The organism is Noviherbaspirillum sp. (assembly GCF_036846085.1).
In the GTDB taxonomy this organism is placed as follows: Bacteria; Pseudomonadota; Gammaproteobacteria; order Burkholderiales; family Burkholderiaceae_D; genus Noviherbaspirillum.
The window spans coordinates 1-45,153 of the sequence record NZ_DAIUCO010000007.1; the positions used below are offsets into that span (position 1 = coordinate 1).

The 45,153-nt window shown below is 56.9% G+C and carries 50 protein-coding genes and 1 tRNA gene; 39 read left to right on the forward strand and 12 right to left on the reverse strand.

Annotation, left to right across the window (positions count from 1 at the left end):
* The 31 genes from V7080_RS01560 to tatC all read left to right on the forward strand — a co-directional run.
* The coding region (locus V7080_RS01560) for an EAL domain-containing protein (RefSeq protein ID WP_334186637.1) at positions 1-550 on the forward strand (550 nt) is incomplete at its 5' end.
* A 12-nt stretch (positions 551-562) separates the two neighbouring features.
* Entirely contained in the window at positions 563-2,071 is a 1,509-nt protein-coding gene (locus V7080_RS01565; RefSeq protein WP_334186638.1) for an HDOD domain-containing protein, read from the forward strand.
* 26 nt (positions 2,072-2,097) lie between these two features.
* The gene (locus V7080_RS01570; protein WP_334186639.1) at positions 2,098-2,220 is read left to right on the forward strand and encodes a hypothetical protein; all 123 of its coding nucleotides are present in this window, start codon (positions 2,098-2,100) and stop codon (positions 2,218-2,220) included.
* 73 nt (positions 2,221-2,293) lie between these two features.
* Positions 2,294-2,848, forward strand: a complete 555-nt coding sequence (locus V7080_RS01575) for a DUF2726 domain-containing protein (RefSeq protein WP_334186640.1) — start codon at positions 2,294-2,296, stop codon at positions 2,846-2,848.
* A 76-nt stretch (positions 2,849-2,924) separates the two neighbouring features.
* A complete protein-coding gene (locus tag V7080_RS01580; protein ID WP_334186641.1) occupies positions 2,925-3,653 on the forward strand; it encodes a transposase in 729 nt (242 codons plus the stop codon).
* A 117-nt stretch (positions 3,654-3,770) separates the two neighbouring features.
* Positions 3,771-8,450, forward strand: coding sequence for a glutamate synthase-related protein (locus tag V7080_RS01585; RefSeq protein WP_334186642.1), 4,680 nt, complete (start codon positions 3,771-3,773; stop codon positions 8,448-8,450).
* Between the two features lie 75 nt (positions 8,451-8,525).
* The gene (locus V7080_RS01590; protein WP_334186643.1) at positions 8,526-9,989 is read left to right on the forward strand and encodes a glutamate synthase subunit beta; all 1,464 of its coding nucleotides are present in this window, start codon (positions 8,526-8,528) and stop codon (positions 9,987-9,989) included.
* A gap of 147 nt (positions 9,990-10,136) precedes the next feature.
* Positions 10,137-10,937, forward strand: coding sequence for an ABC transporter ATP-binding protein (locus V7080_RS01595; protein ID WP_334186644.1), 801 nt, complete (start codon positions 10,137-10,139; stop codon positions 10,935-10,937).
* On the forward strand, positions 10,934-11,713 hold the full coding sequence (gene mlaE / locus V7080_RS01600; RefSeq protein ID WP_334186645.1) for a lipid asymmetry maintenance ABC transporter permease subunit MlaE: 780 nt from the start codon (positions 10,934-10,936) through the stop codon (positions 11,711-11,713). The genes V7080_RS01595 and mlaE overlap by 4 nt, the downstream gene beginning before the upstream one ends.
* 102 nt (positions 11,714-11,815) lie before the next feature.
* Positions 11,816-12,289 (forward strand): outer membrane lipid asymmetry maintenance protein MlaD, encoded by a 474-nt coding sequence (gene mlaD, locus V7080_RS01605; protein ID WP_334186646.1) that lies wholly within the window; start codon positions 11,816-11,818, stop codon positions 12,287-12,289.
* Positions 12,286-13,125: an MlaA family lipoprotein gene (locus V7080_RS01610; RefSeq protein ID WP_442947167.1), complete on the forward strand. Its 840-nt coding sequence runs from the start codon at positions 12,286-12,288 to the stop codon at positions 13,123-13,125. The genes mlaD and V7080_RS01610 overlap by 4 nt, the downstream gene beginning before the upstream one ends.
* Before the next feature lie 119 nt (positions 13,126-13,244).
* Positions 13,245-13,895: an MlaC/ttg2D family ABC transporter substrate-binding protein gene (locus V7080_RS01615; protein WP_334186647.1), complete on the forward strand. Its 651-nt coding sequence runs from the start codon at positions 13,245-13,247 to the stop codon at positions 13,893-13,895.
* 2 nt (positions 13,896-13,897) lie between these two features.
* Positions 13,898-14,194 carry an STAS domain-containing protein gene (locus tag V7080_RS01620; protein ID WP_334186648.1) on the forward strand — a complete coding sequence of 99 codons (297 nt, stop codon included), beginning with the start codon at positions 13,898-13,900 and terminating at the stop codon, positions 14,192-14,194.
* A gap of 147 nt (positions 14,195-14,341) precedes the next feature.
* A complete protein-coding gene (locus V7080_RS01625; protein ID WP_334186649.1) occupies positions 14,342-15,253 on the forward strand; it encodes an ABC transporter ATP-binding protein in 912 nt (303 codons plus the stop codon).
* Positions 15,250-16,005, forward strand: coding sequence for an ABC transporter permease (locus tag V7080_RS01630; protein ID WP_334186650.1), 756 nt, complete (start codon positions 15,250-15,252; stop codon positions 16,003-16,005). Before V7080_RS01625 ends, V7080_RS01630 begins: the two co-directional genes overlap by 4 nt.
* Before the next feature lie 25 nt (positions 16,006-16,030).
* Positions 16,031-16,267, forward strand: coding sequence for a BolA family protein (locus V7080_RS01635; protein WP_334186651.1), 237 nt, complete (start codon positions 16,031-16,033; stop codon positions 16,265-16,267).
* Positions 16,267-17,520 carry a UDP-N-acetylglucosamine 1-carboxyvinyltransferase gene (gene murA, locus V7080_RS01640; RefSeq protein ID WP_334186652.1) on the forward strand — a complete coding sequence of 418 codons (1,254 nt, stop codon included), beginning with the start codon at positions 16,267-16,269 and terminating at the stop codon, positions 17,518-17,520. The genes V7080_RS01635 and murA overlap by 1 nt, the downstream gene beginning before the upstream one ends.
* Complete coding sequence (gene hisG / locus V7080_RS01645) at positions 17,517-18,167, forward strand: ATP phosphoribosyltransferase (protein WP_334186653.1); 651 nt, start codon at positions 17,517-17,519, stop codon at positions 18,165-18,167. The genes murA and hisG overlap by 4 nt, the downstream gene beginning before the upstream one ends.
* Positions 18,168-18,175: 8 nt before the next feature.
* Positions 18,176-19,489 (forward strand): histidinol dehydrogenase, encoded by a 1,314-nt coding sequence (gene hisD, locus V7080_RS01650; protein ID WP_334186654.1) that lies wholly within the window; start codon positions 18,176-18,178, stop codon positions 19,487-19,489.
* A gap of 1 nt (position 19,490) precedes the next feature.
* The gene (locus tag V7080_RS01655; RefSeq protein ID WP_334186655.1) at positions 19,491-20,294 is read left to right on the forward strand and encodes a DNA-methyltransferase; all 804 of its coding nucleotides are present in this window, start codon (positions 19,491-19,493) and stop codon (positions 20,292-20,294) included.
* Between the two features lie 27 nt (positions 20,295-20,321).
* On the forward strand, positions 20,322-21,419 hold the full coding sequence (gene hisC, locus V7080_RS01660; protein WP_334186656.1) for a histidinol-phosphate transaminase: 1,098 nt from the start codon (positions 20,322-20,324) through the stop codon (positions 21,417-21,419).
* Between the two features lie 19 nt (positions 21,420-21,438).
* Entirely contained in the window at positions 21,439-22,035 is a 597-nt protein-coding gene (gene hisB, locus V7080_RS01665; protein ID WP_326857420.1) for an imidazoleglycerol-phosphate dehydratase HisB, read from the forward strand.
* Positions 22,036-22,070: 35 nt separating this feature from the next.
* Positions 22,071-22,709 (forward strand): imidazole glycerol phosphate synthase subunit HisH, encoded by a 639-nt coding sequence (gene hisH / locus V7080_RS01670; RefSeq protein ID WP_334186657.1) that lies wholly within the window; start codon positions 22,071-22,073, stop codon positions 22,707-22,709.
* 78 nt (positions 22,710-22,787) lie between these two features.
* On the forward strand, positions 22,788-23,582 hold the full coding sequence (hisA, locus tag V7080_RS01675; RefSeq protein ID WP_334186658.1) for a 1-(5-phosphoribosyl)-5-[(5-phosphoribosylamino)methylideneamino]imidazole-4-carboxamide isomerase: 795 nt from the start codon (positions 22,788-22,790) through the stop codon (positions 23,580-23,582).
* Positions 23,579-24,343, forward strand: coding sequence for an imidazole glycerol phosphate synthase subunit HisF (hisF, locus tag V7080_RS01680; protein WP_334186659.1), 765 nt, complete (start codon positions 23,579-23,581; stop codon positions 24,341-24,343). The genes hisA and hisF overlap by 4 nt, the downstream gene beginning before the upstream one ends.
* On the forward strand, positions 24,340-24,747 hold the full coding sequence (gene hisI / locus V7080_RS01685; RefSeq protein WP_334186660.1) for a phosphoribosyl-AMP cyclohydrolase: 408 nt from the start codon (positions 24,340-24,342) through the stop codon (positions 24,745-24,747). Before hisF ends, hisI begins: the two co-directional genes overlap by 4 nt.
* A 59-nt stretch (positions 24,748-24,806) precedes the next feature.
* Positions 24,807-25,169 carry a phosphoribosyl-ATP diphosphatase gene (locus V7080_RS01690; protein WP_334186661.1) on the forward strand — a complete coding sequence of 121 codons (363 nt, stop codon included), beginning with the start codon at positions 24,807-24,809 and terminating at the stop codon, positions 25,167-25,169.
* 64 nt (positions 25,170-25,233) lie between these two features.
* Positions 25,234-25,608 (forward strand): histidine triad nucleotide-binding protein, encoded by a 375-nt coding sequence (locus V7080_RS01695; protein WP_334186662.1) that lies wholly within the window; start codon positions 25,234-25,236, stop codon positions 25,606-25,608.
* A gap of 62 nt (positions 25,609-25,670) precedes the next feature.
* Entirely contained in the window at positions 25,671-25,904 is a 234-nt protein-coding gene (gene tatA, locus V7080_RS01700) for a Sec-independent protein translocase subunit TatA (protein WP_334186663.1), read from the forward strand.
* A gap of 67 nt (positions 25,905-25,971) precedes the next feature.
* Entirely contained in the window at positions 25,972-26,472 is a 501-nt protein-coding gene (tatB, locus tag V7080_RS01705; RefSeq protein ID WP_334186664.1) for a Sec-independent protein translocase protein TatB, read from the forward strand.
* Positions 26,473-27,243, forward strand: coding sequence for a twin-arginine translocase subunit TatC (gene tatC / locus V7080_RS01710; protein ID WP_334186665.1), 771 nt, complete (start codon positions 26,473-26,475; stop codon positions 27,241-27,243).
* Between the two features lie 13 nt (positions 27,244-27,256).
* Here the strand turns inward: tatC and V7080_RS01715 are convergent, their stop codons facing one another.
* Both V7080_RS01715 and V7080_RS01720 read right to left on the reverse strand, forming a co-directional pair.
* Positions 27,257-27,928 (reverse strand): DUF2461 domain-containing protein, encoded by a 672-nt coding sequence (locus V7080_RS01715; protein WP_334186666.1) that lies wholly within the window; start codon positions 27,926-27,928, stop codon positions 27,257-27,259.
* Between the two features lie 2 nt (positions 27,929-27,930).
* Positions 27,931-29,103, reverse strand: a complete 1,173-nt coding sequence (locus V7080_RS01720) for a Do family serine endopeptidase (RefSeq protein ID WP_334186667.1) — start codon at positions 29,101-29,103, stop codon at positions 27,931-27,933.
* Between the two features lie 13 nt (positions 29,104-29,116).
* On the opposite strand from V7080_RS01720, the gene V7080_RS01725 reads away from it, so the two are divergent.
* Together V7080_RS01725 and V7080_RS01730 are read left to right on the forward strand one after the other, a co-directional pair.
* On the forward strand, positions 29,117-29,881 hold the full coding sequence (locus V7080_RS01725; RefSeq protein WP_334186684.1) for a Nif3-like dinuclear metal center hexameric protein: 765 nt from the start codon (positions 29,117-29,119) through the stop codon (positions 29,879-29,881).
* Between the two features lie 89 nt (positions 29,882-29,970).
* Complete coding sequence (locus tag V7080_RS01730) at positions 29,971-30,672, forward strand: response regulator transcription factor (RefSeq protein WP_334186668.1); 702 nt, start codon at positions 29,971-29,973, stop codon at positions 30,670-30,672.
* A gap of 44 nt (positions 30,673-30,716) precedes the next feature.
* On the opposite strand, the gene mscL is transcribed toward V7080_RS01730, so the two are convergent.
* Positions 30,717-31,130, reverse strand: a complete 414-nt coding sequence (gene mscL, locus V7080_RS01735) for a large conductance mechanosensitive channel protein MscL (protein WP_334186669.1) — start codon at positions 31,128-31,130, stop codon at positions 30,717-30,719.
* Between the two features lie 241 nt (positions 31,131-31,371).
* On the opposite strand from mscL, the gene petA reads away from it, so the two are divergent.
* The 6 genes from petA to V7080_RS01765 all read left to right on the forward strand — a co-directional run bounded on the left by petA (position 31,372) and on the right by V7080_RS01765 (position 35,558).
* The gene (gene petA, locus V7080_RS01740) at positions 31,372-31,980 is read left to right on the forward strand and encodes a ubiquinol-cytochrome c reductase iron-sulfur subunit (RefSeq protein WP_334186670.1); all 609 of its coding nucleotides are present in this window, start codon (positions 31,372-31,374) and stop codon (positions 31,978-31,980) included.
* 2 nt (positions 31,981-31,982) lie between these two features.
* Positions 31,983-33,389, forward strand: coding sequence for a cytochrome b (locus V7080_RS01745; protein WP_334186671.1), 1,407 nt, complete (start codon positions 31,983-31,985; stop codon positions 33,387-33,389).
* A 21-nt stretch (positions 33,390-33,410) separates the two neighbouring features.
* Entirely contained in the window at positions 33,411-34,175 is a 765-nt protein-coding gene (locus V7080_RS01750; RefSeq protein ID WP_334186672.1) for a cytochrome c1, read from the forward strand.
* A gap of 82 nt (positions 34,176-34,257) precedes the next feature.
* Positions 34,258-34,869, forward strand: coding sequence for a glutathione S-transferase N-terminal domain-containing protein (locus V7080_RS01755; RefSeq protein ID WP_334186673.1), 612 nt, complete (start codon positions 34,258-34,260; stop codon positions 34,867-34,869).
* 93 nt (positions 34,870-34,962) lie between these two features.
* Positions 34,963-35,457: a ClpXP protease specificity-enhancing factor gene (locus V7080_RS01760; RefSeq protein ID WP_334186674.1), complete on the forward strand. Its 495-nt coding sequence runs from the start codon at positions 34,963-34,965 to the stop codon at positions 35,455-35,457.
* Between the two features lie 25 nt (positions 35,458-35,482).
* A tRNA-Thr gene (locus V7080_RS01765) sits at positions 35,483-35,558 on the forward strand.
* Positions 35,559-35,646: 88 nt separating this feature from the next.
* Here the strand turns inward: V7080_RS01765 and V7080_RS01770 are convergent.
* The 9 genes from V7080_RS01770 to V7080_RS01810 form a co-directional block, all read right to left on the reverse strand.
* Positions 35,647-36,231 (reverse strand): UbiX family flavin prenyltransferase, encoded by a 585-nt coding sequence (locus tag V7080_RS01770; RefSeq protein WP_334186675.1) that lies wholly within the window; start codon positions 36,229-36,231, stop codon positions 35,647-35,649.
* A gap of 34 nt (positions 36,232-36,265) precedes the next feature.
* A complete protein-coding gene (gene grxD, locus V7080_RS01775) occupies positions 36,266-36,577 on the reverse strand; it encodes a Grx4 family monothiol glutaredoxin (RefSeq protein WP_334186676.1) in 312 nt (103 codons plus the stop codon).
* 90 nt (positions 36,578-36,667) lie between these two features.
* Entirely contained in the window at positions 36,668-39,013 is a 2,346-nt protein-coding gene (locus tag V7080_RS01780; RefSeq protein ID WP_334186677.1) for a Tex family protein, read from the reverse strand.
* Between the two features lie 94 nt (positions 39,014-39,107).
* Entirely contained in the window at positions 39,108-39,971 is an 864-nt protein-coding gene (gene prmC / locus V7080_RS01785; RefSeq protein WP_334186678.1) for a peptide chain release factor N(5)-glutamine methyltransferase, read from the reverse strand.
* A gap of 9 nt (positions 39,972-39,980) precedes the next feature.
* Positions 39,981-40,460 (reverse strand): disulfide bond formation protein B, encoded by a 480-nt coding sequence (locus V7080_RS01790; protein WP_334186685.1) that lies wholly within the window; start codon positions 40,458-40,460, stop codon positions 39,981-39,983.
* Between the two features lie 79 nt (positions 40,461-40,539).
* Positions 40,540-41,622, reverse strand: a complete 1,083-nt coding sequence (prfA, locus tag V7080_RS01795) for a peptide chain release factor 1 (protein ID WP_334186679.1) — start codon at positions 41,620-41,622, stop codon at positions 40,540-40,542.
* Between the two features lie 104 nt (positions 41,623-41,726).
* On the reverse strand, positions 41,727-43,016 hold the full coding sequence (gene hemA / locus V7080_RS01800; RefSeq protein ID WP_334186680.1) for a glutamyl-tRNA reductase: 1,290 nt from the start codon (positions 43,014-43,016) through the stop codon (positions 41,727-41,729).
* Positions 43,017-43,202: 186 nt separating this feature from the next.
* Positions 43,203-43,895, reverse strand: coding sequence for a response regulator transcription factor (locus V7080_RS01805; RefSeq protein WP_334186681.1), 693 nt, complete (start codon positions 43,893-43,895; stop codon positions 43,203-43,205).
* Between the two features lie 606 nt (positions 43,896-44,501).
* Complete coding sequence (locus V7080_RS01810) at positions 44,502-44,843, reverse strand: hypothetical protein (protein WP_334186682.1); 342 nt, start codon at positions 44,841-44,843, stop codon at positions 44,502-44,504.
* Positions 44,844-45,153: the final 310 nt, after the last annotated feature.

The following is a 45,153-nucleotide window of genomic DNA, read 5'->3' on the forward strand; positions in this document are numbered from 1 at the left end:
GATCAAGCGCTTCGAGCAGATCGTCGGCCGGCCGCTTTATGTATCGGTCAACGTGAGTCCCCGCCAGTTCAGGAATGACCAGTTCCTGGACATCATGGATGAGGCGATTAAGTTGTCCGGAGTCGAAGGCGGGCAACTCCTGCTCGAAATCACCGAAGGCATACTCATGTCCGACCCGGAACATGCGGAAACGTTGCTCAATGCAATGGCCGCACGCAATGTGCGCATTGCCATCGACGATTTCGGCACCGGCTACTCATCGCTCGCCTACCTGAAACGATTCCCGATTGCCACCTTGAAAATCGACCGGGCATTCATCAAGGATCTGCCTGCTTCGGTCAAGGATGTCGCCATTTGCAACGTGGTGCTGAGCCTCGCCAGCCACCTCAATCTGAGCACCGTCGCGGAGGGCGTCGAGAGCGAAGAGCAATTCCACTTTCTGGCCCAGAATGGTTGCGGCCTGATCCAGGGTTACCTTACCGGGCGGCCCCTGCTTCCTGAAGATGTTGTCGAAGTACTTAAAGCAGAGCCGGCTCCGGCCGCGCAATAGCGAGATGAACGTATGAATTCACAAATAGTCGAGCCGGTCAGCGCCGCCAAAACGATGGAATTGTTATGGTCGCGTGTCCGCCAGCGAGGCGACCTGCCCGGTTTTTCCAAGGTGGTGGGCGCCATCATCGGCGCAATGCGCGGCGACGACGACCGTGAGTTCAACATGACCAAGACGGTTCTGTCCGATCCGGCATTGACGCAGCGGGTTCTGCGCCTGGCCAACAGTGCGATGTACTCGGTGTTCGGGCAGGGTATCAACACCGTCTCCAAGGCCGTGATCGTGCTCGGCACGGAGGCAATCGGCCACCTGGCGCTCGGTTTGAAGCTCATCGACGGCCTGTCGACAGCATCGTCCGACTCGGCGGATGCCCGCAAGGAAATGGAAAAGGCGGTGCTCGCCGGCCATATCGCGCGACAGCTCGCGGCCACCGCAAGCACGCGTGATGCCGAGGAAGCCGTGGTTTGCTCCATGCTGCATTCGCTCGGACGCATGATGGTGGCGTTCTATCTGTCGGATCGCTGGCAGCAGATACGGCAGCGCCGGATGTCCGCCGGCATCAGCGAGGAGCAGGCGAGCCGCGATGTATTGGGAATGGAAGTGGATGAAGTCGGCCGACTCGCGGCGCAACATTGGGGATTGCCGGCCGGCCTCATCAGCAGCCTGCAAAGTTTTCCCCCAAGGCCAGTGGGGGAGCCGCTGGACCATACCGATTGGCTTGCCGCCATTTCGACCCTGTCATCGCGTTGCGCAACCCTGCTGTGCGACGGCGACACCGACGACGCGGAGCAATTGATCGAGTTCGCCAGCAGCTATGCCGAAATGCTGGGACTGGAAATTTCCCAGGTGCTGGCGGCGGTGGAGGCCGCGCAAAAAACCGCGGCCGACGAGGACTCGGTGGTCATCCGTCCGCTCAGGCGCACGGCTATCAGCGACAAGTCGTCCGCAAAGCCAGCAGCCGGCAAACCTGCTGATGCGCTGATCACACTAGCCCGCGGCGTGTCGGATATGCGTGGCGCGATGCGCAGTCTCAGCATCGGCCAATTGATGACCATGGCACTGGAAACCGTGCATCAGGGGCTGGGATTCAACCATACAGTCGCATTCTTGCGTAACCAGGAGCAGGCTCAGTATGGCGCCAGGATGGGGTTCGGCGACGGTGTCCAGGAGCTGTTGCCCAAACTGGCGTTCGAAGACGCTTACCAGCCCGATGTGTTTCATGCCGCACTGGCCAACGACAGGATGATTTTTGTCGAAAACGCGCAGGCACCGGCCTTCGTTAATAAGATTCCCCGCTGGTGGAAGGAAGCCTTGCCGGCGGCGCGCAGTTTCGTTGTACTGCCGCTCACCGTGAACCGGCAGCCGGTGGGATTTCTCTATGGCGATTGGGATCTTTCTGCCTCGACCGCGAAAATCGAACCGGCGGAAATCATTCATCTGAACGAACTCAGGGCCATCATCGTTCTGGCAATCGAGCAGCGAAGGCAAGCCGAGCCATCCTGGGCCCGACGGATGCAGTGACCAACGCTTAGACGACGCTTCTTCCCATGGCGGCAATCGTCGCCGCTATTTCTCCTGTTGAAAAAGCAGCCATCTCCGGCCTACCGCTGAAGATGGCTGCTTTGCTGCTGCGATCCCTGTTGATTCCGGTCAAAAATATAATTATGTAAATATTTGTAAATCTTCATTAAAATCGACTCCAACAAAAACGTAACAAAATACTAATAATCGTTGGAGGGAGAAATGCAGGAAATCATCTTCTTGGGTATGACGGTATTGGTCGCAAGCCTGGTCTGGTTTGCATTCAAGCTTCCGGCCACTCCGCGTTTTCGCAGCAAACCGATGCTGGCCGGCCCGTACCTGGAATTCTTTCAAACGCTGCGTTCGGCTCTTCCCGACTATGATGTTTTCCCCCAGGTTGCCTTATCCGCGCTGGTTGACCCGGTTGGCGGGCCGAAGGGGCGGCGCTTCGCGCTCGATTGTATGAATAGCCGGCGCGCCGGCTATGCCGTGTTCGATCAGGATATGCAACTCGTCGCAATCGTCGAACTGAGCCACCGGTCTCGGGCGACGCGCAAGGAGACAGCACTGGACGCCTGTCTTGCCAGGGCAGGCATCAAGACGCTTCGTTTCTATTCCACGCAAATGCCGTCGGAAACGGTTATCCGAAATGCCGTCGATGCGCAACGTTCGAAGATCGTGAACCGCCCGGTTAAACGCACCTTTATGCATATTCCCGCAGAGCGCGGGCGTCTCCGTCAGGCGGCGTGGCCGGACACAGTCAACGCACGGATGTAAAGCCCGCAAACTTCAAATTGGGGTCAGAGCACATTAAATCTATAATGGATGTTGGTTCAAGCTTAGTTCCAACACCATGGCGCGACTTCCCCGACTAGTCATTCCTCATCAGCCTCACCATGTCATTCAGCGTGGCAACGACAGGCAAATAATCTTTCATGCCCCTGAAGATTACGAAGTGTTCTTGCGCTGGATGCGGGAAGCAGCAAGGCAGTTCCATGTACTCATCCACGCATATGTCCTGATGCCTAATCACCTGCATCTTTTGGCAACGCCGGCAGATGACACCGGACTCGCTCGCATGATGCAATGGATAGGGCGATACTACGTCCCATACTTCAACCGCAAATACTTGCGCAGTGGAACCTTGTGGGAAGGTCGCTACAAAGCAACTGTCATCGACTCGGAACGATATTTCATGGTCTGCAGCTGCTACATTGAGCTCAATCCGGTACGCGCTAGCCTCGTCACCATGCCGGACGAATACCCATGGTCAAGCTATATGCACCATATTGGTGCAAAGGTTGATCCCATTATTACTGACCACGCGCTTTATTGGTCTCTTGGAAATACTCCATTCGAACGCGAAGCGGCATACAAGAGCTTGGTTGAGCAAGGAATCACTATCGGCGAAACCCAGGCACTGACGGAAGCGACGCAAAAAGGATGGGCGCTAGGATCGCCAAAATTCAAGCTGCAACTTGAAAAGACAGCGAGTCGCCGAGTGGGTCCAATGAAACGTGGGCGACCGAAAAAGGCTTTGCAAACAGCCAATGCCAGCAAGGATGACTCTGTCCCTATTTAAATTGGTGCAAAAATTCAGGAATAATAAAATAACTCTGACCCCATTTTATTTTTATTGAACTATATTTTGCAGTGCACTATGCTTCGGAATCAACATATTCTGCAGCGGAGAACACTTATGCACGCGCAAGGTCTATACGACCCATCCAACGAACATGACGCTTGCGGCGTCGGTTTTATCGCCCATATCAAGGGCAAGAAGAGTCATTCCATCGTCGAGCAGGGATTGCTGATCCTGAAGAACCTCGACCACCGCGGCGCGGTGGGTGCCGACAAGCTGATGGGCGACGGTGCCGGCATTCTGATCCAGATTCCAGACCAGTATTACCGCGAAGAAATGGCGAAGCAGGGTGTCAACCTGCCACCGCCGGGCGAATATGGTGTCGGCATGGTGTTTCTCCCGAAGGAGAACGCTTCCCGCATCGCATGCGAGCAGGAAATCGAGCGCGCGGTCACGGCGGAAGGCCAGGTTGTCCTCGGCTGGCGTGACGTGCCTGTGGATGTCGACATGCCGATGTCGCCGACCGTGCGCGATAAAGAGCCGGTTATCCGCCAGATTTTCATCGGCCGGGGCCCGGACATCATGGTGACGGATGCCCTCGAGCGCAAGTTGTATGTGATCCGCAAATCGTCCGGTCATGCGATCCAGGCCCTGAATCTCATCCACGGCAAGGAATTTTTCGTGCCGTCGATGTCCGCCCGTACCGTGGTGTACAAGGGCCTGCTGCTGGCGGACCAGGTCGGCGTGTATTACCGCGACCTGCAGGATGCGCGATGCGTTTCCGCGTTGGCGCTCGTTCACCAGCGATTCTCGACCAATACGTTCCCGGAGTGGCCGCTGGCCCACCCGTACCGCCTGATTGCCCATAACGGTGAGATCAATACCGTCAAAGGCAACTTCAACTGGATGCGCGCGCGTGAAGGCGTGATGAAATCCGCCGTGCTCGGCGAAGACCTGCAGAAGCTGTTCCCCTTGATTTATGAAGGCCAGTCGGACACAGCCTGCTTCGATAACGCGCTCGAATTGCTCGTGATGGCCGGCTACCCGGTGGCGCAGGCAATGATGATGATGATTCCGGAAGCATGGGAAAACCATACGCTGATGGATGACAACCGCCGCGCCTTCTATGAGTACCATGCCGCGATGATGGAGCCGTGGGACGGTCCCGCCGCGATGGCCTTCACCGACGGCCGCCATATCGGCGGCACGCTGGATCGCAACGGCCTGCGTCCGGCGCGTTACATCGTCACCGACGATGACCTCGTCGTGATGGCGTCCGAGTCCGGCGTGCTGCCGATTCCCGAGTCAAAAATCATCAAGAAATGGCGTTTGCAGCCGGGAAAGATGTTCCTGATCGACCTCGATGCCGGCCGCATCATCGACGACAAGGAATTGAAGGATACCTACGCCAATGCCAAGCCGTACAAGCAATGGATCGAATCGGTCCGCATCAAGCTCGACGAACTGAAAGCCGAGCCGGTCGCGGCCCTGCCGAGCATTTCGCTGCTCGATCGTCAGCAGGCGTTTGGTTATACGCAGGAAGACCTCAAGTTCCTGATGTCGCCGATGGCCGTGCTGGCCGAGGAGGCAACCGGCTCCATGGGCAATGACTCGCCGCTGGCGGTCATGTCGAACAAGAACAAGACGCTGTACCACTACTTCAAGCAGTTGTTCGCGCAAGTGACCAATCCGCCGATCGACCCGATCCGCGAAGCGATGGTGATGTCGCTGGTTTCCTTCATCGGCCCGAAACCGAACCTGCTGGACACCAATAACATCAACCCGCCGATGCGACTGGAAGTCGCGCAGCCGATCCTCGACTATGCCGACATGGCCAAGCTGCGCAACATCAGCGCACACACCGGCGGCAAGTTCAAGTCGCATGAGCTGAACATCTGCTATCCGGTTGCATGGGGCAAGGAAGGCATCGAGGCCCGCCTTGCATCGCTGTGCGCAAAGGCAGTCGACGCGGTGAAATCCGGCCACAACATCCTGATCATCTCGGACCGCAAGCTGGACGCCGAACAGGTCGCCATCCCGGCATTGCTGGCAACATCCGCGATTCACCTGCATCTCGTCAGCAAGGGCCTGCGCACGTCCACCGGCCTGGTGGTCGAAACCGGTTCCGCCCGCGAGACGCACCACTTCGCCCTGCTGGCCGGCTATGGCGCGGAAGCCATCCATCCATACCTCGCGATGGAAACGCTGACCGAGATGGCCAAGGGCCTGACCGGCGACCTGTCGCCTGAAAAAGCGATCTACAACTTCCAGAAAGCGGTCGGCAAGGGCCTGATGAAGGTGATGTCCAAGATGGGCATCTCGACCTACATGTCGTATTGCGGCGCACAGATCTTCGAAGCCATCGGCCTGAACAAGGCGCTGGTCGACAAGTACTTCAAGGGCACCGCATCGAACGTGGAAGGCATCGGCGTGTTCGAAGTCGCGGAAGAGGCGCTGCGCCTGCACAAGCTCGCCTTCAGCAACGACCCGGTTCTTGCCAATGCACTCGACGCCGGCGGCGAGTACGCCTATCGCGTCCGCGGCGAAGATCACATGTGGACCCCGGATGCAATTGCAAAACTGCAGCATTCGACACGCTCCAACAACTTCAATACCTACAAGGAATACGCGCAGATCATCAATGACCAGTCGAAGCGTCACATGACGCTGCGCGGTCTGTTCGAATTCCGCATCGATCCGTCGAAAGCGATCCCGCTGGATGAAGTCGAATCGGCCAAGGAAATCGTCAAGCGTTTCGCCACTGGCGCCATGTCGCTCGGCTCCATCTCGACCGAGGCCCATGCCACGCTCGCGATCGCGATGAACCGCATCGGCGGCAAATCGAATACCGGCGAGGGCGGCGAGGACGAGAACCGTTATCGCATGGAGCTGAAGGGCATTCCGATCAAGAAGGGCGAAACGCTGGCCACGGTGATCGGCAAGGACCGTATCGAAGTCGACATGCCGCTGCTCGAAGGCGATTCCCTGCGCTCGAAGATCAAGCAGGTCGCCTCGGGCCGTTTCGGCGTCACCACCGAATACCTGACGTCGGCCGACCAGATCCAGATCAAGATGGCGCAGGGCGCGAAGCCGGGCGAGGGCGGTCAGCTTCCGGGGCACAAGGTCTCCGAGTACATCGCGAAGCTGCGTTTCTCGGTGCCGGGCGTGGGCCTCATCTCCCCGCCGCCGCACCACGACATCTATTCGATCGAAGACCTGGCGCAGCTCATCCACGATTTGAAAAACGCCAATCCGCGCGCATCGATCTCGGTCAAGCTGGTGTCGGAAGTTGGCGTCGGCACGGTTGCCGCCGGCGTGGCAAAAGCCAAGTCGGATCACGTCGTCATCGCCGGCCATGACGGCGGCACCGGCGCGTCGCCGCTGTCATCCGTCAAGCATGCCGGCACGCCGTGGGAACTCGGCCTGGCCGAAACGCAGCAGACACTGGTCCTCAACCGCCTGCGCAGCCGCATCCGCGTACAGGCCGACGGCCAGATCAAGACTGGTCGCGACGTCGTGATCGCCGCGTTGCTCGGCGCCGATGAAGTCGGTTTTGCCACCGCGCCGCTGGTCGTGGAAGGCTGCATCATGATGCGCAAGTGCCACCTGAATACCTGTCCGGTCGGCGTTGCGACCCAGGACCCGGTGCTGCGGGCGAAATTCCAGGGCAAACCGGAACACGTGGTGAACTACTTCTTCTTCGTCGCTGAAGAAGCGCGCCAGATCATGGCACAGCTCGGCATCCGCAGCTTCAATGAACTGATCGGCCGCGTCGACTTGCTGGATAAATCCAAAGCCATCTCGCACTGGAAGGCGAAGGGCCTGGACTTCACCCGGATTTTCCATCAGCCCGACATGCCGGCCTCCGAGCCGCGTTACCAGGTGGAAGAGCAGGATCATGGCCTCGAGAAAGCGCTCGATCACAAGTTGATCGCCCAGGCCAGGGCCGCATTGGAAAAAGGCGAGAAGGTTTCATTCATCTCCCCGGTGAAGAACGTCAACCGCACCGTCGGCACGATGCTCTCCGGCGAAGTGGCGAAGAAGTACGGCCACGAAGGCTTGCCCGATGACACCATCCATATCCAGATGCACGGCACTGCGGGCCAGTCGGCCGGCGCTTTCCTTGCACACGGCATCACGATCGACCTCGTGGGCGAGGGCAATGACTATGTCGGCAAGGGATTGTCGGGCGGCCGCATCATCGTGCGCCCGAACACCGAGTTCCGCGGCTGGGCGGTCGACAACATTATCGTCGGCAATACCGTACTGTATGGCGCGATCGCCGGTGAAGCTTTCTTCAACGGCGTTGCCGGTGAACGTTTCGCGGTACGTAACTCCGGCGCCACCGCGGTGGTCGAAGGGACCGGCGATCATGGTTGCGAATACATGACCGGCGGCACAGTCGTCGTCCTTGGCACAACCGGCCGCAACTTCGCAGCCGGCATGTCGGGCGGTATCGCGTATGTCTACGATCCGGACGGCGACTTCGCCAACAAGTGCAATATGGCGATGGTGGCGCTCGACCCGGTTCTGGCAAGTGCCGACCAGGAAGCGAAAGTGAACCGCGCCATCTGGCACAGCGCCAAGCGCAATGGCGACGCGCAGACCGATGAAGCGATCCTCAAGGGCTTGATCGAACGTCACTTCAAGTACACCGGCAGCACCCGTGCCCGCAACCTGCTCGACGACTGGAGCAATGCGCGCGGCAAGTTCGTGAAAGTCTTCCCGACCGAGTACAAGCGGGCGCTTGGCGAGTTGAACGCGGCGGCAAAGGCAAGCGAAAAAGTTGCGGCCTGATCGAAAGCCGGATTAAACGACAAGGCAGGGCGGGCGAGGCGTCCGTCCTGCAAAGAAAAATATTGAAGGAACATCATGGGAAAAGTAACCGGTTTTCTGGAATTTCAGCGCCTGCAAGAAGCGAGTGAAGCGCCCGAGTTGCGCAAGAAGCATTACAAGGAGTTCGTGGTCCACCTCAGCGATGCGGAGGCGAAGGTCCAGGGCGCGCGTTGCATGGATTGCGGCATCCCTTTCTGCAACAGCGGCTGCCCGGTCAACAACATCATTCCGGATTGGAACGATCTGGTCTACAACGGCAACTACAAGGAAGCGCTGGACAACGCGCACTCCACCAACAACTTTCCCGAATTCACCGGCAAGGTCTGCCCGGCGCCGTGCGAGGCTGCCTGCACCTTGGCCTTCAACGACAAGGCGGTCGGCATCAAGTCGATCGAGCACTTCATCGCCGCCAAGGGCTGGGAAAACGGCTGGATCGTGCCACAGCCGCCGGCCGTGAAGACCGGCAAGAAAGTCGCTATCGTCGGCTCGGGCCCCGCAGGCCTCGCAGCGGCACAGCAATTGGCGCGCGTCGGCCACGATGTCACCGTGTTTGAAAAGAACGACCGGATTGGCGGCTTGCTGCGTTACGGTATTCCCGACTTCAAGATGGAAAAGTCGCATATCGACCGCCGCGTCGAGCAGATGAAAGCAGAAGGTGTGACTTTCCGTACCGGCGTGCTGGTGGGCAAGGACTTCCCTGCCAATATCACCAACTGGGCGAAGGAAACCATCTCCGTCGAGCAGATCAACAAGGAATTCGATGCAGTGGTCATCGCCGGCGGTGCGGAAGTGCCGCGTGACCTGCCGGTGCCGGGACGTGAGCTCAAGGGCGTACACTTCGCGATGGAATTCCTGCCGCAGCAGAACAAGGTCAATGCCGGCGACAAGGTGAAGGACCAGATCATGGCCACCGGCAAGCATGTGGTCGTGATCGGCGGCGGCGATACCGGATCCGACTGCGTCGGCACTTCCAATCGCCACGGCGCCGCTTCGGTCGCGCAATTCGAATTGTTGCCGCAGCCTCCGGAAACCGAAAACAAGCCGCTGGTATGGCCCTACTGGCCGACGAAGCTTCGCACCTCGTCTTCCCATGAAGAGGGATGCGAGCGCGATTGGGCGGTCGCGACCAAGCGCCTGGAAGGCAAGAACGGCAAGGTGGAAAAGCTGATCGGTGCCCGTGTCGAATGGAAGGATGGCAAGATGCAGGAAGTGCCGAACTCCGAATTCGAAATGAAGGCCGACCTGGTGCTGCTGGCGATGGGCTTCGTGTCACCGGTGCAAACCGTGCTGGATGCGTTCGGCATCGACAAGGACGCACGCGGCAATGCCAAGGCGACAACCGACGGTGACGGCTGCTACAAAACGTCGGTAGCAAAAGTGTTTGCTGCCGGCGACATGCGCCGTGGCCAGTCGCTCGTCGTGTGGGCGATTCGTGAGGGCCGCCAGTGCGCGCGGGCAGTCGATGAGTTCCTGATGGGAAGCAGCGTCCTGCCTCGCTGATGCGATGGCCTGATGGTTAAAAGGCTAAGTAAGAAGCAGTAAAAGGCGCTTGGGGCGGGAGTCACATCCTGCCCCAAGTCGCGTATGGCCGGAATATGATTGCCGGTTCTGCACTATAATCTGACTTTTGAGTCAGATATATTCGCTGTGCCCAATCTCGTCGAAATCCGCAATCTCCATTTCTCCTATGGTGCACGTCCGATCCTGTCGGGCCTGCAGATGGACTTCCCGCGCGGCAAGGTGGTTGCGGTCATGGGGGGATCGGGTTCGGGCAAGACGACGATTCTCCGGCTGATCGGCGGACAGCTCCGCCAGCAATCCGGCACGGTCAACGTCGACGGCCAGATGGTGCAAAACCTGGGCAACAAGGAGTTATACGGGTTGCGGCGCAAGATGGGCATGCTCTTCCAGCACGGCGCGTTGTTCACCGACCTGACTGTATTCGAAAACGTTGCCTTTCCGCTGCGTGAGCACACCGATTTGCCGGAAGAAATGCTTCGCGACATGGTGTTGATGAAGCTGCATGCGGTCGGCTTGCGCAACGCAGCGCAGCTTAAACCGTCGGAAATTTCCGGCGGCATGGCCAGGCGGGTTGCGCTGGCCAGGGCGATTGCGCTCGATCCGCAATTGATCATGTATGACGAGCCGTTTGCGGGCCTGGACCCGATATCGATGGGCGTGACGGCTAATATCATCCGGCGGCTCAATGATGTGCTCGGCTCCACCTCGATCCTGGTGTCGCACGACGTGAATGAATCGTTTTCCATCGCCGATTATGTGTATTTCCTGTCGCAGGGCAAAATCGTCGCCCACGGTACGCCGGCGGAAATGCGCGGTTCCAGCGACCCCTATGTGAAGCAATTCGTGAATGCGGAACCGGACGGACCGGTACCTTTTCATCAGCCCGGCAAGTCGCTGGCGGAAGACCTCGGATTGGATGGACGATGATCGTCAACACCATTTCCAACCTCGGCCGCTGGGTGCGCGAATCCGTTTCCGGGATCGGTTTTGCAACCCGCACGTTCTTTACGCTGGTCGGCTCGTCAGGCGGCTTGCTGCGGCGTCTGCGGCTGGTGACGGACCAGATTCATTTCATCGGTAATTATTCGCTCGTCATCATCGCCGTGTCAGGCCTCTTCGTCGGCTTTGTGCTGGGACTGCAAGGGTATTACACCCTGAACAAATACGGTTCCGAGCAGGCCTTGGGCCTGCTGGTCGCATTGTCGTTGACCCGGGAACTGGGGCCGGTCGTGACCGCGCTGCTGTTCGCGGGACGGGCCGGCACGTCGCTGACCGCGGAAATCGGCTTGATGAAAGCAGGAGAGCAGTTATCCGCCATGGAAATGATGGCGATCGATCCGATGCAGCGTATCATCGCGCCGCGTTTCTGGGCTGGCGTGATCGCCATGCCGATCCTGGCGGCGATCTTCAGCGCGGTGGGTATTCTCGGCGGTTACATTGTCGGCGTCAGAATGATCGGTGTGGACGAAGGCGCATTCTGGTCGCAGATGCAGGCCGGCGTTGATGTCTGGAACGATATCGTGAACGGTGTATTGAAAAGCGTGGTGTTTGGATTTGCAGTCACTTTCATTGCCTTGTATCAAGGCTATGAGGCGAAGCCGACACCTGAAGGCGTTGCCAGGGCGACTACCCGAACGGTCGTGATCGCATCGCTCAGCGTCTTGTGGCTCGATTTCCTGTTGACGGCGCTCATGTTCAACTGACATTGCCGCCGGAACGCAGCGGGATGGGGTAGTGTGTTTTGCAATTTTCTGCCTTGCTCCGACACTAATAAACCAAATTTCCCATATTCAGGGTATGAAGTTATGCAACGAAAATCATTAGACTTATGGGTTGGCCTGTTTGTGCTGCTCGGCGCAGCAGCGCTGTTTTTCCTTGCCATGAAGGCTGGCAACATGAGTTCCATGTCGTTTGCCGACACTTATACGGTAACGACCCGGTTTGACAATATCGGCGGATTGAAGCCGCGTGCGCCGGTCAAGAGTGCCGGCGTGGTGGTGGGCCGGGTTGCGGATATCCGCTTCGACGACAAAAGTTTCAAGGCGCTCGTGACATTGAACCTGGATAGCGGTTACAAATTTCCCAAGGACTCCTCCGCCAAGATCCTCACTTCGGGTTTGCTGGGCGAACAGTACATAGGACTGGAACCAGGCGGTGATATCAATAACCTGGCTGCCGGCGACAGAATCACCATGACACAATCCGCGATCGTTCTGGAAAACCTGATCAGTCAATTTCTCTTCAGCAAAGCCGCGGAAGGAAAGGAAGAAAGCAAATGATGAGTCGCGCTACGCGCATCATTGCATTGGCCTTGATGCTTTTGGTCGCCGGTTGTGCCAGCACGAATCCGAAGGATCCGTTTGAGCAATTCAACCGGGCCATGTTCGAGTTCAACGATGCCGTTGATCAGGCTGCCGTGAAGCCTGCCGCGGAGGTGTACCGCACCGTGCTGCCGTCGTTTGTCCAGACGGGTATCTACAACTTCTTCGGCAACCTTGGTGACGTGTCGACCGCGCTGAACAATTTGTTACAGGGCAAGTTAGCCGACGGTATGTCGGACGTCATGCGCGTTGCGGTCAACACGACATTCGGCCTGGGTGGTCTTCTCGATATCGGTTCCGAAGCCGGCCTGGTCAAGCATAGGGAGGACTTCGGGCAGACACTGGGTGCCTGGGGACTTTCTTCCGGGCCCTATGTCGTACTTCCAGTTCTGGGCTCATCGACATTGCGGGATGTCGGTGCTTTGCCGGTCGACTGGGCAGCGGATCCGTGGCGCTACACGACACCGGTCAATGCCCGCAATACCGGAACGGTACTGCGCATCCTGGATTTGCGTGCTTCGGTGCTGGATGCCTCCAATCTGATCGAAGAAGCAGCGCTGGATCGCTACCAGTTCGTTCGCGATGCCTATATGCAACGGCGCGAAAGCAAGGTGAACGATGGCGAGCTTTCGAAGTCCGTGTATGACGAGGAAGACACGTCGACATCGGGTACGCCTGCGTTCCCGGCGACATCCGGGCAAAGTGGCCAGAAGACACCTTCCGATGCATCCATCTCGCAAAGTCAAAACGACGTCACTGCGCAACCTTCAGTCGCTTCGACAGAGAAACAATAGAATCCATGCAACATTGAAAAACGAGATGACAGACGCCATGTCATCGTAAGTCGGTGATCAACAGTTAACCGTTGACGAGGGTTGATAGAGGTATCAACCTTGATTATGAATAGGAAATTATGAACATCATCAAGACATTTCTAGCAGTATGCGGGCTTGCTATAAGCTCGATGGCTTTCACCGGTACGGCTGCGGCACAGGAAGCACCGGATGTGCTTGTCAAGCGCATCAGTGAAGAAGTGGTTGAAGCAGTCAAGGGTGACAAGGATATTCGCGCCGGCAATCAGAAGCGCATCCTCGATCTGGTCGAAAGCAAAATCCTGCCGCACGTGGATTTTCAGCGCATGACCTCCCTGGCTGCAGGGCGTTACTGGCGTGAAGCCACGCCGGAGCAGCAAAAGCAGCTGACCAATGAGTTCCGCGATCTGCTGGTCTATACCTATTCGGGTGCGATTGCCCAGGTAAGGGATCAGAAACTGGAATTCAGGCCGCTGCGGGCCGATCCGGCCGATACCGAAGTCGAGGTGCGTTCGCAAGTCATGCAGCCGCGTGGCGGCGATCCGATCCAGATCAGCTATCGCTTGGCCAAGTCGCCGAATGGATGGAAGATTTTTGACGTCAATGTCCTGGGTGCATGGCTGGTCGAAACTTACAAAGGCAATTTCGCCTCTGAGATCAGCAAGGGCGGCATCGATGGTCTGATCAAGACACTTGCCGAAAGAAACAAGCGCCTCGCTGCCAGCGCCGCCAAGGGCGGCAAAGCTTCCTGATCATGTTTCGTCCACCCCTGACCTTGACTTCCTCCAACGCTAAGACCGTGTTGGAGGCGGGGCTGCACGCCATTCGGTCAGGGCAATCCACCATCGATATGGCTGGGGTGACAACGGTTGACTCCGCCGCTGTCGCCACCTTGCTGGCCTGGCAGCGCGCCGCTCGCCGCGAAGGCGGGACGCTCACCTTCGTCAATCTGCCGGACAGCTTGCGCAATCTTTCCCAGCTGTATGGCGTCATCGATCTGCTGCATGTTCCAGCGGCTGCGCAAGTCCACGCCGATCTGCATCATCATTGACCATCCGGTCTCTCCCATTGCAATGTGCCCGTTCCGGCTTTCAAGCTGGAAATCCAATATAATCAAGGGTTTCGCCGCTCGGTTGGCCACGCAGGTTATCAGCTGATCAAGCGCTCACGACTTACCCTCCACCGCCCTTAAGCCACCATGGCTGCTCTTGAAATCCAGAATGTCGAAAAACGCTACCAGTCGCTGCAGGCGCTTGGCGATGTTTCGCTCACGATCGAGGAAGGCGAATTCTTCGGTTTGCTTGGCCCCAACGGCGCAGGCAAAACCACGCTGATCTCGATTATTGCAGGGCTGAATCGCGCCGATGCCGGCAAGGTATCGATCCATGGTTTTGACGTCGTACGCGATTATCGTGACGCCCGCAAACGCTTGGGCGTCGTTCCGCAGGAGCTGGTGTTCGACCCGTTCTTCACTGTGCGGGAAACGCTGCGCATGCAATCGGGTTACTTCGGATTGAAGAACAACGATGCATGGATCGACGAGGTGATGGCCAATCTCGATCTGACCAACAAGGCGGACGCCAATATGCGTTCGCTGTCCGGCGGCATGAAGCGCCGGGTGCTGGTGGCGCAGGCGCTGGTGCACAAGCCGCCCGTGATCGTACTGGACGAGCCGACCGCCGGCGTCGATGTGGAACTCCGTCAGACCCTGTGGAAATTCATCACGCGCCTGAACCGCGAGGGCCATACGATCGTTTTGACGACGCACTATCTCGAAGAAGCGCAGGCATTGTGCAACCGCATCGCCATGCTGAAGGGCGGCAGGGTTGTCGCGCTCGATTCCACCTCGGCGCTGATCAAGCGCATTTCCGGTTCACAGCTGGTCGTTCGCCTTGCACGCGGCACCTTGCCCGATGCATTGAAGCCGCTGGTGTCGCATCCGGACGAGCTGATTGCCGGCAATAAATACACCTTGCGCGTCAATGAATATTCCGATGTCGAGCCGATTCTTTCCACCTTGCGACAGTCCGGCGTGGTGATCGACGACATGCAATTACAGCAAGCCGACCTCGAAGACGTGTTCATCCAGATCATGGAGGGCGAAAAATGATCGGCTTCCGGACGCTGTTTTACAAGGAAGTGCTGCGCTTCTGGAAAGTCGCCACGCAAACCATCAGCGCACCGATCCTGACGGCGATGCTGTACCTGTTGATCTTCGGCCACGTGCTGGAGGAGCATGTGCAGGTCTATCCGGATGTGCGCTACACCGCTTTCCTGATTCCGGGACTGGTGATGATGAGCGTGCTGCAGAATTCCTTTGCCAACAGCTCCTCGTCACTGATCCAGTCGAAGATCACCGGCAACCTGGTGTTCGTCCTGCTGCCGCCGCTGTCGCACTGGGAGCTGTTCGGCGCCTACGTCCTGGCATCGGTGGTGCGCGGACTGGCGGTGGGCACAGGGGTGTTCATCATTACTGCATGGTTCGCCGATCTCTCCTTCGTCGCACCATGGTGGATCGTGATATTTGCGCTGCTCGGCGCGGCGATGCTCGGTACGATGGGATTGATCGCCGGTATCTGGGCGGAGAAGTTCGACCAGCTTGCGGCGTTCCAGAATTTTCTTATCATGCCGGCCACATTCCTGTCCGGCGTGTTTTATTCCATCCATTCTTTGCCGCCTTTCTGGCAAACGGTGTCGCACTTCAACCCGTTTTTTTATATGATCGATGGCTTCCGCTACGGCTTCTTCGGCCAGTCGGATGTCAATCCATGGATCAGCTTTTCCATCGTCGGCCTGTTTTTCATGCTGCTGGCGACATTCGCCATACGCATGCTGAAAAACGGCTACAAACTGCGCCACTGAAGCAAGGCATTAAGGAAATCACATCATGCTGCCTACACCCGAGCTTGTTAAAAGCTATATCGCCGCCGGCCTCGATTGCACCCATCTCGACGTGCAGGGCGATGGCCAGCATTTCAATGCGGTCATCGTGTCCAGCGCGTTTGAAGGCAAGCGCCCGATCCAGCGTCACCAGATGGTCTATGCGGCGCTGGGCGACCGCATGCGTGAAGAAATCCATGCGCTGTCGATGAAAACCCTCACCCCGGAAGAATTCCAGAAATAATGGACAAACTACTTATTACCGGCGGCAAGCGCCTGTCGGGCGACATCAGCATCTCCGGCGCCAAGAACGCCGCATTGCCCATCCTCTGCGCAGGCCTGCTGACGGGCGATACCGTCCACTTGTCGAATGTCCCGCTGCTGCAGGACGTGGCGACGATCCTGAAGATTTTGCGCCAGATCGGCCTTCGGGTGGAACAGGACGGCGATCGCATCGCGATGAACGGCGGTGCCATCGATAAACTGGAAGCGCCCTACGAACTGGTGCGCACCATGCGTGCATCCATCCTGGTACTCGGCCCGCTCCTTGCGCGCTTCGGTGAGGCCAAAGTATCGTTGCCCGGCGGCTGCGCGATCGGCTCGCGCCCGGTGGACCAGCATATCAAGGGCCTGCAGGCGATGGGCGCCGAAGTCCATATCGAAGCCGGTTACATTCACGCCAAGGCGAAAAAGCTGAAAGGCACGCGTATCGTGACCGACATGATTACCGTCACCGGCACCGAAAACCTGCTGATGGCAGCGACACTGGCCGAAGGCGAGACCATACTGGAAAACGCCGCGCGCGAACCGGAGGTGACCGACCTTGCCAACCTGCTGGTCGCGATGGGCGCGAAGATCACCGGGATCGGCACCGACCGCCTCGTGATACAGGGTGTCGACGCCCTGCACGGCGCATCGCACAAGGTCATTGCCGACCGTATCGAAACCGGCACTTTCCTCTGCGCGGTAGCGGCCTCCGGCGGCGATGTCACTCTAACCAATGCCCGCAGCGACATCCTCGACGTCGCCCTCGACAAATTGCGCGAAGCCGGCGCGGTCATCACCACCGGTGCCGACTGGATCCGTGTGCAGATGGCGGCACGGCCGAAGGCGGTCAGTTTCCGGACGACCGAATATCCGGGCTTCCCGACCGACATGCAGGCACAATTCATGGCGCTCAACTGCATTGCCGAAGGCGGCAGCCGCGTGACCGAAACCATCTTCGAGAACCGTTTCATGCATGTGCAGGAATTGAACCGCCTCGGTGCCGCGATCGACATTGACGGTCATACCGCCATCGTGCAGGGCGTCGAGCGGTTGGTCGGTGCACCTGTCATGGCAACCGACCTGCGCGCTTCGGCATCGCTGGTGATTGCCGGGCTCGCTGCGCAAGGCGAAACCCTGGTGGACCGGATCTATCACCTGGACCGCGGCTATGACCGCATGGAAGTCAAGCTGTCCGGTGTGGGTGCGGATATCCGGCGGGTCAAGCAATGAGCCAGCAACTGACGCTTGCTCTTTCAAAGGGGCGCATATTCGAAGAAACCATGCCGCTGCTGCAGGCAGCCGGCATTGTCGTCAGCGAGGATCCAGAGACGTCGCGCAAGCTCATCCTGTCGACCAATGATGCCAATGTGCGCGTCATCATCGTGCGCGCGTCCGACGTGCCCACGTATGTGCAATATGGTGCGGCGGATTTCGGCGTGGCCGGCAAGGACGTGCTGCTCGAACATGGCGGCGAAGGCTTGTACCAGCCGATCGACCTCAACATTGCCAAATGCCGCATGTCGGTCGCCGTGCAAGCCGGTTTCGATTACGCCAGTGCGGTGCGCCAGGGTGCGCGCCTGCGGGTTGCCACCAAATATGTGGAAATGGCACGCCAGCATTTCGCGGCCAAAGGTGTGCATGTCGACTTGATCAAGCTGTACGGTTCGATGGAGCTGGCGCCGCTGGTCGGCCTGTCCGACGCGATCGTCGACCTGGTCAGCACCGGCAGTACGCTGCGTGCCAATAATCTGGTTGAAGTGGAGCACATCATGGACATCTCATCGCGTCTGGTCGTCAACCAGGCGGCGTTGAAGCTCAAGCGCGAGCGCCTGCAGCCGATCCTGGAAGCATTTGAAAAAGCATCGAAAGCCGATTGAGAGACATCATGCCCGTTCAGATCCGCAAACTCGATTCCACCGATCCTGACTTCAGGAGCCAACTGTCGGCCCTGCTGGCATTTGAAGCCGCCGAGGACGAAGCCATCGACCAGACGGCGGCGCGCATCCTCGCTGACGTCAAGGCGCGCGGCGACGCCGCCGTGCTCGAATACACCAACCGCTTCGACCGGCTCGGCGCGACCGCTGTTACGGCATTGGAAATCCCGCACGCCGAACTGCAAGCGGCCCTAGAAGGCCTGCCGGCAGCGCGCCGGACGGCATTGCAGACCGCCGCGGATCGTGTACGTGCATACCATGAACGCCAGAAGCAGGAATGCGGCAGCGACGGCTTTACCTACACCGAGGCGGACGGCACCGTATTGGGGCAGAAGGTCACGCCGGTGGACCGGGTCGGCATCTACGTGCCGGGCGGCAAGGCAGCCTATCCATCGTCGGTCCTGATGAATGCCATCCCGGCCAAGGTGGCGGGGGTTCAGGAAATCATCATGGTGGTGCCGACGCCGTCTGGCATGAAGAACGCACTTGTGCTGGCTGCGGCCGCTATCGCCGGCGTCGATCGCGTGTTCACCATCGGCGGCGCCCAGGCGGTTGGCGCGCTGGCGTTCGGAACCGACACCATTCCGGCAGTCGACAAGATCGTCGGGCCGGGCAATGCGTATGTCGCGGCGGCCAAGCGTCGGGTATTCGGCATCGTCGGCATCGACATGATCGCCGGGCCGTCCGAAATCCTGGTGCTGTGCGACGGTACCACCGACCCCGACTGGGTGGCGATGGACCTGTTTTCCCAGGCGGAGCACGATGAACTGGCGCAGTCGATCCTGATCTGTCCCGATGCAGGCTATATCGAACGCGTGCAGGCAAGCATCGACAGGCAACTCGAATCGATGCCGCGCAATGAGGTCATCCGCACATCGCTGACCAACCGCGGTGCGCTCGTCAAGGTGCGTGACATGGCGGAAGCGTGCGACATCGCGAACATGATTGCCGCCGAACACCTCGAAATCTCCGCGGACAATCCCCAGCAATGGGCCGACCGGGTCCGGCATGCCGGCGCGATGTTCCTCGGCCGTTTTTCATCGGAGTCGCTGGGCGATTACTGCGCTGGCCCGAATCATGTGCTGCCTACATCGCGCACCGCGCGCTTCTCGTCGCCGCTCGGCGTTTACGATTTCCAGAAACGGTCAAGCATCATTCATGTGAGCGAAGCCGGCGCGCGGACGCTGGGCAGGATCGCGGCCGAACTCGCCTACGGCGAGGGATTGCAGGCGCACGCCGCATCCGCCGAATACCGGTTGAAATAGCATGCCAACCAGAACCGGCATGGCGAACAACTGGATCGACTGCATATTCCGTGAAGATGCCGTCGCCGGACTTCAACGCATACCGGATGCAAGCGTCGACCTGCTGATCGCCGATCCGCCCTACGGCCTCGGCAAGGACTACGGCAACGATTCCGACAAGCTCGACGCCAAGAACTACCTGGCATGGACCGGACAATGGATTGCCGCCGCGCTGCCGAAACTGAAGCCGAATGCCAGCCTGTATATCTTTCTGACCTGGCGGTACTCGCCGGAAATCTTCGTCATGCTCAAGCAGCACATGACAATGGTGAATGAAATCATCTGGGACCGCAGGGTGCCGTCGATGGGCGGGAGCACGCGCAAGTATTCATCGGTGCACGACACCATCGGGTTTTTCGTCAACGCCAAGGACTATTATTTCGACCTGGACGCGGTGCGTATTCCCTATGATGCCGAGACGAAAAAAGCCCGTTCCCGCTCCATTTTCGTGGGTGCCAAATGGCTGGAAATCGGCTATAACCCGAAGGATGTGTGGAGCGTATCGCGCCTGCACCGCGAGCACCGGGAGCGTGCCGATCATCCAACCCAGAAGCCGCTGGAGATCATCGAGCGCATGGTCAAGGCATCCTGTCCGCCCGGCGGCATCGTGCTCGACCCGTTCATGGGCAGCGGCACCACCGCGGTTGCCGCCAAGCGCTGCGGGCGACATTTCGTCGGCTTCGAACTGAATCCCGATTATTGTGAGCTCATCGACAACCGTTTAAGCGAAACCGATGGCGAGATGAGCAACTCCGCTGCCGCTTGATGTACTTCCAACCTGCCGACACCGCCCATGAACACCCGTAACCTCATCGACACCGTCATTCGTCCGGACATCCTTGCTTTGTCCGCCTATCACGTACCGGACTCCAGTGGCTTCATCAAGCTGGATGCGATGGAAAACCCCTATGTGCTGCCGGCGGACCTGCGCACCGAGTTGGGGCGGCGCCTGGCGGACGTTGCGATGAATCGCTATCCGGTGCCGTCCTATACCGCGTTGAAGGAAAAGATTTGCAGCAGGCTCGGTGTGCCTGCCGGATTCGATGTTGTGCTGGGCAACGGATCGGACGAGTTGATCTCCATGCTGTCGATCGCTTGCGCCAGGCCAGGTGCCAAGGTCCTTGCGCCGGTGCCCGGATTCGTGATGTATGCGATGTCGGCGCAGTTCTCCAGGCTGGCGTTCGTCGGCGTGCCGCTGAACGCAGACTTCACCCTGAACAAGACGGCCATGCTGGACGCGATCGCGCAGCATCGGCCCGCCATTACGTATCTTGCCTATCCGAACAACCCGACCGGCAACCTGTTCGATGCGGACGACATGGCCGACATCATTCGCGCCGTCGGCGATAGCGGCCTGGTCGTGGTGGACGAGGCCTATCAGCCTTTTGCCCAAGCCAGCTTCATGCCGCGACTGGCCGAGTTCCCCAATATGATCGTGATGCGTACCGTGTCCAAGCTCGGCCTGGCAGGCATCCGGCTCGGCTACATGGCTGCCGGTGAAGCATTGCTGACCGAATTTGAAAAAGTGCGCCCGCCCTACAATATCAATGTGCTAACCCAGGCGGCAGCTGAATTCGCGCTGGACCATGTCGCAATCCTGGACGAACAGGCGGCCACGCTGCGTCGTGAAAGAACCGTTCTTGCCGACGCGTTGCACGCCTTGCCGGGTGTGGAAGTCTTCCCATCGGCGTCAAATTTTTTGCTGATTCGCCTGCATCCATCGAAAAATAATCTCAATAATGTTTTCGCTGCATTGTTGGACCGGAAGGTTTTGGTGAAAAATCTCGGTAAAATGCACCCATTGCTGGAAAATTGCTTACGGGTGACCGTGGGTACCCCGGAGGAAAACCGGATTTTTCTCGATGCGCTTGCCGCGTCGCTCGCCCCGTAAATTTTAGTTGCCACTTAACATGCCTACGTCACGCGTTGCAGAGATCACCCGCAATACCAATGAGACGCAGATCCGCGTTGCAATCAATCTCGACGGCACCGGCCAGCAAAAGCTGAACACCGGCGTGCCTTTCCTGGATCACATGCTCGACCAGATTGCGCGGCACGGCCTGATCGACCTCGATATTCACGCCAACGGCGATCTGCACATCGACGCCCACCATACGGTGGAAGACGTCGGCATCACGCTCGGCCAGGCGTTCGCCAAGGCGATCGGCGACAAAAAGGGCATCCGGCGTTACGGGCATGCCTATGTCCCCCTGGACGAGGCCCTGTCCAGGGTGGTCATCGATTTTTCCGGCCGCCCCGGCCTCGAGTTCCATGTGCCATTCAAGCGCTCGATGATCGGCTCTTTCGATGTCGACCTGACGCATGAATTTTTTCAGGGCTTCGTCAATCACGCGCTGGTGACGCTGCACATCGATAATCTGCGCGGCGAAAACGCTCATCATCAATGTGAAACCGTATTCAAGGCATTCGGCCGCGCGCTGCGCATGGCTGCAGAGCTGGATCCACGTTCGGCCGGAACCATTCCATCGACGAAAGGCAGTCTGTAAGCGCCGCACACGCGCGCTGCGACGTCATTGTTAACATGAACAAAATTGTAGTGGTCGATTACGGCATGGGCAATCTGCGCTCCGTTGCGCAGGCACTGCGCCACGTCGCGCCCGAAGCCGACGTCCGGATATCGGGTGAATTGTCGGATATCAAAACCGCCGACAGGCTGGTGCTCCCTGGCCAGGGGGCCATCCCAGATTGCATGCGTTGCCTGCGTGAGTCCGGACTGCAGGAGGCAGTGGTCGAGGCGTCGCGTTCCAAACCCCTGTTCGGCGTCTGCGTCGGCGAACAGCTGCTTTTCGACTGGAGCGAGGAGGGCGATACGCCCGGACTCGGTCTGCTGCCGGGAAAGGTGGTGCGATTCCAGCTCGACGGACAATTGCAAGATGACGGATCGCGTTTTAAAGTACCGCAAATGGGCTGGAACCGGGTCAGGCAATCCGTGACCCATCCGCTCTGGAGTGGCATTCCTGACAACAGCTACTTCTATTTTGTCCATAGTTACTACGCGGTCCCCGGCAATGCCGGGCATACGTTGGGCGAGACAATCTATGGCGCGCCGTTCAGCTCCGTGGTCGGCCGCGATAACATCTTCGCTACGCAGTTTCATCCTGAGAAAAGCGCTGCCGCCGGACTGCAGCTCTACAAGAATTTCGTGCACTGGAAGCCGTAGGCCGATGCACGAAAGTACTTCGAAAACCTGGAAGCCGATCGCCGTTATCCTTAACCTATTTACATATCGAACGTAGCCATGCTGCTCATACCTGCCATCGACATCAAAGACGGTCAATGCGTACGCCTCAAGCAAGGCGACATGGATCAGGCCACCGTGTTTTCCCAGGATCCCGCGGAAATGGCGCGGCACTGGCTGGCACAAGGCGCACGCCGGTTGCACCTGGTGGATCTGAACGGCGCGTTTGCCGGCAAGCCCAAGAATGAATCGGCAGTGAAGGCCATCATCCAGGCGGTCCGGGATTTTGCGATCGACAACGATACGGATGAGATTCCCATCCAGCTCGGTGGCGGCATCCGCGATCTGGACACGATCGAACGCTATCTCGATGACGGACTGTCCTACATCATCATCGGCACCGCCGCGGTCAAGAACCCCGGTTTCCTGCACGATGCCTGCAGCGCCTTCCCGGGCCAGATCATCGTCGGCCTCGACGCCAAGGACGGCAAGGTTGCCACCGATGGATGGAGCAAGCTGTCCGGTCATGAAGTGATCGACCTTGCCAAGAAATTCGAGGACTATGGCTGCGAAGCGATCGTCTATACCGATATCGGCCGTGACGGCATGATGGGCGGCGTGAACATCGACGCCACCGTCAAGCTCGCCCGCAGCATGACCATTCCCGTGATCGCCTCCGGCGGCGTGCATACCATCAAGGATGTCGAGGCACTGTGCGCAGTGCAGGATGAAGGCATCGAGGGTGTCATCTGCGGCCGCTCGATCTATGAAGGTACGCTTGACTTGCGCGTGGCGCAGGATCGGGCCGATGAACTGAGCGGACTGGAAGAGTCGGCCGAAGAAGACGAAGCATGACCCTTGCAAAACGCATCATTCCTTGCCTTGACGTTACCGCGGGTCGCGTGGTCAAGGGCGTCAATTTTCTTGAATTGCGCGATGCCGGCGACCCGGTTGAAATCGCCCGTCGCTATGATGAGCAGGGCGCGGATGAGCTCACATTTCTCGACATCACCGCCACGTCGGATGAGCGCGATCTGATTCTGCCGATCATCGAAGCGGTCGCGTCCCAGGTGTTCATTCCACTGACTGTCGGCGGGGGCGTGCGCTCGGTCAACGATGTGCGCCGGCTGCTGAACGCAGGTGCCGACAAGGTCAGCATCAACAGCGCCGCCATCGCCAATCCCGAGTTTGTCGGCGAGGCGGCGCGCAAGTACGGGTCTCAATGCATCGTCGTGGCGATCGACGCCAAGAAAAGCGGCGACGACAAGTGGGAAGTGTTTACCCATGGCGGCCGCAAGCCGACCGGTCTCGACGTCGTCGAATGGGCAAAAAAAATGGAAAGCCTGGGTGTCGGCGAGATCCTGCTGACCAGCATGGACCGCGACGGAACCAAGATCGGCTTCGACCTTGCATTGACCAGTGCCGTCTCCAATGCGGTCGGCATTCCGGTGATCGCGTCGGGCGGTGTCGGCGGGTTGAAGGACCTGGCCGACGGCATCAAGGTCGGCCGTGCCGACGCGGTGCTGGCGGCCAGCATTTTTCACTACGGCCAGCATACCGTTCAGGAAGCCAAGCAGTTCATGGCGGAGCAGGGCATTGCAATGAGGTTGACATGAGCATCAAGGCGAAATGGCTCAACAAGGTAAAGTGGGATGAAAACGGACTGGTGCCGGTGATTGCACAGGAAGTCGGCACCAATGATGTGCTTATGTTCGCCTGGATGACGCGCGAAGCGTTGTCGAAGACCGTCGAACTGGGAGAGGCCGTCTACTGGAGCCGTTCGCGCAAGAAGCTGTGGCACAAGGGCGAGGAATCCGGTCATGTCCAGAGAGTCCGTGAAATCCGCCTCGATTGCGACGAAGATGTCGTGCTGCTCAAGGTAGAGCAGGTCGATGGTATCGCCTGCCATACCGGGCGTCATTCCTGCTTTTTTCAGGTCTTCGAGGGATCGGCCGAAAGCGGCGACTGGAATGCCGTCGAGCCGGTATTGAAAGACCCCCAGAGCATTTACAAGCCTTAAGCGGGTCCCACCCGCTCCATCACAGACAAGGACTCGGCGGGTGGGACCCGCCTCAATGTATGAGCGACACCTTACAACGCCTGGCTGACATCATCGAATCCCGCAAGCCCGCCAATGGTGGCGATCCGGACAAATCCTATGTTGCCCGCCTGTTTTCCAAAGGTGACGATGCCATCCTGAAAAAGATTGGCGAGGAAGCTACCGAAACTGTCATGGCGGCGAAGGACGTCCGCGCAGGCGGCGATAAATCCAAAGTGCTCTATGAGTGCGCCGATCTGTGGTTTCATTCCCTGATCATGCTCGCGCAGTTCGACCTGACGCCCGGGGACGTGCTGGAAGAGCTGGCGCGGCGTGAAGGCATGTCGGGACTGGAAGAAAAAGCGAATCGCAAGATGATTGAACGTGAAAAAAACGGCATGTAACGGTTGCAGCCTGTCCGCGCGTTGGGTCAATGAAGTCATTCTTTACTGAAAGCAATGAGAATAAATGGATAACTGTCTTTTTTGCAAAATTGCCGCCAAGCAGATTCCGTCCAAGCTGATTTATGAAGATGATGATGTAATGGCGTTCCATGACATCAATCCCGCCGCCCCAGTGCATTTTTTAATCATTCCGAAACAACATGTTGGTACACTGGCCGATTGCAATGAAAGCCAGGCGGCATTGCTGGGGAAAATGATGCTGCTGGCGCCGAAGCTGGCAAACGAGCAAGGATGTGGCTATGTCGCCGGCGCGAATGGTGCTATCGGTACGGGCGGATTCAAGACGCTGTTCAATACCGGACCTGACGGCGGTCAGGAGGTGTACCATCTCCACTTACACGTCATTGGTGGGCCGCGTCCCTGGCGCGGGCAACACTAACCCATCCGACATATCAAGTTAAATTTATTTCCAGGGCGCTACTGTCCTGCAAGGAGAACAAAATGGGTTCATTTAGTGTTTGGCACTGGCTGATCGTGCTCGTCATCATCATGCTGGTCTTCGGAACCAAGAAGATCGGCAACATGGGGTCCGACCTTGGCAAGGCGGTCAAGGGCTTCAAGGATGGCGTCAAGGGTGACGACGAGAAAACCGGCGGCGCTACCAACGCCGCCCCTTCGCAAGTCGCGGACAAGGCGACCATCGACATCGATGCGAAAGAGAAGACCAAGAGCTGATGTATCCGTTTCTGAAGGTCGCGTTGCCAAGGGTTGCTAACCTCAGGATGCTTGGGCGAACTGCATCATGATCGATATCGGACTTACCAAGATCGCGATGATCGGCGTCGTGGCGCTGGTCGTCATCGGGCCGGAGAAGCTCCCCAGAGTAGCCCGCATGGCCGGTTCATTGTTCGGCCGGGCGCAGCGCTACATCAACGATGTCAAGTCCGAGGTCAGCCGCGAAATCGAGCTCGAGGAACTGCGCAAGATGCAGAAGGACATGCAGGAAGCGGCAAGCGACGTCGAGCAAAGCGTCGCAAAGAATATGTCCGAGGCGCAGGACAGCTTCAGCACAACCTGGAATGACGACAATTCCGCCGGTCTTTCGAATCCCTTGATGGAGCCGTCGACACCGGATCCGTCGGTTGTGAAGGCGAAAGACTTCCGTCGCAAGAAACTTGCACGGACATCCGCCATCCCGTCCTGGTACAAGCGGCAAAGCGGCCATAAGACGCGTGTTATTTCCGGCGCCGCACGGGTTGCGAAGTATCGCCCCGCCGGCACCACCCGAAAATTCTTTCATTAAATGATCGACGATCAACAAGCCACGGGTGCTAGCGACACCTTCATTTCGCACCTGGTGGAGTTGCGCAACCGGGTCATGAAGGCGTCAGCCGCGCTGCTGCTCGTTTTCCTGTGCCTGATGCCGTGGGCGGGAAGTATTTACGATCTGCTCGCCTACCCGATGATGACGGCCTTGCCGGCAGGCAGCAAAATGATTGCCACCGGTGTAATCACGCCATTCCTGATCCCGGTGAAAGTTACCTTGCTGGTTGCCTTTCTCATCGCACTGCCGGTCATCCTTTACCAGGCGTGGGCATTCATCGCACCCGGCCTGTACGCACACGAGAAGAAGCTGGTTGCGCCGCTGGTTGTCTCGTCATCGATCCTGTTCATTGCCGGCGTTGCCTTCTGTTATTTCTTCGTGTTCGGCGTGGTGTTCAAGTTCGTCAATGAATTCGCACCGAAATCGGTGTCGGTGGCGCCGGATATCGATAGCTACTTCAGCTTTGTCATGACGATGTTTATCGCCTTCGGCGTCACCTTCGAAGTGCCGATCGTGGTCATCGTGCTGGTACGCATGGGCCTGGTCACCGTAGAGAAGCTGAAAGAGATTCGGCCTTACGTCATTGTCGGCGCGTTCGTCATTGCCGCCATCGTGACACCGCCTGATGTGATGAGCCAACTGCTGCTGGCGATTCCCCTGTGCCTGTTGTATGAAGTGGGCATATGGATTGCCCCTTTCTTTGCGCGGGTAACGCGAGCGCCGGAAGAACAGACCGATCTGACGGCCTGAGAAAAGCGGCGGTTCAAGTCACCTGGCGTAACCAGGTGACGAGCGGATAGGCATCCTTGAATGTTGCAGCGAGTTGCTTGTTCAAGTCGGCAGGCGAATTCTTTTTCAAGCCGACTTCGTTCCAGACGATGAAGCTTTTCAGCTTTACATATTCCGCATGTGGCCCATCGGCCTCGAATCCCTTCGGTGGTCGTATGAGCTTGCCTTCCTGCTGCAAATCACCAAAGGTCTCCCGCAGCTTCCGGTTTTTCAGCATCTTGCTGAATCCTGCCGGGTCTGCAATGACTTGCTGACGAATCGCACGGAGCCGCTCCGGCGGCGGCATGTATTCCCCGCCAGCGATCAGCAGTTTGCCATCGGCATCGATATGAAAATAATAGGCGGGACCACCGCCCTGGCTCGGCTTTTTCAGCCCGCTGGCAGTGATTGCCGCCGAGAAGGTCGTCTTGTAGGGGATCTTCTCCCGCGAAAAGCGCATGTCGCGATTAATCCGGAATAACGCCTTCTTCGGATTGCAGCCGGCGACGTCGGGATCGAATTTACTGAGGTCCGCAATCAGGCGGATAACCACATCAAGAAATTCGGCGCGCAGGATGTCGTAACGCGGCTTGTTCATTACAAACCACGCACGGTTATTGTTTTCCGATAGCTCCCCTAGGAATTGGATCAGGTCACGTACGTGCATGCTTACCGCTCTTCATTGCTGACTTCCCGCCGCGGCTTGGGGCGTTTGCCTACCACCACCTCGACATTCGATTCCTGATTCCGGCGCAGCACCGTCATTTTCGCCTTGTTGCCCGGCTTCAGCTGCGCAATGATATTCAGCATCTCGGTGGTGTCATTGATTGCTTTGCCTTCCACCGCGAGCAGAATGTCGCCCGGCCGCATCCCGGCCTTGTCCGCCGGACCGCCCTTGAGGACGCCCGCGATGATCGCTCCCGATTTCCGTGTCAGGCCAAAACTTTCCGCCAGTTCAGGCGTAATGTCCTGCGGTTCGACACCAATCCATCCGCGAACTTTTTGGCCCGTGGCGATGATCGACTCCATCACATCCTTGACCGTCGTGACCGGAATGGCAAACCCGATGCCGAGCGACCCCCCGCTGCGGGAGTAGATTGCCGTATTGATGCCAAGCAGATTGCCGTTGGTATCAATGAGCGCGCCGCCGGAATTGCCTGGATTGATCGCGGCATCGGTCTGGATGAAATTTTCGAATGTGTTGATGCCGAGATGGCTGCGACCGAGCGCCGAAATAATGCCCATGGTGACGGTCTGCCCAACGCCGAAAGGATTGCCAATGGCCAGCACCACGTCACCGACCATGGCCTGATCGACATTGCCAAGCGTGATCGCCGGCAGATCCTTCATGTTGATCTTGATGACGGCAAGGTCAGTCTCCGGGTCCGTACCGACCAGCTTGGCGACCGCCTTGCGGCCGTCTGCAAAAGCCACCTCGATTTCATCGGCGGTTTCGACGACATGGTTATTGGTTAGGACATACCCTTCCGGGCTGACAACCACGCCGGAGCCGAGGCTGAACTGCTTGTCTTCCTGCTGGTCGCCGAAGAATTTGCGAAACAGCGGATCGTCCATGAATGGATGGGCGGGCTGACGTGAGCCCTTGGTGGTGTAGATATTTACCACTGCGGGCATGGCGCGTTTCGCGGCATTGCGATATGAGCCTTGGGCTGGCAATTGGCCCGTCGGCGCTTCCAGCATCGGCACCGATGAATTGCTGCGCACCGCAGGAGCAGTCCCCATTATGCCGGCAGCCCATTCCGGCTTGAGGCTCGCTACAATGAACCAAATCGCCAGACCGACGGTGACGGTTTGCGCAAACAATAGCCAAAGACGTTGCATATTAGGTGTAAAAATGGATCGAAAATCAGTGGGCAGGGCTGAATTGGCCGAATATTTGGGGCAAGCGCTTGATATTAACCGTTTTCGCGACTATTGCCCAAACGGCTTGCAGGTGGAAGGGCGTGATCGGATCACTACTCTTGTCACCGGCGTCACCGCCAGCCTGGCCTTGATCGAAGCGGCATTGGATGTCGGCGCCGATGCCATTCTCGTCCATCACGGTTATTTCTGGCGCGGCGAAGACCAGCGTATTGTCGGCATGCGTCAGCGGCGCCTGAAATCCTTGCTGATCCATGACATCAGTCTGTTCGCCTACCATTTGCCATTGGATATGCATGTCGATTTCGGCAACAACGCTCAATTGGCGCGCCAGTTGGGCTTCACGCCGGACGGGCGATTCGGGGAAAACGAGCTGGGCTGGCTGGGTGTCGCCAGCGCCGATGTCCGTAGCGTAGGCGAATTGGCCCTGCTTGTCGAAAAACGCCTTCAGCGCCGACCGCTGCTTGTCGGGGATCCGGCGCAACCCTTGGGTCGAATCGGCTGGTGTACTGGTGCGGCGCAAAACATGATCGGTGAAGCAATCGAGGCCGGCGCGACCGTTTACCTCAGTGGCGAAATATCGGAACCGACGGTCCATCTATCCCGTGAATCAGGCACTTCTTATCTCGCCTGCGGTCACCACGCCACGGAGCGTTACGGTGTGCAGGCATTGGGAGAGCATATCGCTGAAAAGTTCAATATCATGCATCGTTTCATCGATATCGATAATCCGGCTTGATCCTTTACCTTTACTGCTTTGTGCCCGATAGTTGGTTAAATTCTCTATATCATAGTAGGGGAATGGAATTTGCCGGTAAGGAATAAAACATGTTGGAAGAAACGCCGCGGGACCGGGTTCGCGTAGTCATCGTCGAGGATGACGCCGTCACGCGCAAATCCCTGTCGTTAGCAATCGAAGCCGCGCCCGAACTTAGTTTGCTGGCTGCATTCGATAACGTCAGGTCCGCCTTAACCTTTCTGGATGCGCACAAGATCGATGTGTTGATGACTGACCTCGGTCTGCCGGACGGATCCGGGATTGAACTGATTCACGCCTGCGTAAGGCTGCATCCGGAAGCCGACATCATGGTCGTGACCGTATCGAGTGACGAAGCCAATGTGCTCGCGTGCATCGAGGCTGGCGCATCGGGCTACATGCTGAAGGATGCAGGCCGGATCGACGCTGCGCGGGCCGTACTGGATCTGCGTGCCGGCGGCGCACCGATGAGCCTTGCAATCGCCCGTATGGTACTTGCGAAGGTGCGGAATGTGAAAAAGAACCAGGCAGCAGTAGTGGAAAACGCCGTTACCAGCCTGACAAAGCGCGAAGCAGCGATTCTTGACTTGATCGCCCAGGGGGAGAGTTATGGCGATGTGGCCAAGATACTATCGGTTTCGGTCGGGACGGTCCAAACGCATATCAAAAACATCTATGGGAAGCTTGCCGTGCATTCGCGCGGCGAGGCGGTTTTTGAGGCCCACCGGCGTGGCTTGCTTCAGCTTGGTCCTTCCAAAGGCAAAAAGCTCTAGCATCATCCAGACCAAGCGTGTCCGGAAAATCTTCAGGAAAGGACTTATTTGCGTAGCGAGTCACGAATTTCACGCAAAAGAACAATTTCTTCCGGAGTGGGCGCCGCTGCGGGTTCCGGATCTTTTCGCTTGGCCTTGTTCAAGATCCGCACCATCTGAAAAATGATGAAAGCCAATATAAGGAAGTTCAGCAAAATCGTAATGAAGTTTCCGTAAGCAAAGACAGCTCCAGCCTTTTTGGCTTCCACTAGCGTGAGATGCGTCCCTTGGTCATTCAAAGGCAGATAGTAATTCGTGAAATCAAGTCCGCCGATGATTCTGCCTGCGACCGGCATGATGATGTCCTGTACAAGGGAATCCACAATCTTTGCAAACGCCGTGCCAATGATCACGCCGATCGCAAGATCAATCACATTCCCCTTGATGGCAAAAGCCTTGAATTCCTGCAGCATTCCCATGCAACCTCCTGAAAATAAACAATAAACCGGTCAAGTAAATGCAAAGCGTATTCCATACATGCTGCATGATACGGTACTAAACTTGACGTTTTATCGCAAATCGCCTTCCTCTTTGTCTAAAAGTTCCCTGAAATTCCGAACGATGGTATGGATTAGCTTCAATTCATGCCCAGCGTCCGTTATAATCTAAGGTTGCTAGAAGTTTCGTACAGATTTCGCATTTTGACTGATTGGGGTTGGTATGAGTAACGAAAAGCAGGTCGACTCCGGTCGACGTGGCTTGCTCGTCGCTACGTGTGCGGCGGGCGGTGTGGCTGGATTGGCCACTGCAGGAGCTTTTGTGTCCACTTTCCAGCCGTCCGAGCGCGCCAAGGCAGCCGGCGCGCCGGTGGAAGTCGATATTGCCGGCCTTGCGCCGGGAGAGCTGAGAACCGTTGAGTGGCGCGGCAAACCGGTCTGGATTTTGAAGCGCTCGCCAGAAATGGTGGCATCGCTGAAGAGCATCGAGTCAAAGCTTGCTGACCCGAACTCGGAGCGCAATCCCGCCGAGTTGACGCCTGAATATGCCCGAAATGAATACCGTTCGCGCAAGCCGGATCTGCTGGTTGCCGTCGGTATTTGTTCTCATTTGGGATGCTCGCCGATCACCAAGCTTCAGCCTGGGGCGCAGCCTTCGCTGCCGGATGACTGGGCGGGTGGCTTCCTGTGTCCTTGTCATGGTTCAACCTTCGATCTCGCAGGCCGTGTTTATCAAAACGTGCCGGCTCCGGATAACCTGCAGGTTCCACCGTACATGTATGTGGGCGACACCAAGCTGGTCATTGGCAAAGACGAGAAAGGCGAAGCGTAATCATGGCGACACCACAGCAAAGACAACCCGGTACGCCTGTTCCGCTGCCGAATCGGGCGATCAACTGGATCGATGAGCGTTTCCCGCTGTCGTCGACCTGGCGTGCGCACATCTCCGAATACTATGCGCCGAAAAATTTCAACTTCTGGTACATGTTCGGCTCGCTCGCACTTTTGGTGCTGGTGATTCAAATCGTGACCGGCATTTTCTTGGTCATGCACTACAAGCCGGACGCTAACCTTGCATTCGCATCGGTGGAATACATCATGCGCGATGTGCCATGGGGTTGGCTGGTAAGGTACATGCATTCCACAGGCGCTTCGGCATTCTTCGTTGTGGTTTATCTGCACATGCTGAAGAGCCTGCTGTACGGTTCCTACCGCAAGCCGCGCGAACTGCTGTGGTTATTCGGCGTGGGAATCTTCCTGTGCTTGATGGCCGAGGCATTCTTCGGCTACCTGCTGCCATGGGGGCAGATGTCGTTCTGGGGCGCGCAGGTTATCGTCAACCTGTTCGGTGCGATTCCTTTCATCGGTCCGGATCTGTCGCTGTGGATTCGTGGTGACTATGTCGTGTCCGATGCAACGCTGAACCGGTTCTTTGCATTCCACGTGATTGCAATCCCATTGGTTTTGCTGGGCCTGGTTGCCGCACACATTGTGGCGCTGCATGAAGTCGGATCAAACAACCCTGACGGCATTGAAATCAAGGCCAAGAAGGACGCGAATGGTGTACCGCTCGATGGTATTCCGTTCCATCCGTACTACACGGTTCACGATATCTTCGGCGTATCGATTTTCCTCATCGTATTCAGCGCAGTGATCTTTTTTGCGCCGGAGATGGGCGGATACTTCCTCGAGTACAACAACTTTATTCCAGCGGATCCGTTAAAGACACCGCCGCACATTGCTCCGGTTTGGTATTTCACCCCGTTCTACTCCATTCTGCGTGCGACCACGACGCAATTCATGTATGCATTGGCTGTAGGCACACTGGCCTATGTCGCGCTGATCGTACTGAAGTCGCGTTTGAGTGCCTTGTGGAAGATGATCGCATTGGTCGGCGGAGTGGTGGCTGTCATTGCCATGTTCGTTTTCGATCCGAAGTTCTGGGGTGTTGTGCTGATGGGCGTTTCGGTGCTGATTCTGGCCGGCATGCCCTGGTTTGATCATTCTCCAGCCAGATCGATACGTTATCGTCCGACCTGGCACAAATACGTCTACGCATTGTTCGGCATCGCATTCGTGATTCTCGGCTATCTCGGCATTTTGCCGCCGACCACGGTAGGCACCTTGGTATCGCAGATCTGCACCTTCATCTATTTCGGCTTCTTCCTGCTGATGCCATGGTGGAGCACCATGGGACGCTTCAAGCCGGTGCCGGACCGCGTCACATTTGAGCCGCATTAAGCCGCAAAGGAATAAGAGAACATGAAATTGCTGAAAAAACTGATCGCGGCAATCGCTTTCGTCCCCGCGCTGGCTTTCGCGGCGGGAGAAGGTGCTGCGCTCGACCATGTGCAGAACCGCACCAATGATCTGATCGCGTTGCAGAACGGCGCAAAATTGTTTGTGAACTATTGCCTTAACTGCCATTCTGCTTCCGCGATGCGTTATAACCGCCTCCAGGATATTGGTCTGACAGAAGAGCAGATCAGGAACAATCTGCTGTTTACGAGTGACAAGGTGGGCGACCTCATGCAGGTGTCGATGTCTGCAAAGGACGCGAAGAACTGGTTCGGTGCAGTTCCGCCGGACTTGTCGGTGATAGCGCGCTCGAAGGCTTCCGGTGATGGTTCCGGAGCCGACTATCTCTATACCTATCTGCGTACTTTCTATAAAGACGATTCCCGCCCGACCGGCTGGAATAACCTTGTATTCCCCAACGTAGGTATGCCGCACGTCATGTGGGAGTTGCAGGGCATTCGAAGTGCCAAGTTTGTCGATGAAAAAGATCCGCATGATCCAAACAAGACCGTGCACAAGTTTGCAGGTTTCGAACAGGTCACACCCGGAAAAATGACGTCGCTGGAGTTTGATAACGCGATGACCGACTTGGTTGCTTATCTTGACTGGATGAGCGAACCGATGCAGAACACGCGACGTCGCCTTGGAGTGTGGGTGCTGTTGTTCCTCGGAGGTTTCCTGTTGCTGACGTGGCGTTTGAACGCTTCGTATTGGAAAGACATCAAGTAAGGTATTTGCCCGAAGTGCGGGTATAAGTTTTGGGGTGAGCCGTATCACGTCTCACCCCCTTTGTTTCTAAGGAACTACAAACATGATGGTTCTCTATTCAGGTACGACCTGTCCATTTTCCCAACGTTGCCGTCTCGTATTGTTCGAAAAGGGCATGGATTTCGAAATCCGTGATGTCGACCTGTTCAACAAGCCGGAGGATATTTCGGTCATGAACCCGTACGGGCAGGTCCCGATTCTGGTCGAACGTGATCTTATCCTGTATGAATCCAATATCATCAATGAATACATTGATGAGCGTTTTCCTCATCCGCAGTTGATGCCCGCAGATCCGTTGATGCGGGCACGTGCTCGACTAATGCTCTTCAATTTCGAAAAGGAATTGTTCATTCACGTCCATGCGCTGGAAAATGATAAATCGAAGGGCGCTGAAAAAACGCATGAGAAAGCACGAGCGGAAATTCGCGATCGCCTGACAACTCTCGCACCGTTGTTCCTGAAAAACAAATACATGCTGGGCGATGAATTTTCGATGCTGGACGTTGCGGTTGCGCCATTGCTGTGGCGTTTGGATCACTACGGCATTGAGCTGTCGAAAACAGCGGCACCTTTGATGAAATATGCGGAGCGGATTTTTTCCCGTCCTGCGTACATCGAAGCTCTTACGCCATCCGAGAAAGTAATGCGGCGCTGATAGACAGTTGCACAGGCGCGTTGGTCGGAGCTTGAGCTTGCTGGAAGAGATCAGACGTTCAAGACACTGACGCGTCAACCGGACATTAGAACCATGCCTGAGATTTCTACAAAGCCGTATCTCTTGAGGGCAATTTATGAGTGGTGTACCGACAACGGTTACACCCCCTATCTTGCCGTCATGGTGGATGCGCAAACTCGCGTTCCGCGCGAGTTCGTCAAGAATGGTGAGATTGTTCTCAATATTAGTTTTACGGCGACAAGCGGCCTGAAAATGGACAACACGCTGATCAGCTTTAATGCGCGCTTCGGTGGGGTGTCGCGTGAAATATCGGTGCCTGTCGAAAATGTTGTCGCTATCTATGCGCGAGAGAACGGGCAAGGCATGGCGTTCGAAGTGTCACCGTTACCGGCAAGAGATGGCGACACATCAACATCGAAAGAGGAAGAGGCAGCAGTTCCTGCATTAACAGCGGTTCCATCTTCCAGCAATGAGGCAGTAGAGGATTCCGTTTCGTCAACCGATGAAAATAATGATCCCGAACCACCAAAAAAAGGCGGAAGACCTACACTAACTCGCATCAAATAAAGTACAATATTGTTCTTCAAGTTTCGCCGGCTTAGCTCATTTGGTAGAGCAGTTGACTTGTAATCATCAGGTGGCCAGTTCGAATCCGGCAGCCGGCACCAGCTAAAAAGCCCATGATCATATGATCATGGGCTTTTTTCTTTTGGGACATGTTGTCGCTGGCATCGCCCGACAATGCAGATTCAACCTTCAGTCATTCACCTTCATGCCGTTCCAACGAGGCGTAAGCGCATGCTCTATAGCAAACAAATCGAGAATGCGTCCAACAGTATGGTCAACCATTTCGGAAATTGTTTGTGGCCGCTGATAGAATCCCGGCAAGGGCGGGTAGATGATGCCGCCCATCTCGGTAACGGCGACCATGTTGCGAAGGTGAGCCAGGTTGAATGGGGTTTCCCGAACCATCAATACCAGCCGGCGACGCTCCTTGAGAGTCACATCGGCAGCTCGGGTAATCAGATTATCGGAAAAACCATGCGCCACGCCGGCAAGCGTTTTCATCGAGCAGGGGGCGATAATCATTCCGTCGGACTGGAAGGAGCCGCTGGCGATCGATGCCCCGACATCGCGAACATGGTGGACGACATGTGCCAGGAGCTCGACGTCCTTGCGACTCATGCCGAGCTCTTGATGAAGATTCAGTACGCCCGCATCCGAGACCATCAGATGCGTTTCCGCATCAGGCAGATTGCGCAGTACCTGCAGTAACCGTACTCCATAGACGGCGCCAGTGGCGCCGGTGATTGCGATTACCAGCCGTTTTGGCGTGGGCATGGGATGGAAAATACGGTGTGGGCGCGCGATGCCGTCAGGACTTCAGCAAGCTTTGCAGCTCGCCGGATTCGAACATTTCGCTCATGATGTCTGAGCCGCCGACGAATTCCCCTTTGACATACAACTGAGGAATGGTCGGCCAGTTCGAGTATTCCTTGATGCCTTGTCGTACGTCCTGGTCCTCCAGAACATTCACCGTGACGATGTTCTCCACACCGCACGACTTCAAAATTTGAATTGCGCGACCGGAAAATCCGCATTGGGGAAACTGTGCGCTCCCTTTCATGAACAGCACAACCGGATTTTGGGTAACGGTATCTTTGATCCACTCTTTAACGTCGCTCATGGCACCACTCTCGAAAGGTTCAGAATACGGTCATTATATGAAAAAGCGGCTGCTGGTGTTCGCCCGGCCGGCCGCGTTCGACATATTCCATCAGGCCTTCAGCTTGGCGAACGCAGCCGCCATTGCACTGTTCGGGGCGGATTGCTGTGGACGCTGCTGATGCTGTGACAGGCGCCGGGCATCGGTGCGGTCGCCGCGTTGCTCAGGTTTGGCACCAGACTGCTGAGGCGAATCCGAGAGCCGCATCGTCAGGGCGATGCGCTTGCGCTTTTCATCCACTTCAAGCACCTTCACCTTGACCACCTGTCCGGCCTTGACCACCGTATGCGGGTCGCGGACAAAGGTGTTCGATAAAGCCGAAATGTGGACCAGCCCATCCTGGTGCACACCAATGTCCACAAAAGCGCCAAAGGCGGCAACATTGGTCACCACGCCTTCCAATATCATGTCTGGCCGCAAGTCCTTGATGTCTTCGACACCATCCTTGAACGTTGCCGTCGTGAACGCCGGGCGCGGGTCGCGGCCTGGCTTTTCCAGTTCCTTCAGGATATCCGACACCGTTGGTACACCGAATTTATCGTCAGCATACTTGGCTGGATTCAGCGACTGCAGCAGCTTGGTGTCGCCGATGACGCCTTTCACGTCCTTGTTGATATCAGCGAGGATTTTTTGCACGACCGGATACGATTCCGGATGGACAGCAGACGCATCCAGGGGATTTTCGCCCGCCATGACGCGAAGAAAGCCGGCCGCCTGTTCAAATGTCTTTTCGCCCAGACGAGGTACCGACCGCAGTGCCGTGCGCGAGGTGAACATGCCGTTCGTGTCACGATACGTCACGATGCTTTGCGCCACACTGCTGGTGAGGCCGGAAACCCGTGCCAGCAATGGAGCGGATGCGGTGTTCACATCGACACCGACCGCGTTGACGCAATCCTCAACCACCGCATCAAGGGATCGGGCCAACTGTGTCTGTCCGACGTCATGTTGATATTGTCCGACGCCGATCGATTTCGGATCGATTTTCACCAGTTCCGCCAACGGATCCTGCAGCCGTCGCGCAATCGATACGGCGCCGCGAAGCGATACATCAAGCTCAGGTAATTCGCGCGATGCGAATTCCGATGCCGAATAGACCGATGCGCCGGCTTCTGAGACAACAATCTTGGTCAATTTCAATTCCGGGCGCAGCTTGATCAAATCCTGCGCTAACTTGTCCGTCTCGCGCGAGGCGGTGCCATTGCCGATCGAGATCAGCGCGACATTGTGTTTCTGGGCCAGCTGCGCAAGCGTATGCAGCGAACCGTCCCAATCGTTTCTTGGCTGATGAGGATAGATGGTGGTCGTGTCGACCACTTTGCCAGTCGCGTCCACGACCGCGACCTTGACGCCGGTCCGCAATCCGGGATCGAGGCCCATCGTGGCGCGCGGGCCGGCAGGCGCCGCCAGCAGCAGGTCCTTGAGATTGCGGGCGAAGACATTGATCGCCTCCACCTCCGCGCGTTCGCGCAGGCCGGTCATCAATTCGGTTTCAAGGTGCATGAACACTTTCACCCGCCACGTCCAGCGTACCGTATCGGCGAGCCATTTGTCGGCCGGGCGGCCTTGGTTGCTGATGCCGAAGCGGACTGCAATTCGGCCTTCGCACGGATTATGCGGCGCATCCCATTTCGGCTTTTCCTCTTCCGTATCCAGTCGCAATGAAACGTTCAGGATCTCTTCACGCCTGCCGCGGAACAGCGCCAGGGCGCGATGCGAAGGGATAGTGCGGATCGCCTCGGTGTAGTCGAAATAATCAGCAAACTTTGCGCCGGCTTCCTGCTTGCCTTCGATGACCTTCGACTCCACCACGCCATGCTCGGTCAGATAATCACGCAGCGTTTGCAGCAGGTTCGCGTCTTCGGAAAACCGCTCCATCAGGATCTGGCGTGCCCCGTCCAGTGCCGCCTTTGCATCGGGCACGCCGGGATTGTCGCCGTTGTCCGAAGTGAATGCCGGTTTCAGATACTTGCCCGCTTCCTCGTCCGGGTTCAGTTGCGGGTTGGCGAGAAGGGCATCCGCCAGTGGAGCCAGGCCCGCTTCCGCGGCAATCTGTGCCTTGGTGCGACGCTTTGGCTTGTAGGGCAGGTAAAGGTCTTCGAGCCGTGTCTTGTCCTCCGCATGCGTTATCGCATCGAGCAGCTCCGGCGTCATTTTTCCCTGTTCCTGGATCGACGCAATGATGGCCGTGCGGCGATCTTCCAGTTCCCGCAAATAACGTAACCGCTCTTCCAGCAGACGCAACTGGATGTCGTCCAATCCGCCGGTGGCTTCCTTGCGATAGCGGGCGATAAAGGGAACGGTCGCACCTTCATCCAGCAGGGCGATGGCGGCGGCGACCTGTACCGGCTTGGCGGCAAGTTCAAGGGCAAGGCGTTGTTCGATCGAAGGCAGCATGGGTATGGCAATTCGTGAGAGGAGCGTTGGATGATACCGAAACCAAGGTCAAAAACCAGTCTTGACAAGGGGGGAAGTTATGCCGGCGTGGCGGCTAAGCGAAAGGGTTGACTATTCTGCCACCCGATATCCGTTCGATGCCCGCAAGATCTGTCCAGCTGCGCACTGCCGAAAAGCCTTGCGCCGACAGCAGGCTCCGAACGGCTTCCGCCTGGTCATAGCCATGCTCCATCAGCAACCAGCCGTCGGAAGAAAGATGCCGTGTCGCGCCATTGATGATGTTGCGCAAGGCCGACAGGCCGTCTGCATGGTCGGTGAGCGCATCGACCGGTTCAAAACGCAGATCGCCTTCCGACAAATGCCTGTCGCCTTTGACGATATAGGGTGGATTCGCAACAATCATGTCGAATGTTCTGCCGGGCAGGGCCGAATACCAGTCGCTATGAGCAAATGCAATGTTTGCATGATGGCGGCGCGCATTGCGCTCAGCCACTGCGAGCGCAGCTTTGCTGATGTCCACCGCAGTGACATCGAGGTCAGGGCGTGCATGAGCAAGCGCAACGGGAATGGCACCGGACCCCGTACCGAGATCAAGAACGCGACTGCCAGGCTGAAGGCGTTCCAGTGCCAACTCGACCAGCAATTCGGTCTCCGGCCGGGGAATCAGGACATCGGGCGTGACGGCAAATGCCAGTCCATAGAATTCGCGTTCGCCGGTGATGTAGGCAACCGGTTCACCCTGTATTCGACGGTGAAGCGCTGCACGTAGGGCTTCTGCTTCGTTCGCCGTCAGGGCAAGCTCGGAACGGGTGATCAGTTGAATTCTTGACAGGCGCAATGCATGCCCGACGAGAATCCGCAGATCGACCGGATCAAGCGGCGAATTTCTTAATACGCTCCCAATCGTGGTGCCCGCTGCGATCGCCGCAAGAGCCGGCGCTTTTTCATGCTCCTGCATGGCATTCGGTCATCGGTTCTGCTGCCGCAGCGCCGCCCACAGCAACGCCAGAAGGAATAAAATAAACCATGCGAGGGACCATTGCGGAATCGATAGTCCGAGTATGGGCGCGTATTCAGTAGAGCAGAGGCCGTCAGCCTTGAATAGGAATGGAAGCAGTTCTGCGGTGGGAATTTTGTTGAGTGACGTTTCGAGCGGATCAATGCCGCAGGATACCGTCGGATGCGCCTTTACCCACAGATGCCAACCGGCCACACCGGCGCCGCCCAGCGCGGATAGCGCGCCCAAAAAGGCACCGAATTTCACTGCATTGCGGGGCAGGAAGGCAAATACAAGGCAAATGATCGCGACCAGCGCAAATGCATAGCGCTGAATGATGCACAGCGGGCAGGGCAGCATATCCTGAGCATGCTGCAGGTACAGCGCGTAAGCCAGCAGTCCAAGGGAAGCAAGGGCGACGGCGACCAGAACCGGTTTAGATGTTTTCATTATGTGTTGGCAAAGTGAAATGTCATAAGAGTAACCGGCCTGCAATTAGTTCCATGGTGCAACCCGTATCCGGCATAGGTTAAACGTCTTCGGCCAACGCCGCCAGCAATTCGGCCTGGTGCTCAGCCATGAGCGCATTAGTTAATTCCTCCAAATCGCCGTCCATGATGAAGTCAAGCTTGTAGAGCGTCAGATTGATACGATGGTCGGTCATCCGGCCCTGCGGAAAATTATAGGTACGGATGCGCTCGCTTCGGTCACCGGAGCCGATCAGCGATTTGCGTGTCGCCGCTTCCTTTGCCTGTTGCTCCCTGAGTTGTACATCCTTGATTCGCGCCGCCAGAACCTTCAAGGCGGACGCCTTGTTCTTGTGCTGGCTGCGGTCATCCTGGCATTCCACCACGATGCCGGTCGGAAGATGCGTGATACGCACCGCGGAGTCCGTCTTGTTGATGTGCTGGCCGCCGGCGCCGGATGCGCGGTAGGTATCGATGCGAATCTCGGATGGATTGATATTGACGTCTTCGACTTCATCGGCCTCCGGCATCACTGCCACGGTGCAGGCGGAGGTGTGAATGCGTCCCTGGGTTTCAGTCGCCGGCACACGCTGAACGCGGTGGCCACCTGATTCGAACTTCAGCTTGGAGTAGGCGCCAAACCCGACGATGCGCACGATGACTTCCTTATAGCCACCGATCTCCGATGGCGATTCAGACACCATTTCGATCTGCCAGCGGTTGCGTTCCGCGAAGCGGGTGTACATGCGCAACAAATCCCCTGCGAACAGGGCCGCCTCATCACCGCCCGTGCCGGCCCGAACTTCGAGATAAATATTGCGCTCGTCATTGGCGTCTTTCGGCAGCAGCATTTTTTGCAGATCAATCTCCAGCTGTTCGATGCGCGACTTGGCCGAGGCAATTTCTTCCTGCGCCATTTCGCGCATTTCCGGATCGGACAGCATTTCTTCTGCGCTTTCCATATCCTCCGCAGCCTGCCGATAGTCGGCGTACAGCGCAACCAGCGGACCGAGTTCGGCATGTTCGCGCGTGAGCTTGCGGTAATTTTCCATGTCCGCGGTAATGCCTTCCTGCATCAGCAGGTTCCCGAGCTCCTCCAACCGCTCTGTCAGGTGGTCGAGTTTGGCGAGCATTGATGGTTTCATGGTCTTTTATGTTTAAGCAATTCGAAGCAGTGGGAACCGGCGCGGCATGGCGCGATGTTTCAAGGCGACATCAGGTATCGCCGTCAGGAGGGCAGGATGCGCCGCTAGCGCTTGGTGCGAAAGAGTTGTGGCAGCAATGCCGCCAGCCGGGCGCGCTCATCGCCTTGTGCACTGTGGAGCGCTTGCTGCGGGCCATGGAGGAACTTGGCTGTCAGGCCTTTCGACAAGGCTTCCAGCACGGCATCCACATTTTCTCCCTTCGCCAGCAGCCTGCGTGCGCGTTCGAGTTCCATCAAACGTATCGCCTCGCTGCTTTCATGTAAATCCTGGATGACCGGCACAACAGCGCGCGTATCGATCCAGTGCATGAAGGACTGCACTCGATTTTCAATAATTGCTTCCGCCTGGGCAACGGCAGCCTGGCGATTTTCGATGCCGGTCTGGACTGCGGCGCCCAGGTCATCCACGGTATACAAGAACACGTCGCTCATGCGGGCGACTTCCGACTCGATGTCGCGCGGCACAGCGAGGTCCACCATGAAAATCGGTTTGTGCCGCCGCGCCTTGATCGCGCGTTCCACCATGCCCAAGCCGATGATGGGCAAGGAAGAGGCGGTGCATGACACGACGATATCGTAGTTCGGCAGTTGCTGCGGAAGATCGGCCAGCCGAATCGCTTGGCCATTGAAGCGATGGGCCAGGGTAGCGCCACGCTCCATGGTGCGATTGGCAATAGTGAGGGTCTTCGGGTTTTGTGCTGCAAAATGCGTCGCGCAAAGTTCGATCATTTCGCCTGCCCCGATAAACAGGACATTCTGCTCGGAAATGGTATCGAAAATGCGCTGAGAAAGCCTTACTGCCGCAGCCGCCATTGAAACGCTATGCGCGCCGATTTCCGTCGTGCTGCGGACTTCCTTGGCAACGGCAAATGTGCGTTGAAAAAGCTGGTGAAGGTATGTTCCCAATCCACCGGCGGCTTCCGCCTGGCGGACTGCATCCTTCATCTGCCCCAAAATTTGTGCTTCGCCCAGCACCATCGAGTCCAGTCCGGAAGCAACACGGAAAGCATGGCGTACAGCGTTATCCTGGGGCAGCGTGTACAGATACGGGCGGAGTTCAGCGTAGGGCAGCTTGTGGTAATCGGCGAGAAAATGGCCGGTGGAATCAATGACTGCATTGACGCCGCCGTCGATATGGCTGGCCGCATACAGTTCGGTGCGATTGCAGGTAGACAGAATCGCTGCTTCGTCTGCCGAGCGATTGTCGGCATTGCGCCCGAACCAAGCTCTTGCAGCCCTCACTGCCTCGCCGATCTGGTCGGCAGGAAAAGCTACCTTTTCGCGTAAAGATAGCGGTGCAGTGTTGTGGTTCAGGCCGACGGCTAGAAGCTGCATTTCGGTAGTGAGCAAATAAAATAACCGGCTATTATAGCGTGTTGCATCGCCGCATAAACGATGCGCAATTCAGGCGCGCCGGCATCATGACTGCGAAGGTAGCATAACTACCAGCGTCTTGTTGAATGCCTTTCGTCCCAGTCATTAAATTGGCGTCCGTCATCGGATTTGCAAGCCGATGCATGTCTACTGATCAAGTTGCTCAAGCCTGTATCCGTAGCTGTATACCGGTGTCAACCTAAACCCATTTTCCGGTTGCAAGCGCAGCTTGGAGCGCACCCTTGATACATGCGTATCCAAAGTACGTGACGGGGTATCCTCTTCCTTCGGCCAGATCGACTCCTGGATATAAACCCGCGACAAAGGCTTGCCGAGATTGCGGAAAAAAAGCAGCGCTAACGAAAACTCCTTCTGGGTCAGGATGATTTGGTGGTCCCCGATGTCCAGTCTTCCGCTCCGGGGTTCAAACAAATAGCGGCCAAACTGCAACTGTTCGTGCGAATGCCGTTCCGGATAAGCGCGTTGCAGAAGGACGGCAATCCGTGTCGCTAATTCACGGCGTCGCACCGGCTTGATGATGTAATCGGTCGCCCCGGCGGCAAGCGCGGCCACAATGTCGCTTTCAGTATTCGGCCCGGTTATAAAAAGCACAGGGAAATTGCTTGGCATGTTGCCGCGTACCTGCTGGATAACGTTTATTCCAGCCCGCCCGGATCCTTCCCAATGCAGTATCAGCATGTCAATGGCTTCCTGTCGCAAAGTATCCAGCACATCTTTGCTATTCACGCAGGAACGAAGCATGTGTCCATTCCGGGAAATGACCTCTGCGATCAGGGCAGACCGATCAGGTGCATCGTCGATCAATGCGATGCGCATCATGCATGGCCACAGCGTGACTGTATGGGGCTGGACCTGAAATTTGCTCGATTCATGCGCTACTTGAGATTTTACGAAACATACAAAGCAACTTGTCGGCGCAGTGCGTACCTTGCGCGAGGCATCCCGCCATTCGCGGATCAATCAGTAAAGCGTTGAAGTTTAGCGTCATATTTAAGTTGTTTTTATGGTAACTGGAAAACCATTAACAAGTTGACACAACGCCTTTAGTCGATAATTTGAGCATCACTGCAACAACAATCGGAGCAGCGGATCCGCCGAATACTTTCAATTAAAAATTGGGCCAAACCGAGGAAGTCAGCGTAGGCTGTGTTTCACCAAAAGGCAAATAGTAGAATAAAAAGTGGCCTGACTTTTGCAAGCCCTCTACGATAAGCGCCATAAAAAAAGCCCGCAGGAGTAAGGTGCGGGCTAAATCCAATCCCAAGGAGGATCAGAGGAGACAAGGGCATTGTCGGTTACCGGGATGACAGGATGATGACGCGTTATAGAAAATCGTCAAAAGAACTCTGTAGGAATCCGTTCAACCCACGGCCGTGATAAAAACCTCTTCTTGCTCAGTTGCAAGGTTGTCGGTTTATTAAATCGCTAGATGATCAAACTAAAAACACAGTTAACTTCTTCTGCACATAACGATCGATATGCCATGTTATAGCGATCGCGCGATATATGGCTATCCCATGTTTTAGGGAGGCGGAGTAAAAAGTAAGAGACAAAAACCAAACTAGAATAAGAAATGTTTCTCCAGTGCAACAATGCTACGTCTCTTTTCGCCGATACCTGCTGTAAATCTTCCGGGAAGTAATAGGACGAAATTGCTTGTACGAAATAAGCGCTAGGGCAAGCAAGCGGATTTACTCCTTTGATATTTATATGTGCGTAAGCATGATCCCGCAAAAGACCGTCATTATTTTTCCATAACAATGTCATGCCGTATGTTTCTCCAGCCTCTATGAACAATTCGTAATCTCCAGTTATCTTCTAATCCTCGCGATATAAAAAAGAGAGCAGATTCCACTTCGGATGTGCTCTTGGCCATGCCCGATCGAGGTGGAACATTTACCTGGCGGTGATCAAAAGAGTTTTGCTATAATTCCGCTCCCGTCGCAAAACAAGTTTTAAACGCAAGTCGAGCGACAGGAAAAAACAAGCAAAAGCTTTAAAAGGCTTGACGCGAAGAGAAGAATGCTTCATAATCTCGTTTCTCTGCTGCTGTTAAACAAGACGATTTAACGGTGAG

Coding starts and splice junctions, on each gene's coding strand:
- V7080_RS01725 (WP_334186684.1), top strand. CDS start 29,117: ATGGATCGAAAATCAGTGGGCAGGGCTGAATTGGCCGAATATTTGGGG.
- V7080_RS01750 (WP_334186672.1), top strand. CDS start 33,411: ATGAAATTGCTGAAAAAACTGATCGCGGCAATCGCTTTCGTCCCCGCG.
- V7080_RS01690 (WP_334186661.1), top strand. CDS start 24,807: ATGAGCGACACCTTACAACGCCTGGCTGACATCATCGAATCCCGCAAG.
- mscL (WP_334186669.1), bottom strand. CDS start 31,130: ATGGGAATGCTGCAGGAATTCAAGGCTTTTGCCATCAAGGGGAATGTG.
- hisG (WP_334186653.1), top strand. CDS start 17,517: ATGAGCCAGCAACTGACGCTTGCTCTTTCAAAGGGGCGCATATTCGAA.
- V7080_RS01570 (WP_334186639.1), top strand. CDS start 2,098: ATGGCGGCAATCGTCGCCGCTATTTCTCCTGTTGAAAAAGCAGCCATC.
- V7080_RS01590 (WP_334186643.1), top strand. CDS start 8,526: ATGGGAAAAGTAACCGGTTTTCTGGAATTTCAGCGCCTGCAAGAAGCG.
- petA (WP_334186670.1), top strand. CDS start 31,372: ATGAGTAACGAAAAGCAGGTCGACTCCGGTCGACGTGGCTTGCTCGTC.
- hisD (WP_334186654.1), top strand. CDS start 18,176: ATGCCCGTTCAGATCCGCAAACTCGATTCCACCGATCCTGACTTCAGG.
- hisF (WP_334186659.1), top strand. CDS start 23,579: ATGACCCTTGCAAAACGCATCATTCCTTGCCTTGACGTTACCGCGGGT.
- V7080_RS01585 (WP_334186642.1), top strand. CDS start 3,771: ATGCACGCGCAAGGTCTATACGACCCATCCAACGAACATGACGCTTGC.
- hisH (WP_334186657.1), top strand. CDS start 22,071: ATGAACAAAATTGTAGTGGTCGATTACGGCATGGGCAATCTGCGCTCC.
- V7080_RS01625 (WP_334186649.1), top strand. CDS start 14,342: ATGGCTGCTCTTGAAATCCAGAATGTCGAAAAACGCTACCAGTCGCTG.
- tatC (WP_334186665.1), top strand. CDS start 26,473: ATGATCGACGATCAACAAGCCACGGGTGCTAGCGACACCTTCATTTCG.
- hisC (WP_334186656.1), top strand. CDS start 20,322: ATGAACACCCGTAACCTCATCGACACCGTCATTCGTCCGGACATCCTT.
- V7080_RS01770 (WP_334186675.1), bottom strand. CDS start 36,231: ATGCCCACGCCAAAACGGCTGGTAATCGCAATCACCGGCGCCACTGGC.
- V7080_RS01805 (WP_334186681.1), bottom strand. CDS start 43,895: ATGATGCGCATCGCATTGATCGACGATGCACCTGATCGGTCTGCCCTG.
- V7080_RS01790 (WP_334186685.1), bottom strand. CDS start 40,460: ATGAAAACATCTAAACCGGTTCTGGTCGCCGTCGCCCTTGCTTCCCTT.
- V7080_RS01635 (WP_334186651.1), top strand. CDS start 16,031: ATGCTGCCTACACCCGAGCTTGTTAAAAGCTATATCGCCGCCGGCCTC.
- V7080_RS01760 (WP_334186674.1), top strand. CDS start 34,963: ATGCCTGAGATTTCTACAAAGCCGTATCTCTTGAGGGCAATTTATGAG.
- V7080_RS01580 (WP_334186641.1), top strand. CDS start 2,925: ATGGCGCGACTTCCCCGACTAGTCATTCCTCATCAGCCTCACCATGTC.
- prfA (WP_334186679.1), bottom strand. CDS start 41,622: ATGAAACCATCAATGCTCGCCAAACTCGACCACCTGACAGAGCGGTTG.
- murA (WP_334186652.1), top strand. CDS start 16,267: ATGGACAAACTACTTATTACCGGCGGCAAGCGCCTGTCGGGCGACATC.
- V7080_RS01565 (WP_334186638.1), top strand. CDS start 563: ATGAATTCACAAATAGTCGAGCCGGTCAGCGCCGCCAAAACGATGGAA.
- V7080_RS01780 (WP_334186677.1), bottom strand. CDS start 39,013: ATGCTGCCTTCGATCGAACAACGCCTTGCCCTTGAACTTGCCGCCAAG.
- hisB (WP_326857420.1), top strand. CDS start 21,439: ATGCCTACGTCACGCGTTGCAGAGATCACCCGCAATACCAATGAGACG.
- V7080_RS01695 (WP_334186662.1), top strand. CDS start 25,234: ATGGATAACTGTCTTTTTTGCAAAATTGCCGCCAAGCAGATTCCGTCC.
- V7080_RS01720 (WP_334186667.1), bottom strand. CDS start 29,103: ATGCAACGTCTTTGGCTATTGTTTGCGCAAACCGTCACCGTCGGTCTG.
- tatB (WP_334186664.1), top strand. CDS start 25,972: ATGATCGATATCGGACTTACCAAGATCGCGATGATCGGCGTCGTGGCG.
- V7080_RS01715 (WP_334186666.1), bottom strand. CDS start 27,928: ATGCACGTACGTGACCTGATCCAATTCCTAGGGGAGCTATCGGAAAAC.
- V7080_RS01730 (WP_334186668.1), top strand. CDS start 29,971: ATGTTGGAAGAAACGCCGCGGGACCGGGTTCGCGTAGTCATCGTCGAG.
- V7080_RS01655 (WP_334186655.1), top strand. CDS start 19,491: ATGCCAACCAGAACCGGCATGGCGAACAACTGGATCGACTGCATATTC.
- V7080_RS01620 (WP_334186648.1), top strand. CDS start 13,898: ATGTTTCGTCCACCCCTGACCTTGACTTCCTCCAACGCTAAGACCGTG.
- grxD (WP_334186676.1), bottom strand. CDS start 36,577: ATGAGCGACGTTAAAGAGTGGATCAAAGATACCGTTACCCAAAATCCG.
- V7080_RS01610 (WP_442947167.1), top strand. CDS start 12,286: ATGATGAGTCGCGCTACGCGCATCATTGCATTGGCCTTGATGCTTTTG.
- mlaD (WP_334186646.1), top strand. CDS start 11,816: ATGCAACGAAAATCATTAGACTTATGGGTTGGCCTGTTTGTGCTGCTC.
- tatA (WP_334186663.1), top strand. CDS start 25,671: ATGGGTTCATTTAGTGTTTGGCACTGGCTGATCGTGCTCGTCATCATC.
- V7080_RS01810 (WP_334186682.1), bottom strand. CDS start 44,843: ATGACATTGTTATGGAAAAATAATGACGGTCTTTTGCGGGATCATGCT.
- hemA (WP_334186680.1), bottom strand. CDS start 43,016: ATGCAGCTTCTAGCCGTCGGCCTGAACCACAACACTGCACCGCTATCT.
- hisI (WP_334186660.1), top strand. CDS start 24,340: ATGAGCATCAAGGCGAAATGGCTCAACAAGGTAAAGTGGGATGAAAAC.
- V7080_RS01755 (WP_334186673.1), top strand. CDS start 34,258: ATGATGGTTCTCTATTCAGGTACGACCTGTCCATTTTCCCAACGTTGC.
- prmC (WP_334186678.1), bottom strand. CDS start 39,971: ATGCAGGAGCATGAAAAAGCGCCGGCTCTTGCGGCGATCGCAGCGGGC.
- V7080_RS01575 (WP_334186640.1), top strand. CDS start 2,294: ATGCAGGAAATCATCTTCTTGGGTATGACGGTATTGGTCGCAAGCCTG.
- mlaE (WP_334186645.1), top strand. CDS start 10,934: ATGATCGTCAACACCATTTCCAACCTCGGCCGCTGGGTGCGCGAATCC.
- V7080_RS01745 (WP_334186671.1), top strand. CDS start 31,983: ATGGCGACACCACAGCAAAGACAACCCGGTACGCCTGTTCCGCTGCCG.
- hisA (WP_334186658.1), top strand. CDS start 22,788: ATGCTGCTCATACCTGCCATCGACATCAAAGACGGTCAATGCGTACGC.
- V7080_RS01630 (WP_334186650.1), top strand. CDS start 15,250: ATGATCGGCTTCCGGACGCTGTTTTACAAGGAAGTGCTGCGCTTCTGG.
- V7080_RS01615 (WP_334186647.1), top strand. CDS start 13,245: ATGAACATCATCAAGACATTTCTAGCAGTATGCGGGCTTGCTATAAGC.